General features: G+C 39.1%; 44 protein-coding genes and 2 tRNA genes (1 of these 46 only partly in view). 20 read left to right on the top strand and 26 right to left on the bottom strand.

Translation table 11 applies throughout. The annotated features are described in order from the left end of the window. Positions 1–103 precede the first annotated feature (103 nt). From pknB to AC1EKT_RS02950, 7 genes are read right to left on the bottom strand one after another with little or no spacing between them, the layout of a single operon-like run. Positions 104–2,107, bottom strand: a complete 2,004-nt coding sequence (gene pknB, locus AC1EKT_RS02920; RefSeq protein ID WP_480033049.1) for a Stk1 family PASTA domain-containing Ser/Thr kinase — start codon at positions 2,105–2,107, stop codon at positions 104–106. After that, on the bottom strand, positions 2,104–3,066 hold the full coding sequence (locus AC1EKT_RS02925; protein WP_391496109.1) for a serine/threonine-protein kinase: 963 nt from the start codon (positions 3,064–3,066) through the stop codon (positions 2,104–2,106). Before AC1EKT_RS02925 ends, pknB begins: the two co-directional genes overlap by 4 nt. Next, a complete protein-coding gene (locus AC1EKT_RS02930) occupies positions 3,063–4,529 on the bottom strand; it encodes a peptidoglycan D,D-transpeptidase FtsI family protein (protein WP_415683151.1) in 1,467 nt (488 codons plus the stop codon). The genes AC1EKT_RS02925 and AC1EKT_RS02930 overlap by 4 nt, the downstream gene beginning before the upstream one ends. Continuing rightward, a complete protein-coding gene (locus tag AC1EKT_RS02935) occupies positions 4,522–6,003 on the bottom strand; it encodes an FtsW/RodA/SpoVE family cell cycle protein (RefSeq protein ID WP_391496111.1) in 1,482 nt (493 codons plus the stop codon). The genes AC1EKT_RS02930 and AC1EKT_RS02935 overlap by 8 nt, the downstream gene beginning before the upstream one ends. Then, positions 6,000–7,664, bottom strand: coding sequence for a PP2C family protein-serine/threonine phosphatase (locus tag AC1EKT_RS02940; protein WP_415683152.1), 1,665 nt, complete (start codon positions 7,662–7,664; stop codon positions 6,000–6,002). Before AC1EKT_RS02940 ends, AC1EKT_RS02935 begins: the two co-directional genes overlap by 4 nt. Positions 7,665–7,667: 3 nt before the next feature. Then, complete coding sequence (locus AC1EKT_RS02945) at positions 7,668–8,204, bottom strand: FHA domain-containing protein FhaB/FipA (RefSeq protein ID WP_116442549.1); 537 nt, start codon at positions 8,202–8,204, stop codon at positions 7,668–7,670. A 33-nt stretch (positions 8,205–8,237) separates the two neighbouring features. Then, positions 8,238–8,939: an FhaA domain-containing protein gene (locus AC1EKT_RS02950; protein ID WP_004119721.1), complete on the bottom strand. Its 702-nt coding sequence runs from the start codon at positions 8,937–8,939 to the stop codon at positions 8,238–8,240. Positions 8,940–9,094: 155 nt separating this feature from the next. On the opposite strand from AC1EKT_RS02950, the gene AC1EKT_RS02955 reads away from it, so the two are divergent. Next, the gene (locus AC1EKT_RS02955; RefSeq protein ID WP_391496113.1) at positions 9,095–9,790 is read left to right on the top strand and encodes a phosphatase PAP2 family protein; all 696 of its coding nucleotides are present in this window, start codon (positions 9,095–9,097) and stop codon (positions 9,788–9,790) included. Between the two features lie 63 nt (positions 9,791–9,853). Then, the gene (gene mscL, locus AC1EKT_RS02960; RefSeq protein ID WP_004106097.1) at positions 9,854–10,264 is read left to right on the top strand and encodes a large conductance mechanosensitive channel protein MscL; all 411 of its coding nucleotides are present in this window, start codon (positions 9,854–9,856) and stop codon (positions 10,262–10,264) included. Between the two features lie 85 nt (positions 10,265–10,349). On the opposite strand, the gene AC1EKT_RS02965 is transcribed toward mscL, so the two are convergent. The 7 genes from AC1EKT_RS02965 to dnaA all read right to left on the bottom strand — a co-directional run bounded on the left by AC1EKT_RS02965 (position 10,350) and on the right by dnaA (position 21,116). Further along, positions 10,350–10,919: a DUF3566 domain-containing protein gene (locus AC1EKT_RS02965; RefSeq protein ID WP_391496432.1), complete on the bottom strand. Its 570-nt coding sequence runs from the start codon at positions 10,917–10,919 to the stop codon at positions 10,350–10,352. 245 nt (positions 10,920–11,164) lie between these two features. Next, positions 11,165–13,795: a DNA gyrase subunit A gene (gene gyrA, locus AC1EKT_RS02970; RefSeq protein WP_391496114.1), complete on the bottom strand. Its 2,631-nt coding sequence runs from the start codon at positions 13,793–13,795 to the stop codon at positions 11,165–11,167. A 69-nt stretch (positions 13,796–13,864) separates the two neighbouring features. Next, the gene (gyrB, locus tag AC1EKT_RS02975) at positions 13,865–15,940 is read right to left on the bottom strand and encodes a DNA topoisomerase (ATP-hydrolyzing) subunit B (RefSeq protein ID WP_391496115.1); all 2,076 of its coding nucleotides are present in this window, start codon (positions 15,938–15,940) and stop codon (positions 13,865–13,867) included. A gap of 181 nt (positions 15,941–16,121) precedes the next feature. Continuing rightward, positions 16,122–16,589: a DciA family protein gene (locus tag AC1EKT_RS02980; protein ID WP_421790422.1), complete on the bottom strand. Its 468-nt coding sequence runs from the start codon at positions 16,587–16,589 to the stop codon at positions 16,122–16,124. Continuing rightward, positions 16,589–17,890, bottom strand: coding sequence for a DNA replication/repair protein RecF (gene recF, locus AC1EKT_RS02985; protein ID WP_415683155.1), 1,302 nt, complete (start codon positions 17,888–17,890; stop codon positions 16,589–16,591). Before recF ends, AC1EKT_RS02980 begins: the two co-directional genes overlap by 1 nt. A gap of 98 nt (positions 17,891–17,988) precedes the next feature. Further along, positions 17,989–19,113, bottom strand: coding sequence for a DNA polymerase III subunit beta (dnaN, locus tag AC1EKT_RS02990; protein ID WP_004106071.1), 1,125 nt, complete (start codon positions 19,111–19,113; stop codon positions 17,989–17,991). A 428-nt stretch (positions 19,114–19,541) separates the two neighbouring features. Further along, a complete protein-coding gene (gene dnaA, locus AC1EKT_RS02995; protein WP_415687381.1) occupies positions 19,542–21,116 on the bottom strand; it encodes a chromosomal replication initiator protein DnaA in 1,575 nt (524 codons plus the stop codon). A 428-nt stretch (positions 21,117–21,544) separates the two neighbouring features. Between dnaA and rpmH the strand changes: the two genes are divergently transcribed. From rpmH to AC1EKT_RS03035, 8 genes are all read left to right on the top strand, one after another. After that, positions 21,545–21,679 (top strand): 50S ribosomal protein L34, encoded by a 135-nt coding sequence (gene rpmH, locus AC1EKT_RS03000; protein WP_004106067.1) that lies wholly within the window; start codon positions 21,545–21,547, stop codon positions 21,677–21,679. A 21-nt stretch (positions 21,680–21,700) separates the two neighbouring features. Further along, positions 21,701–22,198, top strand: a complete 498-nt coding sequence (rnpA, locus tag AC1EKT_RS03005; RefSeq protein ID WP_033888537.1) for a ribonuclease P protein component — start codon at positions 21,701–21,703, stop codon at positions 22,196–22,198. Positions 22,199–22,236: 38 nt separating this feature from the next. After that, the gene (gene yidD, locus AC1EKT_RS03010) at positions 22,237–22,557 is read left to right on the top strand and encodes a membrane protein insertion efficiency factor YidD (protein WP_004119706.1); all 321 of its coding nucleotides are present in this window, start codon (positions 22,237–22,239) and stop codon (positions 22,555–22,557) included. Beyond that, positions 22,557–23,570 carry a membrane protein insertase YidC gene (gene yidC, locus AC1EKT_RS03015; protein ID WP_481616131.1) on the top strand — a complete coding sequence of 338 codons (1,014 nt, stop codon included), beginning with the start codon at positions 22,557–22,559 and terminating at the stop codon, positions 23,568–23,570. The genes yidD and yidC overlap by 1 nt, the downstream gene beginning before the upstream one ends. A 136-nt stretch (positions 23,571–23,706) precedes the next feature. Continuing rightward, positions 23,707–24,261, top strand: a complete 555-nt coding sequence (locus AC1EKT_RS03020; protein WP_415687574.1) for a Jag family protein — start codon at positions 23,707–23,709, stop codon at positions 24,259–24,261. A gap of 139 nt (positions 24,262–24,400) precedes the next feature. Beyond that, positions 24,401–25,111 (top strand): 16S rRNA (guanine(527)-N(7))-methyltransferase RsmG, encoded by a 711-nt coding sequence (rsmG, locus tag AC1EKT_RS03025; protein ID WP_481616130.1) that lies wholly within the window; start codon positions 24,401–24,403, stop codon positions 25,109–25,111. 869 nt (positions 25,112–25,980) lie between these two features. After that, positions 25,981–26,952 (top strand): ParA family protein, encoded by a 972-nt coding sequence (locus AC1EKT_RS03030; RefSeq protein WP_415687062.1) that lies wholly within the window; start codon positions 25,981–25,983, stop codon positions 26,950–26,952. Continuing rightward, positions 26,952–28,304, top strand: a complete 1,353-nt coding sequence (locus tag AC1EKT_RS03035; RefSeq protein ID WP_415683160.1) for a ParB/RepB/Spo0J family partition protein — start codon at positions 26,952–26,954, stop codon at positions 28,302–28,304. Before AC1EKT_RS03030 ends, AC1EKT_RS03035 begins: the two co-directional genes overlap by 1 nt. 122 nt (positions 28,305–28,426) lie before the next feature. Here the strand turns inward: AC1EKT_RS03035 and trxB are convergent, their stop codons facing one another. The 5 genes from trxB to AC1EKT_RS03060 all read right to left on the bottom strand — a co-directional run bounded on the left by trxB (position 28,427) and on the right by AC1EKT_RS03060 (position 36,733). Further along, a complete protein-coding gene (trxB, locus tag AC1EKT_RS03040; protein WP_415683161.1) occupies positions 28,427–29,368 on the bottom strand; it encodes a thioredoxin-disulfide reductase in 942 nt (313 codons plus the stop codon). Between the two features lie 35 nt (positions 29,369–29,403). After that, positions 29,404–31,623: a protein kinase family protein gene (locus AC1EKT_RS03045; protein WP_421790417.1), complete on the bottom strand. Its 2,220-nt coding sequence runs from the start codon at positions 31,621–31,623 to the stop codon at positions 29,404–29,406. Positions 31,624–31,789: 166 nt separating this feature from the next. Next, a complete protein-coding gene (gene murJ / locus AC1EKT_RS03050; RefSeq protein ID WP_415688961.1) occupies positions 31,790–33,586 on the bottom strand; it encodes a murein biosynthesis integral membrane protein MurJ in 1,797 nt (598 codons plus the stop codon). Beyond that, complete coding sequence (locus tag AC1EKT_RS03055; RefSeq protein ID WP_481616913.1) at positions 33,583–35,976, bottom strand: DUF6049 family protein; 2,394 nt, start codon at positions 35,974–35,976, stop codon at positions 33,583–33,585. The genes murJ and AC1EKT_RS03055 overlap by 4 nt, the downstream gene beginning before the upstream one ends. Beyond that, positions 35,957–36,733: an NUDIX hydrolase gene (locus tag AC1EKT_RS03060; protein ID WP_415683535.1), complete on the bottom strand. Its 777-nt coding sequence runs from the start codon at positions 36,731–36,733 to the stop codon at positions 35,957–35,959. Before AC1EKT_RS03060 ends, AC1EKT_RS03055 begins: the two co-directional genes overlap by 20 nt. 42 nt (positions 36,734–36,775) lie before the next feature. On the opposite strand from AC1EKT_RS03060, the gene AC1EKT_RS03065 reads away from it, so the two are divergent. Then, complete coding sequence (locus tag AC1EKT_RS03065; protein ID WP_415683164.1) at positions 36,776–38,248, top strand: CCA tRNA nucleotidyltransferase; 1,473 nt, start codon at positions 36,776–36,778, stop codon at positions 38,246–38,248. Positions 38,249–38,307: 59 nt separating this feature from the next. Here AC1EKT_RS03065 and AC1EKT_RS03070 read toward each other — a convergent pair whose 3' ends face one another. The 4 genes from AC1EKT_RS03070 to AC1EKT_RS03085 all read right to left on the bottom strand — a co-directional run bounded on the left by AC1EKT_RS03070 (position 38,308) and on the right by AC1EKT_RS03085 (position 42,024). Beyond that, entirely contained in the window at positions 38,308–38,934 is a 627-nt protein-coding gene (locus tag AC1EKT_RS03070) for a LytR C-terminal domain-containing protein (RefSeq protein WP_415687065.1), read from the bottom strand. A 129-nt stretch (positions 38,935–39,063) separates the two neighbouring features. Beyond that, a complete protein-coding gene (rsmA, locus tag AC1EKT_RS03075) occupies positions 39,064–39,960 on the bottom strand; it encodes a 16S rRNA (adenine(1518)-N(6)/adenine(1519)-N(6))-dimethyltransferase RsmA (protein ID WP_481616153.1) in 897 nt (298 codons plus the stop codon). A 54-nt stretch (positions 39,961–40,014) separates the two neighbouring features. Continuing rightward, positions 40,015–41,502 carry an aggregation-promoting factor C-terminal-like domain-containing protein gene (locus tag AC1EKT_RS03080; protein ID WP_481616129.1) on the bottom strand — a complete coding sequence of 496 codons (1,488 nt, stop codon included), beginning with the start codon at positions 41,500–41,502 and terminating at the stop codon, positions 40,015–40,017. Positions 41,503–41,947: 445 nt separating this feature from the next. Further along, positions 41,948–42,024: transfer RNA gene (locus AC1EKT_RS03085), tRNA-Thr, on the bottom strand. Positions 42,025–42,188: 164 nt separating this feature from the next. On the opposite strand from AC1EKT_RS03085, the gene AC1EKT_RS03090 reads away from it, so the two are divergent. Beyond that, a complete protein-coding gene (locus AC1EKT_RS03090) occupies positions 42,189–44,048 on the top strand; it encodes a serine/threonine-protein kinase (RefSeq protein WP_481616128.1) in 1,860 nt (619 codons plus the stop codon). 139 nt (positions 44,049–44,187) lie between these two features. After that, complete coding sequence (locus tag AC1EKT_RS03095) at positions 44,188–45,168, top strand: DsbA family protein (RefSeq protein WP_481616127.1); 981 nt, start codon at positions 44,188–44,190, stop codon at positions 45,166–45,168. 94 nt (positions 45,169–45,262) lie between these two features. On the opposite strand, the gene AC1EKT_RS03100 is transcribed toward AC1EKT_RS03095, so the two are convergent. Beyond that, on the bottom strand, positions 45,263–46,222 hold the full coding sequence (locus AC1EKT_RS03100; RefSeq protein WP_415683169.1) for a DsbA family protein: 960 nt from the start codon (positions 46,220–46,222) through the stop codon (positions 45,263–45,265). Between the two features lie 240 nt (positions 46,223–46,462). Here AC1EKT_RS03100 and AC1EKT_RS03105 point away from each other — a divergent pair, with 240 nt between their 5' ends. The 3 genes from AC1EKT_RS03105 to AC1EKT_RS03115 all read left to right on the top strand — a co-directional run bounded on the left by AC1EKT_RS03105 (position 46,463) and on the right by AC1EKT_RS03115 (position 50,614). Continuing rightward, a complete protein-coding gene (locus AC1EKT_RS03105; RefSeq protein ID WP_004105828.1) occupies positions 46,463–47,590 on the top strand; it encodes an ABC transporter ATP-binding protein in 1,128 nt (375 codons plus the stop codon). A gap of 248 nt (positions 47,591–47,838) precedes the next feature. Further along, positions 47,839–49,254, top strand: coding sequence for a DUF4032 domain-containing protein (locus AC1EKT_RS03110; RefSeq protein ID WP_415683170.1), 1,416 nt, complete (start codon positions 47,839–47,841; stop codon positions 49,252–49,254). Between the two features lie 61 nt (positions 49,255–49,315). Beyond that, complete coding sequence (locus AC1EKT_RS03115) at positions 49,316–50,614, top strand: extracellular solute-binding protein (RefSeq protein ID WP_415683171.1); 1,299 nt, start codon at positions 49,316–49,318, stop codon at positions 50,612–50,614. A gap of 429 nt (positions 50,615–51,043) precedes the next feature. On the opposite strand, the gene AC1EKT_RS03120 is transcribed toward AC1EKT_RS03115, so the two are convergent. After that, positions 51,044–51,116: transfer RNA gene (locus tag AC1EKT_RS03120), tRNA-Lys, on the bottom strand. 71 nt (positions 51,117–51,187) lie between these two features. Next, positions 51,188–51,448 (bottom strand): glutaredoxin domain-containing protein, encoded by a 261-nt coding sequence (locus tag AC1EKT_RS03125; protein WP_415683172.1) that lies wholly within the window; start codon positions 51,446–51,448, stop codon positions 51,188–51,190. 187 nt (positions 51,449–51,635) lie between these two features. On the opposite strand from AC1EKT_RS03125, the gene ftsY reads away from it, so the two are divergent. From ftsY to dnaB, 4 genes are all read left to right on the top strand, one after another. Then, complete coding sequence (gene ftsY / locus AC1EKT_RS03130; RefSeq protein WP_415683537.1) at positions 51,636–52,817, top strand: signal recognition particle-docking protein FtsY; 1,182 nt, start codon at positions 51,636–51,638, stop codon at positions 52,815–52,817. A 160-nt stretch (positions 52,818–52,977) separates the two neighbouring features. Continuing rightward, positions 52,978–54,759 carry an ammonium transporter gene (locus tag AC1EKT_RS03135; RefSeq protein ID WP_415683173.1) on the top strand — a complete coding sequence of 594 codons (1,782 nt, stop codon included), beginning with the start codon at positions 52,978–52,980 and terminating at the stop codon, positions 54,757–54,759. Positions 54,760–55,175: 416 nt separating this feature from the next. Next, positions 55,176–56,537 (top strand): MATE family efflux transporter, encoded by a 1,362-nt coding sequence (locus AC1EKT_RS03140; protein ID WP_415683174.1) that lies wholly within the window; start codon positions 55,176–55,178, stop codon positions 56,535–56,537. 65 nt (positions 56,538–56,602) lie between these two features. Next, a protein-coding gene (gene dnaB / locus AC1EKT_RS03145) for a replicative DNA helicase (RefSeq protein WP_032835455.1) crosses the window boundary here: on the top strand, positions 56,603–57,671 show its 5' portion. Its footprint extends 392 nt past the window's final position; 1,069 of the gene's 1,461 nt are visible here — the first part of the coding sequence; it begins with the start codon at positions 56,603–56,605; its stop codon lies beyond the right edge, outside the window.

Consider the following 57,671-nt stretch of genomic DNA (forward strand, 5'->3'; position numbering starts at 1 on the left):
ATACAAAAATGCTGCTTGTTCTACTTTTCTTGTAGCACAAGCAGCATATATATATTATTTATTTTTACAGATTCAATCTAAAACAAATCTGAATCAGTCTTAATCAGTCTGAATCAGACGGGGAGCTAAGGCTTGGGCGTGTAATTAATGTAATTGCTTTGCCTTTCTCAACCTTGTTTCCTGCTTCCTCAGACATACTAATGACTATATCGTCATCTTTTGCCATTGAATCAGATACAACTCTCAAGCCTTTTGCTTCAAGTATTTTCTTTGCCTGTTTGAATGTAACAGCGCCAAGATCTATACTAGGAACTTCAATTTTTGGAGCACCTTGAGAAACATACACAGTAACAGAGCTGTGTGGTTTAACAGAGGAACCAGATGTTGGATTTAGTCGAGTTACAGAACCTTCAGGAACATTATCTGAATCTTCCTTAACTACATCCGTAGTAAAACCAGAATTCTCTAATTGACTGATAACAATGTCTTTGCTTTGTCCAACAAGACCGTCAGGAATTTTAGTTAATCCGGATGCAATATACAAAGTAATTAACGTACCCTTATCAGCAAACGAATCTGCGTCAGGATCCGTGCGAGTTACATGATCTTTCTTGATGTCTGCACTATCTTCTACTCGAACATTAGCAATTTTAAATCCAGCATGTTCAAGCATTTTACGAGCAGCTTCTTGCGTTTTACCACTCACATCTGGCACGCGAGTTGATTGTGGTCCAACCGAGAACCATACAGTCACCTTGGATCCAGAAGCAACATGCTCACCTCCACGCGGCGATTGCTTAGTGAAAGTTCCTTCAGGTTGAGAAGAGTGATCATCTTCACGAATATCTGGAACCAAACCAAGTGCACGCAACTTTTCACGGGCAGCATCTTGAGTTGTTGTTTCCATAAATGTTGGAACTACAACATCTCCAGTAGCACGACTTCGATTGAGCATAAACAGTACACCTAGAAGAACTAATAGTGTTACCAACACTCCAACCATAGATCCGATTACTACGCGTTTACGACGTTGCGCTTGCATTGTCGCTCTTTGCGACGCACGCGTGCTAGGAGAAAATGCAATATTTGCAGATTCAACTTGACCAGTAATAGGATTAAACGATTGAGTTGCAGCACCATCTGTCATTCCCATAGCCATATTTGCAGCATTCTGCTCAGCCTGCTTACGCGCCTTTATATTAGCTAAATCAGTCAACGGATTGAACGCTGCTGCAACAGGAACTCCGCCATTCATAAACGCTAGAATGTCATTCTTAAATTCTGATGCTGTGGCATACCTGTTTTGTCTATCTTTTGCCATTGCTTTAGCGCAAATCTTGTCCCACATAGCAGGCATACCAGGAACAAGTGTGCTAATAGGAGTCGCTACTTCTGAAACATGCTGATATGCGATAGCAACAGCTGAATCTCCAATAAAAGGAGGGCGCCCAGTTAGCATTTCATACAACACACATCCTGCAGAATACAAGTCAGAGCGCATATCTACTTGTTCACCGCGAGCCTGCTCTGGAGACAAGTATTGTGCTGTTCCAACAACACCTTGAGACTGTGTCATAGTTGTTGCAGAATCATCAAGAGCTCTAGCTATTCCAAAATCCATGACTTTTACTAAGCCTTGCTCGGAAATCATAATATTTCCAGGCTTAATATCGCGATGAATAATACCCATTCTGTGTGAATACTCTAAAGCATTGAGCACGCCGAGCATAACTTGTTCAGCGTCTCTTTGACTTAAAGCTCCATTCATTTTTAGAACATCACGTAATGTTTTTCCTTTAATATATTCCATTACGAGATACGGCAAACGCTCTTCTAAGCCATTTTCTGCTATAACAGATTCTTCTCCAGAATCGTAAATATTTACAATATTAGGATTGTTCATCTGCGCAATGGCGTGCGCTTCCCTGCGGAATCGCGAAAGGAAAATCTCATCGTTCGCTAAATCAGAACGCATGATTTTCACAGCAACTGTACGACCTAAGCGCTTATCAACAGCAACACGCACTTCTGCCATGCCACCGCGACCAATAAGCTCCCCTAATTCGTATCGACCATTCGCTAATGAGGTAGGCATTGTGGTATTCATTGCTGCTCCTTGCGATCATTGGTATTAAAAATGTTAATAATATTTACTTGGTTTTGAGGCATACTCTTAATACATCTTCGCTGACGCAAATTTGTAGAAAGTACTCCTGTTGTATTGTTGAAGGCTGTTTCTTGATCTAGCAATCTGCGCTCAATGCGAGATAACACTTTCGACACGACTAATGCATCTTTTGGACGATCTTTTGGATTCTTTGCAAGCATAGACATAATAAACTGTTGCAATTGCAAATCAACATTTTCTGGCAAAGGTGGCACAGGATCATTAACATGTGCAGCAGCAATATCTACCGGCGTTGCTCCTGTAAATGGACGATGTCCGCACAAACCTTCATATGCGACAACACCTAACGAATAAATATCAGATTGTGCAGTAGCTTGCTCACCTTGCGCTTGTTCTGGAGAAATATATTGAGCTGTTCCAACTACCATTCCATCTTGAGTGATTTGTTCCTGGTCGCTAGAATATGACACACCAAAATCTGTGATTTTCACATTGCCAGTATCAGAAACCATAATATTTGCAGGTTTTACATCGCGATGAATTACGCCATGAGAATGAGCTACAAAAAGTCCTCGAGCTGTTTGAATAAGAATAGGAAGTAACTTGGTAGGCTCAATAATTTTTTCTTTATGATACAAATCTGCCAATGATTTACTTGGCACATATTCCATAATTAGGAATCCAATACCATCGTGCTCATAATAGTCAAATAATGCTGCAATATTAGGGTGCGCTAAATTGGCAGAATTATGCGCTTCAGCACGAAGACGGCGTAACTTTGCTTCAACGTTTACTGTATCTGTACGTAACGCTTTAATAGCAACAATTCGCCCAAGTTGAATATCAAAGCCTTTCCAAACTTCTCCCATACCGCCTTGAGCAAGGCGGCGATCAAGTCTATAACGATGATGAACTAACTGTCCTTCAACGAGTTTCATTGTTTAAGCGCCTCCTTCATCACTTGTTGCATAATAGGTCCTGCCGCATAGCTACCAAATGTGCTTGTGTTATGTACTATGACTGCTATAGCTATTCTAGGATTTTCAGCAGGAGCAAATCCAATAACCCAACCATTAGCAGCTTGATTATACATTCCAATCTGTGCAGTACCTGTTTTAGCTGCAACATGAATATTAGGTAAAGCAAGATTAGGATTTTCTTTTGTAACAACAGCCTGCATCATAGAAGTTAATTTAGATGCACTGTCACTACTCATTACTTGGTTCATAATAGTTGGTCTAGTTTGTGACAATACTGACAAATCACTAGATCTTACACAATCAACAAGAGTAGGCTTCATCAATGTTCCATTATTTGCAATAGCTGCCGCAATCATAGCGTTTTGCAAAGGTGTAACTTTAGCATCACCTTGACCTATTGATTCCAGAGCTAATCTATCTGGAGTTGGCTTAATAGAAAAAGTAGATTTCACGGATCGCATTGGGAATCCAGTAGAATCAGAACCATCAATGGTCAGCGAATCGAAGAATCCAAACTTTCTTGCCTGCTTTACAATTGCGTCAGAGCCTAAAGCATTACCCAATTGAGCAAAAGCAGTATTAGACGAATATGCTAAAGCATCCTCAAAAGATATTTTTCCATCAACACCATTTGCTTGGTAAGTGACATTTGTGAGAGACGTTTTGGTTCCAGGCAAAACATAGCTCTCACCGGCAGGTATTTTCGTATCAGGTTTGTATTTTCCAGATTCTAATGCTGCTGCAGCAACAACAGTTTTGAACGTAGAGCCAGGAGCATAAAGCTCAGAAACAGCACGATTCAGCATAGGATTTGACACATCTGATGTTATGTTCTCATACGATTTATTTACTTCATTAATATTGTGAAGAGCAAGATCATTTGGATCATAACTTGGAGTGCTTACCATAGCACGAATTCTTCCGGTTTTTGGCTCAATTGCAACTAAAGCTGCATCTTTGCCTTTAAGAAGATTATAAGCAAGATTTTGCAAACGTGAATCAATTGACGTCTCTATAGAAGCTCCGCGATTAGTTGCTCCAGTAAATAATGAACGGAATTTTTGCCAAAACAGAGCATCTGATTCTCCACTTAATAAGCTATTGCGAGAAGCCTCAATTCCTCTATCTGCACGCTGGCTAATAGAAAAATATCCAGTAACTGGAGCATATACTAATCCGTTAGAATACTGACGTTGATACACAAAAGCATCCTTAGATGGTTCAGATTTCGCTATAACTGTGCCATCTGATGTAAGTATTGCTCCACGCGGAGCACCAAACTCATGGTATAAAGCTCTGCGATTTCGAGGATCAGAATTCAAAGCATTCGCTTTAATAGAAGTAATAAGTGTACTAGAAATACCAAGTATTACAAAAAGTACCAATACTGCAGTAAAAAGTTCTCTAAGACTTTTATTCATTGTTATCACCTCTTTCTGAAGAGGAAATAACAGCAGAAGAATCTATATTATTTTCATAATTTGTATTGTTATATTCGTTATTATTTGTATTTGTCTTAGCTCGCTCTTGCAATTCACGCTCGCGCAATGCTGCTAAGGCAGCGTATTGGAAAGTATCTGAAACAGGAGCAGATTCAGGCTTATTTGCAGCGTGAGAAATAACAATAAGCAAAGATGCAAGCAAATAATTTGCCACTAAAGAAGAGCCTCCAGCTGCCATATAAGGCAAAGTTAAACCGGTTAATGGAATAACCAAAGTAATTCCACCAACAACAGTAAACACTTGGAAAGCCATAGTAAAAACAAGCCCTGAAGCTAATAATTTTCCAAAGCCATCTTTAATTTTCATTGCAGTAATCATTCCGGATGCAATAATAATTAAATATAAAACTAATACTGCGAGAAGCCCAGTAAGACCAAGCTCTTCACCAACAGAAGCATAAATAAAATCAGAATTAGCTAGCGGTGTTATAGAAGGATGACCTTGTCCTAAACCTGTTCCGGTTGTTCCTCCAGCAGCCAAACCAAACAATCCAGATACAATTTGCGCTGAGCCACCAGGGAAACGATTATAAACAGCATTGTCGAATGGGTGAAGCCACGAATCCACACGATATTGCACATGTGCGAATAACTTTACTGCCATCAAGCATCCAGCTACAAAAGCAATACCTCCAACAGCAATCCACCCTCTGCGACCTGTTGCAACATACAACATTGACACAAACATTGCAAAGAACATCAACGACGTTCCAAGATCATGCTGAATAACAAGCACACCCATTGATGCGGCCCATACTAAAGCAATAGGCCCCATGTCTTGTAAGCGAGGAAGGTGAATTCCCAAAACTTTATTTCCACCTACAGCAAGTCGATCACGATGATTAAACAGATACGCTGCAAAGAAGAACGACAAGAAAAGCTTAGCAAACTCTCCTGGCTGCACTGTGTGATCGCCAAAACCTATCCAAATTCTCGCTCCACCAATTTCTTTACCTAACCCAGGAACCATAGGTGAAAGCAAAAGAATTAAGCCTATAACCATATTCACATAAGAAAAACGCCTTAAAATGCGATAATCTTTCAAAAGAATAACGAAAATAATTGATAATACTAGTGCCGCACAAATCCACACCATTTGTTTTATTGCAACATTTGTATTATTTTGTCTGTCGATTCTAGCTATAAGAACTGTTCCAATTGCAGTTAAAAGCATAATACAAGGTAAAATAGCTTGACTTGCATATGGCTGTTTAACAAGAAGAACACCCCAAAATACAAAAAACAGCACCATAACAAGAATCAACATTGCTGCATAATTAGCAGAAATATAACCGTCAACACGGAAAAACATCTGTAAAAACGCCATTCCAGAAAGCAAAGTTGCAAAAAGCAACAATGCTATCTGTCTTATACGCGTAGCAATCATATTCATGAGGTTTTACCCTCCTGCTTCGCGTTATCTTTATTTTTATTTATTTTATTTTCTAATTTCTTTTGATTCTGTTCATTAAGTTTTTCTTGTTCTCGCGCACGCATTTCTCGACGAATTAACGAAGCATGACCACGAGCCTCAGCTAAGCTGCCAAAACTAATTCCTTCTTTTAATTGATCCTGCCAAGATTTATCTAGTTTATTAACAGGAATGTTGGTAGATTCCACTTCGTGAGATAATGCAATACCGAAAATATTTGTTGGCACTCCTTGATAAATAACAACTTTGTTACTGTCTTTTCCAATATAATATTGCGTTTGAGTCCACGCATATACTCCGTAGCCTATTGCAGAAATAACAAATAATACTAGCAATATTACCAAAGATATTCCTATGCGAGTCCACCTGCGCCTCAATGAATGAGCACGATGCGCCTCATCCTGCTCATGTTTAACAGCACGAGCAACATCTGGATCATGAGGATCCGTGGAAACTTTACCATTCTTCTTTTTGACTATAGGAATCTCATTAGTGTCAGGTGTATGTAATTCTCCATCTTCTTCGCGAATATGTGAAGGTTGCACAATTCTTGTAATAGATATTGTTCCTTCATTTGTATTTTCAGAATTATCGTCATCTTGAGCTAGCGCGGCTGCTCTTTGAGCTGGTGAATTCTTATCTTCGCGCAATGCTGGTGATGAAGCTACTGCTTTATTTACGATATCTGCAATTGATTCGAGATCATTACTTGCAGCTCCTCCAATAAGCGGAGTTTGATGTGGAAGATCAAATGCATCAGCATCAAGTGCAAGCGTTGCGTCTGCAATAACGGCTGTAACATTATCTGTACTACCAGCACGAAGTGCCATAGATACTAATTTTTGAGCGCATTCTTCTTGATTAGAAATACTACTCATCACATCTTGAATAGTTGAATCTTCAAGAACTCCACACAATCCATCAGAGCAAAGAAGCCAACGATCAGAAGGATGCGCTGAACGCAAAGCAATATCAGGACGAGGGTCTATATCAAAATCACCTAGCACTCGCATAACAACATTTCGTTGAGGATGATTTCGCGCCTCTTCAGGCGTAATATGACCCGTATCAATCAAATGCTGAACATAACTATGATCAGTAGTCATGCGCATAAGATGATTATCTCTTAGTAAATACGCTCTAGAATCGCCTAAATGAGCCAGAACCCAGTATCCTTTTACAAGAGTTACTGCAGTAACTGTCGTTCCCATTCCAGCAAGACGACGCTCACGTTTAGCTTTACCAACAATCGCATCATGAGCAGCCATAATCGATGTTTCCATCATCGAAGAAACAGTTTTAACATCATGAGGTCTTGAATCTTGTTCAATATGTGCAAGAGAACGAATCGCTATAGTAGAAGCTGTATCTCCTCCAGCATGACCACCCATTCCGTCGCAAATTGCAGCTAAATGTTCACCAGCAAATGCAGAATCTTGATTATTACTACGAACAGTTCCAACATCACTGACAGCCGTAGCATACATAAAAAGTATTTTTTCTACAGAATTCGCGCAATTTTCTTTAATATCATTTTTATCTGTTATAGATGATATTTTTTCTATTTGCCCAGTAACTGCAGTTTGAATTTCTTTTTCGTCGTTTGAATTGATTTGTTTCATTTATTACCTCAATTCAAACATTGTTGCTCCAATTCGCACAGAAGTACGTGGAGCTAATATAACAGGTTCGGTAACACGATTATGACCAATCATGGTTCCATTTGTGCTGCCTAAATCTTCAAGAACCCAAGAATTAACTGACTGATTAAAATAAACACGAGCATGATGCGAAGATACAAATTCATCGTTTAATACGACTGTATTAGACGCAGCACGACCAAGAGTTACACCAGCAGCGTTCAATGGGAATGAAGAGCCTGCCAAAGGTCCGTCAATAACAACTAACAAAGTTGGAGAACCGTACGTATTTTCTTGATTTTCTGCTTTTGTAAATACTGGCGTTTCATGTACTTGCACAACTTGTGAAAACTTTGCTTCACGAGAATTACGACGAGAATTTTTCTTCCAAAAACGAGATTTTTTAGGACTAAATACCTCAATATCGCAGCGAAGCGAACGGATAGCGCACCATACAAAAATCCAAAGTAAGACTAGAAAGCCATACTTAAGTATTGCGAACGTTAATTCAGTGAACATCATGCGCGTTATCGTCTCCTAGCTCGGAAATACTCACTACTCCTGGTCTTGAGACGATGCCCAATAAAGAATACGCGTACGACCAATAGTAATAGTGTTACCATCAACTAATGTTGCTGCAGGAACTTGATGACCCTCTACATATGTACCATTAGTAGATCCAAGATCACGAGCAATAACACCGTCAGGAGTTATATCAATACCAAGATGATGACGAGAAATGCCTGGATCATCTATTACAATATCGCAACCAGATCCACGTCCTAAAATAGTACGATCCTTTGTAAGCAAGTACTGGTTACCATTAATTTCAAGCATAGGATGATTCTGTTGCTGATCATCTGTGGTAACAGGAACAGCATTACCTTGAACAGATTCGGATGTCAAATGGAAATTACCTTTAGTTAATTCCAAATCCTCTTCAAAAATAACAACTACAGGTCCTACGAAAGCATAATGCTGACTCTTAGCATATTGAGTAAGATTATCTGCAAGCTCATTAGCTAATGCTTCACTGCCCCATTGTTCAATATGATCAAAATCAGGAGTACTCAGCTTAAAACGGTACTCATTTGGAGCAACTGTGTGATCTCTGCCAATTGGCATAGCTTCAGCGTCAATTTCACGTTCCAAAGCACTCGAAAAATCGACTGGCTGTAAATCTTTGGAGCCGAATTTTGCGAAGACGCCGTTCATTGCACCTTCCACGCTCTTCTCAAATCGGTCAAACACGCTCATGGTAAACCCTTTCTATCTGTTCATCATAGTACTCGTCACCGGGTACGGTGTTCAACTCCCACACGCTTTTCTTCTAATATATTTTCTTTTTTATACATATTATTTCGTACTCTCCAACGTGCATTTACATCATTGTGCGTGTAATCTTAACAAGTATGATGCAGAAAAATAACAGTAATCACAGCGGATTATCGGTTTTCACTAGAAATTCCGCTACCATTTTTACACTATTACTTGCAGTTGTTATTCCGTGCTTAGGAAAAGCATTGCTAGTTACGAGTAAAGAGCGCACTTACGAATCTTCAATAGTCGCTTGGTTCCATAAAAGCGTTCCATCTGTAATTCTCAGTATTTCAAAAATATTAGCTTTGATTTTTTCAACTAAAGGTTGCATAGCAATACTTGTTTTATTAGCAGCTCTTTCATTATTTATAAATAAAAATTGGAAGATTACAATAATTCAACTTTTAATTTCGCTTCTTCCTATGATTTATATTTTTGCAGTTAAATTTGCTGTAAATCGTCCGCGTCCGTACATTGGTTTGAATATTAAATTACCACCTGATCCAAGTTTCCCAAGTGGTCATACTTCAGCAGCTGTAGCAGTTTGCGTTATGGCAATGTTAATTCTTTACATTAATAAACCATCGTCAGTTCAATTTGGATTACTTTTTAGCGCAATTCTTGTTGTTATAGTTGCTGTTTCACGTATTATTGTCGCTGCTCATTTCCCTACGGATGTATTAGCTGCAGCAATTATATATCCGCTACTTTCTGTTGCAATTTTGCGCTCATTCCAGCGTCATAATTTATATATTGACAACAGAAATAATGACAAATCTACTTACTAAGAACAAGTACTAGATTCTAATTCAAAATCTAATATCCAATAATATAAAAGTAAGGAAATACTAATGATAAAAGGATTTAAAAAATTTATTTTAAGAGGCAGCGTAATCGATATGGCTGTCGGTGTTGTTATGGGTAGTGCAGTAACTGCAGTAGTAACAACGATAGTTAATTATATTATTAATCCTCTTATTGCAATGATTTGCGGAAAGCCAGAACTTAATGGCGTTCTGACTATTAGTATGAATGGTGCAACAATTTCTTTCGGCGCAGTAATTGGAGCATTATTGAATTTCCTTATTGTTGCTACAGCAGTTTATTTCTGCATTGTTTTACCTATTAATAAATTACGTGAAATTGGTGCAGATTTGTTGCAAATTGAACATGAAAAAACTGAAGAAGAAAAAAGAAAAGAACGTGAAGAAAAAACTATTCAACTGTTACAAGATATTCGTGACGAACTAGTGAAACGCTAATTTCTTTATTTTTCTTATAAAAATTCCCACTGCTTCTTAGTAAACAGTGGGAATTTTATTAATCAAAACTAAATTATTCACACTATCAGTCGTCACCTAAAGTAATGTGAATTCCTCCAACTAATGAACCAACAACGTTATATAGAAGTGCGATTATTGCAGATAATACGGTTATTATGACTATTTCTACAATTGAAAAAATAGTTACAGCACTTAATACTGTTGGTAGTGAGAACACATCTGCAAGATTAAAACCGTTACTATCCAAGCCTGTAGAAGAAACAATCTGCGTTACTTGATCAAATACACCAATCATATTCAAGAACAACCATATCAAACCTGCAGCAATAACTTGAATAATTCCTCCTGCAACGCTTAGAAGGAATGTTACTTTTGCTACGGACCATGCATCTACTCTTACTAAAGAAAGACTCATACGACGAGCACGCGGAACACGTCCTGATTTTGTTGCGTTTGATTTATTGGAAATGGATGAAGCAACGCCACCAATTGTACGACGATACGTATTGGAACTACCACTAACACGTGCAGATGATGATGAATTTTTAACAATATTTCCTAAAGAAGAATTACCAGATACTTCATCAAAATTATTTTCTTCACTTGAATGATTAGCTTCATTAGAAGGAACCATTTTTTCTGCATATAATTCTGTGTTATTAGACAAAAATCCTGCAGATTCCTCATTCATATTCATCGGATTTTGCGATGGCTCAAAATTTTCGCTCATCTCAGTGTTCCTTCTCTTATTAATTTGCTTATAATCAGTGTCATTATACCAATGAGAGTACCAATAAAAACAGACTAGAACAGTTTTTATTAGTACTCTCAAATTTTTACGAAATAATATTATTAATATTATTCCGTATAAGAAGTTTCTTAAGCTTCCTCATTTTCTGAAGTAGCTTCTTTTTCTTCTAATTGATTTTCTTCGTCATCCGTTTCTTCATTACGAGCAATAGAAATAATTTCATCGCCCTTATCTGGCTTAGCTAAAGTCACACCTTGAGTTGTTCTACCAGTGCGCTTCACTTCATTAACATCAGAACGAATTACCTTACCGGACTTCATAATTGCCATTACTTGATCTGTTTCTTCAACAATCAAGGCACCAACCAAAGAACCGCGACCCTCTGCAAGTTGAACAGCTTTAACACCGTAGCCGTTTCTTCCTTGCAAACGATACTCTTCAATAGCAGTTCGCTTAGCAAAACCTTCATTAGTAACAACAAGAAGATCTTTACTAGTTTCTGCTGCAACAACGTCCATATCGAGTAATTCGTCACCTTCACGGAATCTCATACCCTGAACACCGGCAGTCTGACGACCCATTGGTCGAAGTTGTTCATCATCTGCTCTAAACTTCAAACTCATTCCAAGCTTAGAAACAAGAATAATGTCATCTTCTGAATTGCACAAAGCTGCACCAATGAGCTCATCAACAGGTTCACCTGTTTCTTCATTTGCCATCAAGCGTACAGCAATCAAACCGCCTTGACGTGGAGAATCATACTCTTGTAAAGCAGTTTTCTTAACTTTTCCAGAACGAGTTGCCAATACCAAGTATTTAGCAACATCATAATTTGGAATTGATAATACTGCTTGAATTGTTTCTCCTGGAGTAAATTGCAACAGATTAGCAACATGCTGACCTTTAGAATCGCGAGATCCTTCTGGAAGTTCGTAAGCTTTCAGACGGTAAACTCGACCACGATTAGTAAAGAAGAGCAACCAATTGTGTGTAGAAGTTAAGAAGAAGTGATCAACTACATCATCTTCACGCAATTTAGCGCCTTTAATACCTTTACCACCGCGATGCTGAGCACGATACTCGTCTGCCTTAGTGCGCTTAATATAGCCTGCACGAGTTACGGTTACAACAACGTTTTCTTCAGCAATAAGATCTTCAACATTCATTTCACCAGAGAATGGAAGAATCTTAGTTCTGCGATCATCACCATATTTTGCAACAATTTCATCAAGTTCATCGCCAACAATTTTGCGCTGACGTTCTGGGCTTGCCAAAATATCGTTGTAATCAGCAATTTTGATCATCAAATCTTCATGCTCGTCGAGAATCTTCTGACGTTCCAAAGCTGCAAGTCTGCGAAGTTGCATTGCAAGAATGGCATCTGCTTGAACTTCATCAACATCAAGCAAATTCATTAAACCAGTACGAGCAGTTTCAACATCTTTAGATGAACGAATTAAAGCAACAACTTCATCGATCATATCCAAAGCTTTCAAATAGCCTTGCAAAATATGATCTCGCTCTTCAGCTTCACGCTTTAAGTAACGTGTACGCCTATCAATTACTTCAAGCTGATGATTTACCCAATGACGAATAAAAGCATCCAAACTCAAAGTTCTAGGAACGCCATCAACCAAAGCAAGCATATTTGCGCCGAAAGTTTGCTGCAATTGCGAATGCTTATATAAGTTATTTAAAACAACTTTTGGAACAGCATCGCGCTTAAGAACAAGAACCAAACGCTGACCAGTACGGCCAGACGTTTCGTCGCGCATATCTGCAATACCTTGAATTTTTCCATCTCGTACAGCTTCACGAATAGAAGCAGCTAAGCGATCAGGATTAACTTGGTATGGAAGCTCGGTAACAACCAAGCACATACGTCCCTTAATTTCCTCAGTATTAACTACTGCTCGCATTGTAATTAAGCCGCGACCTGTACGGTACGCTTGCTCAATTCCTTTATGACCTAAGATCGTTGCTCCAGTAGGGAAATCAGGTCCTTTAATTCGCTGAATTAAAGCTTCAAGAAGTTCTTCATTGCTTGCATCAGGATGCTCCAAAGCCCAGTGCACACCATCAGCCACTTCACGCATATTATGAGGTGGAATATTGGTTGCCATACCAACAGCAATACCAGCAGAACCATTAACTAAAAGATTTGGAAAACGAGCTGGCAAAACTGTAGGCTCTTGAGTTTTACCATCATAATTTGGCAAGAAATCAACGGTATCTTTATCGATATCTCGTACCATTTCCATAGCCAATGGCGCCATACGACATTCCGTATAACGCATTGCTGCTGCAGGATCGTCACCAGGAGAACCAAAGTTTCCTTGACCATCAACAAGCATATAGCGCATTGACCAAGACTGAGCCATACGCACTAAAGTGTCATAGATAGCAGAATCACCATGAGGGTGATACTTACCCATAACATCACCAACAACGCGAGAGCACTTGTTATATCCTCGATCAGGTCTGTATCCTCCGTCATACATTGCATAAATAACACGACGGTGAACAGGCTTCAAACCATCACGAACATCTGGTAAAGCACGCTCAACAATAACAGATAATGCGTAAGCTAAATAAGATTCGCGCATTTCCTGCTGCAAATCCATGTTCTTTACGCGAGCACCCTTCATTAAGCCATAATCAGTATTATCTGCTTCCTGAGGGCTCTGTGGTTCCATTGAACCATCTGGAAGCTGATCTCGCTCAGCATCATCACTAGCGGAATTTATTTCGTCTACCACTTCAATTCCTTCTTAATCTTATAAAAATTAAAGTTTTTTCTTTTTATATTTTCGAATAAATTAATACTTTTAAGCGTCAATAAACCTTGCATCATGAGCATTTCTTTGAATGAAGAGTCTACGAGGCTCTACTTCATCACCCATAAGCATGGAGAATGTTTCATCAGCTCGAGCAGCATCTTCAATATGAATTTGCTTCAAAATACGATGTTCAGGATCCATTGTTGTTTCCCACAACTCCTGATAACTCATCTCACCCAAGCCCTTGTATCGCTGAATACCTTCACCTTTAGGAAGTTGACGACCAGCAGCTTTACCTTCTGCTAAAACTCTGTCTCGCTCAGCATCCGTATAAACAAAGTCATGTGCCCCCTTGCTCCACTTCAAACGGTACAAAGGTGGCATAGCAACATAAACGTATCCTGCAGTAATCATAGGACGCATATAGCGGAAGAATAGTGTCAAATTCAAAGTAGCAATATGAGCACCGTCGACATCAGCATCAGCCATAATAATAACTTTGTGATATCTAACCTTGCTTAAATCAAAGTCTTCACCATAACCGCCACCAACAGCAGTAATTAAGGATTCAATAGTTTCAGACTTCATCATTCTGTCAATTGAAGCGCGTTCGGTATTCAAAATCTTACCGCGCAAAGGCAAAATTGCTTGCGTAATAGGATCGCGACCTTGAATTGCTGAGCCACCTGCAGAATCACCCTCGACTATGAATAATTCACATTCTTCAGGATTACTTGACTGGCAATCCTTCAACTTATCTGGCATTCCAGCAGTTTCAAAAATAGACTTACGACGAGTATTTTCGCGAGCTTTTTTAGCAGCAAGTCGAGCACGAGAAGCTTCTATGGCTTTTTGAATAATATTTTTTGCTTCATTTGGATGAGCATCAAACCAATCTCCAAGCTTTTCTGTCATAACTCTTTGCACAAAAGTCTTAGCTTCAGAATTACCAAGCTTTGTTTTAGTCTGACCTTCAAACTGTGGAGTTGTAAGCTTTACTGAAACAACTGCTGTTAAGCCTTCGCGAACATCATCACCAGAAAGATTAGTATCTTTCTCTTTCAGAATATTCTTTTCGCGAGCATAACGATTAACTAAAGTAGTAAGTGCTGCACGGAATCCTTCTTCGTGAGTACCGCCTTCAGTAGTTGAAATAGTATTAGCAAAAGTGTGAACTGCTTCAGAATAAGCAACAGTCCATTGCATAGCAATTTCCGCAGAAATACCAATTTCAAGATCTTCAGCCTCAAAGTCAATAACATCTGGCTCTACAGGAACAGCTTTTCTAGATTTAACCAAGTAATCAACATAGTCTTTAATACCATGCTCATACCTGTAGCTTACGCTTCTATGCTTTTCTTCACTAGAAGATTCAGAATCACCTGCAACTTCATCTCCAGCTTCATCTGGCTTACGTAAATCAGTTAAAGAAATCTTCAAACCTTTATTTAAGAAAGCCATCTGTTGGAAACGAGAACGCAAGGTTTCAAAATCATAAACTGTTGTTTCAAAAATTGTTCCGTCTGGCCAGAAAGTCACGGAAGTTCCAGTTGATTCTCCTTCTGCCATTGGCTCACCTTTTGCCAAAGGAGCAGTTGGATGCTGATCAACATAAGTTTGAGTCCAGTGGAATCCTTGACGACGAACTTCAATTTCTACACGAGTAGAAAGTGCATTAACAACAGAAATACCTACACCGTGTAAACCACCAGAAACAGCATAACCGCCGCCGCCAAACTTACCGCCAGCATGAAGTTTAGTCATAACTGTTTCAACACCAGAAACACCTTCGCCTGGCACTTCATCTACTGGAATACCTCGACCATCGTCGACAACACGAATAGCATTATCAGGCAAAATTGTTACTTCAATATGCGAAGCATATCCTGCCAAAGCTTCATCAACAGAATTATCAACAATCTCATAAACCAAATGATGCAATCCACGAGGACCAGTAGAACCAATATACATACCTGGTCTAATACGAACTGCCTCTAATCCTTCTAGAACACGAAGGTCACTCGCATCATAATGTTCAGGAGCAAGTGAATCATCGAGTTGAGCATCATCGAGTTTATGCTCTTCAACGGCATCATCCATCGAATTATCTTCCGTGTTTGCCACTTTAGGTCCCTTCACAAATTGCCTCATATTAAAAGGCATTTATAGAGCCAACACATGCTAGAAAGCACATAAAAGGGGATTCTAGCGTTTTAGCCATAATACATGACATTCTACACACATAGTATGACCTCTCTTCAGAAAGAGGCATTTTTACTATTTTTAAAAAAATATAATAATTTTATTAAAATTTACTTCTTAAAAATCCTAATCCACTCGTTGTTGGACCAATAACTTTAATTTCTTTTATTTCAATATTTTCAAGGTTATTATTAATTTTTTCTTTTAATTGTGGAATTAAGTAAGAAAGTTGAGTTGCCCAAACTGTTGATTGAGCACGAACAATAAGCACACCATTTACAACTTGACTTATTTCACAATGTTTTGCAATGCTTTCCCCTACTACTTTATGCCAAGAAGAACGTAATTTTGCTATAGAAAGTTGACTATTCCAATTACTTTCAGAAGCAAAATTTTTTAAAATACCGCAGAATAATTTAGGATCTCTACCAGGTTTTCCAAAATTTTCCCAAGCTTGTTCTGCATTTTTTTCACGATTATTTTCGCGTTCAGCTTTCTTATTAATAGGATCAAAAATAATTGCAGGTAATTTTCGAGTATCAATTTTTAAAAGAATATTAACAGGAATCATTACTTTTCCTCCTGCTTATTTTTTCTTTGTTCTATTAAATCAAGCAAAATATTATTATGCTCTTCACTAAAATTATTAATTTCATTATTTTTTTCTAATAATTTTCCAATATTTATAAGATTTGTTTTTTTAATATATTCTTCATTAGGAATGTCACTAAGAGAAGAAGTAGTAATAAAAACTTGACCTTGATTAAGTGCAAAATTTAATATTCTTATGCGCCTATTTTCATCAAGTTGTGCAAATACATCATCGAGAATAACAATAGGTTTATTATTATTTTTTTCTTCTAACGCCTTGCATAATGCCATTTTTGAAGCTATTGCAATTGTCCAAGATTCACCATTCGAAGCAAAATCTTTAGCAGAAATATTATTAATAATAAAGTCAATATCATCACGATGAGGGCCAATAAGGTTGCATCCTCTAGCTAGCTCTCCCTCATAAATACGTTGAAAATGCTCACTTATTTTAGAAAAAAGCTCGTTATTATTTTCAATATTTTCATCACTATTTTTTTCAAATAATACTTCTTCAAAAGAAGGAACATATATTATTTCCGTATTTTCTTCATTAGTAAAAGATTTAATTATATTTTTGAAATATTTATTAATAATTTGCACAGTTTCTTGGCGTGCTTTTGTTAAGTTAATGCCACTTTCAATAAATTTACCAGTCCAAATTTCTAATCCGGATAATGAAACTGTCTGATTTTTGTATGAATAATCTCTAATATTTTTTAGCAGTGCAGCACGCTGTTTAGAAATATGCTTAAATTCTTGCAATATTTGCACATAATTTGGTACTAACAAAGATCCAGCTTGATCGATAAAAGTACGCCTAACATTAGGATCACCAATTATAAGAAATTGGTCTCTTGGAGTAAAAGAAACTATTGGCAACAATCCAATAATGTCTTTAACATATAATGCTTTACCAGAATTTATATGTGCTCTATTAGAACCTTTTAAGTAAAGATCTATTTCATAAGTTGTTTGATCTAAATTACTTTCTAAAGATGAAATATCATTTAAATCAGTATTTGTTTCATCTTTTTTATAATTTATTTCGTTATTAATTGTATTTATTCTTATTATTGATTTTTCACAGCCTTTTTTAATAAGAGGCAATGTCGAAGATGTTCTGTGACTTATTCCAGTACCAGTAACTTCTAATGCTTCTACAATATTGGTTTTTCCTAAACCATTATTGCCATATATAACATTTATTCCAGGTTTAAAATCACAAATTATATGATTCCAAGAACGAAATGTATCAAGGGCAATTCGCGAAATATACATTGCCTAATTACCCTTTCTTAATAGTTTTAAAAGAAAAATGCGATATTACATTGTACATCAAAAAATAATCTAAAATACAATGCAATATCGCAACAATATTAATTATTAAAACGCATAGGAACAAGCAAATAGCGATAATCTGTTGATTCATCACCATCTGATTCCTGTTGACCATTAAATTCAACAGGTTTTACAGCTGTTGCCATTTTCATATGAACGAATGGCTCTGGAATAGCTCCTAAACCTTCAAGTAAGTAGTTTGGATTAAAGGCAACAGTTATGTCTTCTCCATCCATATCGATATCAAGTACTTCTTTTGCTTGCGATTCGTCAGCAGTACCAGCACTCAAAGTCAACTCTTGATTTGAAAAAATCATTCGAATAGGAGCATTTCTTTCGGCGACTAAAGATACTCGCTTAATTGCATTTATCAATAATTGTTTATTAATAATTGCATGAATAGGATATTCATCTACAAATAATCGATCTACAGAAGGGAATTCTCCATCAATTATTTGTGAAGTACTTGTACGACCGGAATTTTCAAAACCTAAAAGTGACTTATCTTCCTCGTTAAAATGAATAATAACATTTTGATGATCGTCAAGAGAATGAGCAATATCTCTTAGCAATGATCCACGAGTGAGAGTGGTTGAATGAATGTCATTATGTTCTGGTGTCCACTTAAAAGTAGATCTAGATAGACGGAATCTATCGGTAGAAGTCATAGTAACAGTGTCATCTTCAAATTGGATCCTAATTCCAGTTAGAACCGGCCTATTTTCTTCTCTAGATGTAGAAACAGATGCTTGATTTACAGCTTGAATAAATGTTGGCGCATCAACCTGACCTAATTTATTAGGCAATTTAGGCAAATCAGGATATTCTCCAAGAGGCATAAGTTGAAGAGTAAATGTTGATTTGCCGGAAGTAATAGTTAAAGTATTATTTTCAGATTTTAGATAAGTTTTTTCTGCAGGAAGAGACTTAGTAATATCTGCCATTAATTTACCTAAAATAAGTATGCTTCCCTCTTCGTCAACACCAGCTTCAATATGATGGCAGCTAGAAATTTGATAGTTGAATGCAGAAAGTTGCAATGTGCCATTTGCTGCTTCAATTTTTAAGCCTGCAAGAATAGGGTTTGCAGGGCGTGCGTCAATTACGCGTGTAGTCCAAGCTACAGCATCAGCAAATGATGCAGAGTTGACTTCTACTTTCATGCTTCCTCTTTTCTGTAAAGTCTGCATTTATTCTACAGTATGATGCTGCCTACAAAAAGATTTTTAAATATCTACAGTTCATTTGTATTTATTATTTTTCTTATTAAATAAGAAATAAATAAAAGTAGTAATAAAGACTGTGTATATGTGGAAAAGTGATTAAAAACCGCTTTTAAAAAGACTTATTAACATTTAAAAGATGTGGATAACGTCAGAATAACAATGTGTACAAGTAGCCGACTTATCCACAGCTTTTTCTATTTTTTAAAGTTTCCACATTTTTAAATGCCTTATAAACAAGTTACTAACATTTTTAGACGGCGTTTTCCACGAGTTATGCTCAGCTTTTACCCACATTTGTTATTAAGTATGTGGATAACTTTTTTTAAACTTTTAAACAATTCTTCATAAATATGTGGAAAAGAAGATTATTTTCTACGATCAGCAGGATTTTGCTTTAAGCGAACAGTTAATTCCATAACGTAGTTATAAATTTCTTGTTTTTCTTGCATCTCGCCACTTACACGAGTGTAAGCATGCATAACTGTAGTATGATCTCTACCGCCAAAAACTTCGCCAATATCAACCAAACTCATGCTTGTCATCTCTCTTGCAAGATACATTGCAATTTGACGAGCAAGAGCAACATTCTTTGTGCGCTGTCGTCCAACAAGTTCATCGAAAGTCATGTGGAAATATTGAGCTACCTGACTAATGATGTCAGTTGGACGAACTTCAATATCTGTAGCAAAGAAATCTTGTAATGCTTGTTCAGCTAAAGCTTTACTAACAGGCTGATTGCTTAAAGATGCTACAGCAGTAACGCGCGTCAATGCACCTTCAAGTTCACGAATATTTTCTGTAAAACGTTCAGCAATTAAATCAAGTACGTCACTTGGGACATTACAGTGATTCATTGATGCCATCATTCTAAGAATTGCAATACGCGTTTCCAAATCTGGCGGTTTAATATCAACCGTAAGACCTGATTCAAATCTGGAAATTAAGCGCGCTTCAAAGCCCTTAAGATTTTTTGGAGCAACATCTGAAGCTATAACTATTCGCTTATTTGCTTGGTATAAAGAATTAAAAGTATGGAAGAATTGTTCAAGTGTTGCTTCTTTTCCACCAAGGAATTGAATATCGTCAATAAGAAGAACATCTACTTCGCGATATCGCCTATTAAAATCAGCAATTTGACCTTGACTTTGATTTGGCGTTTGAAGAGCTTCAATAAATTCATTAGTAAATTCCTCACTTGTTACATAACGAACTTTAAGTGAAGAATCTTTTACCAAAGCATAATTGCCAATTGCGTTAAGCAAATGAGTTTTACCAAGGCCGGAACCGCCGTAAATACATAAAGGATTAAAATCTCTTCCTGAACCCTCTGCAACTGCTAAAGCTACAGTTCTTGCAAAACGATTTGAATCTCCAGGCACAAAAGTATCAAAAGTTGCGCACGTGTTTAAATGTGTAATTGCATCGCGCTGAACAGAAACAGGCATTTTTTGCTGTGCAACTTGTTCATTAGAAATATCAGTTTGCTTAAGAGTAGATATTCCAGTTGCATGATCAAAATCTGGTTGTACAGGAGATACATCATTCGCTGTAACCGATGGCAAATCAGTAGATGCTGAAACTGAAATATTATCAACAGGCAAAACTGTATTATCAGTTACTACTTTATTTAAATTCGTATTGTTCTGCGCTTGATTAGATAAAGAATTTGAAGAACTTTGTGCAGCTTTTTCCTGATATTCAGATTGAGGAACAATCCTAAAAGCAGGAAACATATCTTTACCAGTGCAAATCTTTAATGCTGTAAGTAGAGGAGAATTTAATTCATTTTGCAAAGCTTGTTGCGTTTCAGCATTAGATACACACAAAACAATGGTTGTACCAAAGATTGCTTCTGGTTTAACGCCTTCAAACCAACCTTTATCGCGCGCAGTTAAAAGGGCATTATGCTGTAAAACAGTAAGCGTATTAGACCATACCAAAGCAGCTTGCGATGTAGGATCGCCTAATGTATCAGCCATTTCACCCCCCAAACTTGCATTTAGCGCATGTAATAATGCTGACTCTGTTTACGCGCGCACGTGTGTAATAAGTATCAGTAAGATATGTTTACTCTGACCCTACGAAGTTATCCACAGTCTAGCGTGTTGAAATTGTTTAATTGTGAATAACATGTGTGTAATTTGTGGATAAGTTTAAAGCTGAGATTTGGCTATTTTTCAACGATTCTGCGTGTACAATAAATTGTAATAGAAATGTGAATAAATCATTTTTATTTATATCTGACTATGTTGATTCTTCAAAAATAAAATGTGGAGTTTTGAGCATTGGTGAGGGGTAATAGTATTTTGGTATAGCTTGACTCATACGGGGCCATGCTTTTGCATGGCTGAATACAGGAGCATTAGTTATGAAGAGGACATTTCAGCCGAATAATCGTCGTCGTCACATGAAGCACGGCTTCCGCGTTCGCATGCGTACGCGTGCAGGTCGCGCAGTAATCAATCGTCGTCGTGCCAAGGGCCGCAAGTCACTGTCTGCCTGAGTTAAGGTAGCGTCGTAAGGCATGGAAAGGCTGAAAAGCCACCGTGATTTTGTTGCGGTGCTAAAAAAACGGCGCAAGGTGAGTTCCCGGGATATCGTCGCGCATTACATTATGCGTGACGATATAGCCGTGCAGAGCACACTTAACGAAGATAGAAGTGCAAGTTTAGATTATATTGCCACGGGTTTTGAAAGTGATACTCCCGCGGCATTTTCTGATACCTTCTTACATGATCAAAAATTTGAACATGTAAAGAGGCTAGGTCTTGCTGTATCTAAATCAGTGGGGAAAGCTGTAGTTCGCAATAAGGTAAAAAGACGTCTACGAGTAATCGCAAAAAATTATGAATCTTTATTACCTGCAGGTTGTGACGTAGTGTTAAGAGCAAAACCTTCTGCAGCTCAATCTTCATTTGATTCGTTACAATGCCAGATACAAAAGCTTTTTGGCAAAATTAGTGCAGATTTATGTTCTACACAAAATTGCAAAATGCATGAGAATAATCAGAATCAAGGATAATTGAAATATATTATTTTGAGTAGATGGTGGTTATTGTTATGCGTAGTAAAAAAAGTTTAAGCTCTAAGTTTGTAATTAGTGCAATTAGATGGTATCAGCGCACGATTTCTGCAAATAGACCAGCTTGCTGTAGATACTATCCTACGTGTTCGCGTTATGCTATTGAAGCAATTGCTAGATATGGCACGTTTAGAGGTGGTATTCTTGCATTATTACGCCTTCTACGCTGTAGACCTTGGACAAGCTGCAGTATTGATGATGTACCCCGCAAATATTCGATTTTTTACAGATGTGCTTGGTCTAAGGCACATGAAGAGCCACGGCTAACTCCCTTGGCTGAAGAAGACAAGGAAAACTAATGTTTAATCAAGATAACTTCATACTTGATAATGGATTCTTTGGATGGTTTTATAAAATCTTGACGCCAGTTGAGTGGCTTATGACTCAAATTATGTCATTATTCCACAAGTTATTAACTCTTCTTGGAATGAATGAAGTTGGCTTCTCTTGGGTTTTTTCCATCGTATTCTTGGTATTAGTTGTGCATGCGTGCATTTTTCCTGCATTTATTAAAAGCATTAAAGGCATGCGCAAAATGCAAGCTATTGCGCCTAAGGTTAAGAAAATACAGCAAAAATATAAAGGTAAAAATGACCCTGCAAGTAAAGAAGCTATGCAGCGTGAAATGATGAAGCTTTATCAAGATAACAAAGCTAATCCTGCTGGTTCGTGCTTGCCTATGATGATTCAGGGTCCTGCATTTATGAGTATTTGGTATACGCTTTCCGTTATTCCTTTTATTGCTCGTGGCAAGCATGCGGCTCTTGGTGCCTTTGACATTGCAACAGCACAGCAATTCGTTAAAACTCGCGTATTTGGGGTTGGTGTTGCAGATACTTTTATGACAACTGCTGGCGCAGGTAAAATTGTCATAGTTGTATTTGTTGTACTTATGTGTTCCGCAATGTGGTACATGCAATTCAATAATATTCGTAAAAATCTTCCGCCTGAGTCTAAGCAGGGTAGCCAATATACTGTGCAAAAGCTTATGATGTGGGGATTCCCGTTGATTTACGTTTTCTCTGCATTTGCTATGCCTTTTGCAATGTTGGTTTACTGGTTAGTAAACAACATCATAAATATGTTGCGTTCAATTTGGCAGGTTTACGCATTCCCAACTCCTGGATCTCCTGCAGCCGAAGAAAAAGAAAAGCGTGACTATCAAAAAGAAACTGCTCGTCGTGAGCGCGAAGGTTTGCCTTCTATTGAAGAAGAGAATCTTCAAAAAGCTCGTGAGGAAGCTGAGCGTAGAGAGATTGAGGGATTCCAACGCAAGCAGCCACAACGTAAGCGTAAGGTGGCAAAGCGCTAATATTTAGATACATTTTGCGGATATATAAAGTCATTTTTATGACTTGAAAATAAGTTAGTAACTTGGCTTTATTATCCGCTAAACTAGACTTCAGAAATTTTTAAAACGTGAATTTTCTCACGATAAGGAGTAATTAATGGTACAAGATGAGAAGAGGACGGTTGATCAACTCAATGAAGAAGCTGATATTGCCGCAGATTATTTAGAAGGCTTACTCGATATTGCTGATTATGAGGGTGATATTGAGATGGGTGTGCGCAATAATCGCCCAATGATTCAGATTGTTGCAGATGATGACACTGATATTAAGAATTTAATTGGTCGCAATGGTGAGGTTGTCGATGCTTTGCAACAATTAAGCCGTCTTGCTGTTCAGCAAAAAACCGGTGATCGTTCTCATCTTATAGTTGATGTAGATGGATTCTTAAAGCGTAAGCGCCAACATTTGCGCGATATTGCTTTAGATGCTGTTGATGATGTGCGTGAAACTGGTGAACCTGTGAATTTGAAGCCAATGAATTCTTTTGAACGCAAAGTTGTGCATGATACTGTGCGTGACGAAGGTTTGCGTTCCCGTTCACATGGTGAAGAACCGCACCGCTATGTAACTGTTTACATGCCTTCAGTTGCTTCTGAAGATGAAAATATTGACGAAATTGACGATGTAGACGGCGAATATTCTGAAGAATAATTAATTTTTATTTAATTGGTTCTTTTCGAAGGAAAAGAGGAATAAAATGAAAAAGTAACACAATGAAACAAAAAATGTTTTGTTGTGTTACTTTTTATTTATTGTTTATTATATTTCTTTTATTTGTTTTGGGGAAAATATGGAAGCTAGTTTAGATAAAAAATATGAGGAAGATACACAAAAAGTAGCGGACGAATTAGAAGGATCCCCATTGCTAAGTGAAGTTTTAGGTGAAGCATTAGAAAAGTGCAAGCTGTTTCACGTGAAACTTCAGCAAGAGGGATTAGTAAGAGGTCTTATCGGGCCTAGAGATATGAATATTCTTTGGGAAAGGCATATATTAAATTCTGCAGCAGTTGTTCCTTTTATTAAAGAAGCAATAGTTGGTAGAAAAAATAAAAGAGTTGCAGATGTAGGCAGCGGCGGCGGTTTTCCTGGTCTAGTTTTAGCTGCGTGCTTACCTGATTATGACGTTACTTTGATTGAACCTATGGAGCGTCGTGTTGACTGGTTGCGTGAGTGCGTTGCTCTTATGAAATTAAAAAATGTTACTATATTTCATGGCAGATCAGATGAAGTTATTGACAAAATTAAGTCACATGAAATTCCAGCGTTTGATGTAGTAACATGCAGAGCTGTAGCTCCTATGACGAAATTAGCTGGATGGACTATTCCTCTACTGAATAAGCATGGGAAATTAATAGCATTAAAAGGTAAATCTGCTCAAGCAGAAGTAGAAAAAGCTGTAAAAATGATTCGAAAAGCTGGGGGAACAAATCCTCGCATTCTTGAAGCGCCAGTTGCATCTGGTTTGCAGCCGACTACAGTAGTATTAATAGATAAAGCTTAATTTTTTAATTAAAATTTGTGTTTAAGCAAGTTTTCGTTTAATGTGGCGCGAGTTTATGTTTAATGTGGCGCGAGTTTTGGGGGATTTCTTTCCTCGCACGTCCCGTCCTTCAGTCGCTCTGGCTGCTAAAAGAGTTTAGTGTGTTCGTCTTTCTTTAAGAATGTTGCTCCATCAGTCCTCTTTTAGTGCTCGTAAAGAAATCCCCCAAACTCTGCGTGTTTAATCGTTAATAACCGTGCCCATCGCAGAGATTTTTCGATTTTTCTTCTTCGCTTGGCGAATCAGCAGCCTGCGGCTCTGACGTTCGCCTCGCTCAGTGCGAAAAATCTCAAATCTCACCACACGAATATTCGTGCAACTAAAGTTGCGCAATTAAGCTGCGGGTGGGTGCGTGGTTTGCGTGCTTTGTGTGGTGTGTGCAGCAGCACTAATGATAGTGTTCGCTAATCAACAGGAATCAGCGTCTGCAGAGCATTAATGCTAAAGTTCGCTAATCAATAAATAATCGCCGTTAGCAAAGCATTACTGCAAAGCTACATAATCGACGTTAGCAAAGCACTGGTGCAAAGCTACAAAACCACTTTTCGCAGAAGCAATACTGCAAAGCTTCATACGCTACGTTTGCAAAGCATTGGTGCAAAGCTTCATGTGCAACGTTAGCAGAGGATTGGTGCAAAGCTACAGAAACGTGCAAGCATCCAATCAATGCGAAAAATCGAAAAATATGTAGTTAGTTATGGAATAAGGTGTTGATGTTTCACATGAAACATCAAAAAATTTGTGCTTTTTATGTCCATAGAAACGACGAAACTTAAAACACGATATTTTTATTTTAAGAGTTTCGTATATTTAATTGGGGGTGATACATCGTGGAATCAGCTGCTGAAACGATTCAACGAATTTTTGGAGATTCAAAATCCTCCCTAGGTATTGAATTGGCAGATTTGACATCTCGTTTTCATTCCATTGAACAGGCGAAATATCCTAAGCCTAAGCAAACGCGTTTTATTGCTGTTGCTAATCAAAAAGGTGGAGTAGGAAAAACAAGTTCTGCTGTAAATCTTGCTGCAGCTATGGCTGTGAGTGGATCAAAAGTACTTCTTATTGATATGGATCCACAGGGGAATGCGTCAACTGCATTAAATGCTCCTCATGCTTCTGGTGATTTGTCAGTTTACGATGTTCTTGAAGGGCGAAAAAGTATCGCTGAAGTAAAACATGCTTGCCCAGATATTGAGGGACTTGATGTTGTTCCAGCATCTATTGATTTAAGTGGTGCTGAATTAGAGCTTGCAGACATGGATAATCGTAATAATCTGTTAAAGAATGCCTTGCAAGAATATCTTGATAATAGCAACGAACACTATGATTATGTTTTTATCGATTGTCCCCCGTCGCTTGGCTTATTAGTTATTAATGCAATGTGTGCTGCACGTGAAATGCTTATACCAATTCAAGCTGAATATTATGCTCTTGAAGGCTTAGGACAGCTTATAAGAACTATTGGTTTAGTCCAGCAACATTACAATCCAATTTTAGTTGTTTCTACAATGCTTGTTACTATGTTTGACAAGCGAACTTTATTAGGTAGAGAAGTTTTCCAAGAAGTTAAAAAACATTATCCAAATATCGTGCTTGAGACTACGATTCCTCGTACTGTGAAAATACCTGAAGCGCCAAGCTTTAATCAAAGTGTTATTACTTATGATCCACATGGATCAGGAGCGATTTCTTATCGCGAAGCTGCGTTAGAAATTGCGAAGAGATCTAAGACGGTATTATCTGTTATTGCAGCAAAGCAAGATGCTAATCGACAAGAACAACAACAGGAGAATAAATAATGAGTGGAAATAAGTCTCGCCTGGGTAAAGGTTTAGGCGCTTTGTTCCCAGCTTTGCCTGGCGAGGATGCGCTTGCCGATGCATCTAATAATTTGCAATTTAATGTTTCACATGAAACACAAAAATCCGAATCTGTGGATGGTCAGCTAGAAAAACAAGCAAAAGTTTCACGTGAAACGTTAAATAAAGATAATAATCAATCAAAAAATGTTTCACATGAAACAAAGGTCCCTAGTATGAGCAATTCAATTGCTCCTCACGCGGATAAGAATAATAACAAAATAAAGAATGTTTCACGTGAAACCGTGCCGTCAATTAATACTAACAAGCATTCTCATAAACGCTCAACTATGCCATCTCTTGGAGATGTCACTAGACCTATGGATTTCTTTTTTGGAGATTCAGCATCAACGACATTTATGTCGTCTAAGACAAAGAATAATGAAGAAACCGTTATTGGTGAAAAAAATAACGCTGCTGAAAAATCAAATAAAACCGCAGAAAATGAGCCTTTGAAGCCAGTAAAAGGTGGGTATTTAGCTTATCTTAAGCCGCTAGATATTGTTCCAAATGCACACCAACCTCGAACAATTTTTGATGAGGATGAGCTGCGAGAACTTGCGTCATCTATTAAAGAAGTTGGCGTTTTACAGCCTATAGTTGTGCGACCTATTGTTGATGCAGATAAAAATGATGAACAAATTGCACATTATGAACTTATTATGGGTGAGAGAAGATGGCGTGCTTCTCAGCTAGCTGAACTTGATACAGTTCCAGCGATTGTGCGCACAACTGCTGATGAAAATATGTTAAGAGATGCATTGCTTGAAAATCTTCATCGCGTTGCTCTTAATCCTCTTGAAGAAGCTGCAGCATATTCTCAGATGATAGATGATTTTGGTTTAACACAGATTCAGCTTTCTCAGTCTGTATCAAAATCACGCCCACAAATTGCCAATACTTTGAGGCTTCTTAATCTTCCTGCTAGCGTGCAAAAACATGTCGCCTCAGGCGTGCTTTCTGCAGGTCACGCACGAGCACTACTTGGCTTGGAAAATCCAGAAGATATGGAAAGTCTAGCTAAGCGCATTATTGCAGAAGGATTGTCGGTTCGTAGTACCGAAGAGATTGTTTCGTTAAAGAATGAAGATACATCTAATGGAGTAGTGCGTACGCGCGTGCGTCGCAATAATCAATGGTCTTCTTCGCCTGTGCGCAAGCAGCTTGAGGAGCATTTTGCTACCAAAGTTTCTATTAAAGGCACAGAAAATCATGGAAGAATCGAGATTGTCTTTTCTTCTCCTGAAGAAATGCAACGAATTATTGGTTTACTTGTTTCTAAAAAAGAATAGTAGTTTTAATAAAAACGTGTGACATTTGTCTACAATATAATAGCTTAGACTGTAATGTCACACGTGAATTTAATTGTATTTATGCTTTTACTTTTAGTAAGCCTTTGTGTAATAAGTAAGATTTAAGCGTATTTTTCGTTAAGATAAGTTTGAGCATCAAGAGCTGCTCTGCATCCCATTCCTGCTGCAGAAATTGCTTGACGATACATGTTGTCGACAACATCTCCAGCAGCAAAAACGCCTTCAACAGAAGTGCGAGTAGTTGCGCCATCAACAACAATCGTTCCATCTTCATTAAGATTTAATTGGCCGTTTAAGAACTTTGTTGCAGGAGTGTGACCAATTGCCACAAACAATCCGGCTGACTCAACTTCTTGAGTTTCTCCCGTAATAACATTGCGAACAGTAAGTGAAGTAGCCTCTACATCATTGCCGTGCACTTCATCTACAACACTATTTGTAATAAATTTGATTTTTTCGTTCTCTTTTGCTCTGTCAACCATAATCTTTGAAGCGCGGAACTCATTTCTGCGGTGGATTAAAGTAACAGAAGAACCAAATCGCGTGAGGAATAATGCTTCTTCAAAAGCAGAATCTCCTCCACCAACTACAGTAATAGGTTTTCCGCGGAAGAAGAAGCCGTCACAAGTTGCACAATAAGATACACCTCTGCCGGAGTACTCTAGTTCTCCTGGAACGCCCAATTTGCGCACTTGCGAGCCCGTAGAGACGATAACTGCGTCAGACTCATAAGTTATACCGTCGTCGGTAGTAACGAGCTTTACGGTGCCTTTAAAGTCTACAGAAGTAACATCGTTCAGCAATACTTCTGCGCCAAATTTTTCAGCTTGCTTTTGCATAGATTCCATTAAGTCAGGACCTAAAATACCTTCTGGGAATCCTGGATAATTTTCTACTTCTGTTGTATTCATCAATTGACCGCCTGGAGTAAGAGCTCCAGCAATAACAAGTGGCTTATACCCAGCGCGACCCAAATATATTGCAGCAGTGTATCCTGCAGGTCCAGATCCAATTATGATAACTTTTCGAAGCTTATTTTCCATTACTTATTTCCTTAAAAGCATTTGTTATAAGAGATTCAGTACAGTTTTACAGAATTGATGTACAAACTGTTCTTAGGCATACTATCTTTTGGAACCCAGAGCATGAAATCTTGAGATTTTACAACCTTCTTAAGCTTTACGTCTGTTGTTCCACTTTCGTCGAACGTAAATTCTGCTACTTGAGTTCCCTTAGTTGGATCATTCTTAGTATTTGCCAACAAATATGCGTGACCGCCAGAGGAACGTATAGAAACGACGAAGCGATACACAGTTTGTGGTTCAGTTAAGTGAATATAGTACCCGTATCCAGCCTGATTAGCTGGGAAGCTTAAGAATTGATAACGATCAGCTTCGTAAGCAATGTTATTAGTAGGAATTTTAGGCTTAGGCACAGGTTTTACTTGCTTACGACCCATATTTTTCTTAGCAGGTTGCTTTTCTTGAGGAAGAATACCTTGGCTGCCAAACGGAACATTTTCTTGACTAGTGCTATCCCATGAGCCGTTGTTTCCGAAGTTATCTGCACTTTCATGATTTCCAAATAAACCATGTAAAGCTAAGGCTAATCCAGCTACAAGAAGCAATGAAACAGTTCCAATAGCAATAACTTTGGTTGAAAGACCCCACCAAATCTTAGCATCTGCAATAGTGTTGTTATTTTGCGTACTCTGCTTTTGTTTGTGCAAAGTAGCAGATTGTTCCAGAGGCTGGAAACTTGGCGGCAAAGAAGGTGATCCATTTTCTTGACTATCGTCGTCTTGATCACTGTTTATTTCGTCTCTAAGCGCTCTTGCTGATTCCTCTCCAGGAGCTACAAATCTTCCGTGAGAATCAACAACAGGAACACGACCAGTAGATTCGCCTTCTGAAGTTAAGTTTTGCGGTCTTGACATTAATTCTGTGTGCTGATTATTTTCAGTAAGAAGATGACTAAAATCAAAACTGCTAACTACGCCTGTTTCACTAATAGTATTTTTGGCAATTTGATTTCTTGTATTTTCAGCGTGATCAAAAATATTTTTAGATGTAGCAGTATCAGGAAAATGCTTATATGATGCAGACAATGTTGGGAAAATAGCATCGTCTGTATCGAGTTCTGTAGGAGCTAGAATGCTAGCCATTTCTGCTGCTGCAATATCATGAAAATCTATATCTGTATTGGTGTTACTTTCGTCGCTAAAATTATCGTTGTCACCGTTTTCAGAATTTGAGTTAGTATTGCTTCTTTTAAGAAGAGATCCTAATGTTCTTCCAGCATTTTTGAAACTATTACTTAATTTAGCGGATCCATTTGTATTGTTTGAAATAGTGTTGGCTGAATTAGTTGAAGAAAAATCGTTAGAATCCTGATTATTTCGTTGCATTAATTGTGCATCGAATTCTTCTTCACTTTGTGAAAGACCTTCAGGCAAAGGTAGTATAAAATCATCTTTTGCTTCGCGAAGTCGAACATTGCTAATAGAAGCAGCACTTGTTTTACTATCAAGCACAATATCTTTTGTTGTGAGCTTAGATAAAGGCGTGTATGAACCTAATAATGCTACTAATTCTGCAATAGATGCCATAGGTATTACGTTGTTATTTTTATTTGGGGCTAGACTTCTTGTGCAAATCATCCTAAATTCTGAAGGAGTATTATCTGGCAAAAGAGACGCATCAAAACGAGCTTGTATTCGAGAAGAAGTTCTAGTAATCAAAGTGTATAACAATGATGCAAGTTGCCTAGTTGCAATATGTTCAACATTTTGCCTTGGAATTTGATCATCATCTTTTTGAGTTACATCTTCCAAAAGAGGGCTTACTGGAGTATCTGCTAACTCAATTCCTGAAGAACTTATGCGAACAGTGTCACTAGAAATAGCGTGATGAGTAATATTGCTAGCAAGTAATCTGCTTAAAGCTTGTGCAGTTTCTGCAACAATAGTTCTTATTGCTTCGTAGCTTAAAGGTGCTTTTTTAAGAGCCAAATAATCATTGATAGTAACACCGCGATCTAAAGCTGTAACAATAATTGCAACAGAATCATGATGCTGTAACTGAAGCACTTGCGTAAACTTGCGGCTATGCGATAAAGCCAAGGTTGATGCAATTGTATTTACTTGCGGCAAAAAACGTGAATCTCGTACAATAAAAAGCTGGCAATCCTGCGTAAGTATGCGGTCATTGGCTTGCCATACTTGCAAGCCTGCTTCGTTGCGCAAAAGCGATACTAATACGTATCGATTTAGTACAATATCTCCTAACCGAGGTTCCATTTGTTCCTCATCTTCCTACGCATGTGCAATAAGTAACTTGACATTTTTTACTAACACATAATTGTACTGGTGAGCCGTCATGTTATGTACAGCATTTTGCTGTTATTGAAATAATTTCCCAAATAATCACATATTTTAAGGAAAAGCTCAATATGAAACTAAGCTCTTAGAAGTTTTTGCCGTTAGAAGAATCATCATATTTTGCATCGGATTGTATCCTACGCGGAACTCTAAGATTTTTCTGTTCGTTATGTGATTGATTTCTTGCAGTTTCTTCAAAAATTTTAGCAAGAGGAACAAGAGCAGGAATCTTTTGGGCAAGTTTACTAATTATTGGAGCAGACAAATCTACAAGTTCTCTGGTCTTCAAAAGTAAGAGTGCTGACAGATAAATAACAGCAATAATAATTGTTATTATTGCGCAAATAAGTATTGCGTATATCCACCTTAACGCTCCATGCATGTGTGGAGAAGTAAAGTTTAAAACGTGCAATAATGGTTTACTTATTAAGAGGCCAACAATAATAGATACTATTGAAGCAATGATAATTTTTATATGCGCAATTATAAGATTTCGATCATCTAAATTATTGTTGAAACGATTCCGAAGCATGTGAACAAGCGCAGGGAAAGTCAAGAAGTAACTTATTGAAACTGACGAGCCTAAAGCCGTAACCCAATAAGTAGGTGGCAGTACATTAATGCAACAGACAAATGCAAAAAGCTCAGTAAGAAGTTGCGCTGCTGCGAAAATAAAAGGACTTTTACCGTCTTCAAAAGCAAAGAATGTGCGTTGGATAATCAAATAGCTACTAGTTAAAGGCAAGCCAAAAGCTAGCATCATTAAAGGTGCAGACATAAGGTTTGCTTCTTGAACGCTTATTGATGGTATTAAAGCTAACGAAATAGGTGTTGGAATAACAATAAAAACGACTGTAAAGAAGCACATAATTATGCTTACATGCCTGAGTGCTTCACTTAAGTCATTGCGCGCGCCATTTAGATCGTGAGATGCAATAGAGCGTGAAATTTTAGGAAAAATTGCTGTTGCAACAGATACTGCAACTAAAGAGTATGGCAATAGGAACATTGTGTAAGCGTTTTGATAAGTAGCATTACCTGCTACTTCAAACTGGTCTAAGCCTAAACGTTTTTCGGCAACAAATGGGACGCTTGTTGTTATATGCGTAGTAATCATTACAACTATTTGTGTAACAATAACAATGCCCATGCTCCATGCAGCAACAGGACCCATCGATCTTAAGCCGATATCTCGTATGCCAAAACTTGGTTTGTAGTGTATTCCGCATTTCATAAGAGGTAGGAATAACACTAAAGCTTGTGCTGCTACGCCAATAGTCCAGAATCCTGCAGTGAGCAAAAGAGTATTGCCATTCCAAAAACTTAATGGCATCCTATTTGCTTTACCAAAGATGATGATAAAAACGCCAAAACCTAAGCAGCTAATAATATTTGCTGCAACTGAACTCCACGCGTACATAGCAAAATGTTCTTTTGCTGCCAAAACTTGCCCAAGTACCGTATAAATGCCGTAAAAGAAAATTTGAGGCATGCACCACAAAGTAAATGAACAAGTTAATGTTTGCATTTCTGCGCTTCCGCCGGCGTATAGCATAGTGAGCACAGGCGTTGCTATAGACATAAGAACTGTTAGCGCGAGAAGCAGAAGAATTGCAAATGTAATAAGTTTATTTAAGCGTTCCTCGGCATTTTTCTTTTCGAGAGTGCGAACAATTTGCGGTACTAATACGGCGTTGAAAATTCCACCTGAAACAAGCGTATATATTAGCTGTGGAATCATAGAGCCAGCTTGATATGCGTTTGCTGCCAAACCTGTTGTTCCAAGGGCTGCTGCTAATAAGATAGTACGTATTTGACCTGTAATGCGCGATGCGGCTGTTCCGCTAGCCATAATTACAGAATTTCGACCTACTGAACTCATTCGTCTGGATCCTTTTTACGGTGGAATTGCCTCCAAAGGCCAAGAAGACCAAGAATGAAAGCAAATACTATAATAATCGTACCGCTTTTATCACTAATTTGCAGTGTACTAGTAATAAGCGTGCTCTGTTCTTTTGAAAATGCTCGATGCTGATTGTCTTCAAGCACAAAAGTAGCTTTTGTGTGAATTGATGTAGTGATTCTCAACGGTAAAGTTACTTGAGTTTCGCTATTAGCTGGAATTCTTACTAAAGTTTTACGACGCGTAACAATTTCCATAGCATGAGTATTTGCAGATAAATATACTTGCACAGGGTAAGAGTATGTGTTGCTTATCGTAATAGGCATGCTTGCTGTTTCGCTTACGGCAGTAATATCATGCGGTGGGATTATGCGGATTCCATTCATCAGCGTATTTGCAAAATTCTTAGCATTATTTTTACCTATACAAGATTTGTTATTTTGCTTGCTGTGTGCAGTAGTTTTGCTTGAATCTTGCTGTTCGATTGTATTATTTGTAAATTCATGCAAAGAAATATCGTCGTATAAGCGTAATAAATACTTTTCTAAGTCTTTTATGTTAATAAGTTTTTTTGTTTTGGCTGTTTGCTTTGCAAGTGCTTGAGCGTCACCTTCAGTATTATGAGGATGCTTAGCGGCACTATAGTCGAGAATATTCTTAGTAAAACGTAAAACGTTTTTCCTTGAATGTGACAAATTGTTTAGGCAAGAGCGTCTTGTTTTAGTAATATTCGCGCTTATAGAGCTGTTGCGAGATATTTCACGCATTATGGAATTTTTCTTCCAGTCAGGCAAGGCGTCTTGCTTCACATTTGCCATTGTTTGCAAGTCGCTTAGCGACAACCAAGGAGATTGTTCTAATGCGCTCATAACAGCATCAATATTTGAATTAGATGCATTATTTGAAAAAGTAATAAGAATATGCCTATCAACGTACGGCTGTTCCATTTGGTAGAACGCGCTTTGTGCCACTAAACGATTAATGCGCCCAGCCTGAGTTTGTTCGCTTGTTGCGCTATCGCTTGTAGGTTTTCCATTTGCTAAAAGAGTGAGCACTGACTGAGGTGACAAAACTCGCACATTCCCTGCGGGCGTATCTATATCGTATATTCCATTTCTAACAGCAAATTTTGAAGCATTATTGTCAAATTCATCTGTTGCAATAACAGTTTCATATCCATTACGTTTTGCTTGCTCTAGCGCATGAATAGTCCACTTGCCATATGTTTGCCATGCATAAGCTTTATTTAAATTATGATTAGCTGAGTCTGTTTGTTTTGAATTATTTGCTTTAGTAGTATTTTTTTGCAATTGCGAATTTTTTGCAGACCATTTTTCTCTAGTAATTCCTGCCGATTTGTATAAATCGTCATTATTGTCGTCTGCATAAGCGCTGATATCAAAACCAGATTGTTGCATATAAGCGCTTGGTTTGAGTGCTAAATGAGACGCTTGTATTGTGCTTAAATCTGCAATTGTTTGTAATTTTGAGTGTTTATTTGCTAAATCAGCCTTCTCAATAATGTTGTGAATACTATCTTTGTCGGCTCTAAGTAGCGTTTCTAAATGATCGCTAGGCTGAATGTTATTAGCTTTAAAATTGCGTAAATCGTTTTGTGTACGAATTAATACTGGCATAAGAGCAGTAAGTTTCATCGCTGGTAAATTAGCTGAGTGCATGCCAACATTTGCTCTTGTCAAAAAAGAATGTATCGATTTGTATTTTGAATAATTTTGTGAGAAATACGTAATTTTTAATGGTTTTGGACCCCAATTCAGGATGGAACGTAATTCTTGTTTATCTGCGGGTATGTTAAAGCTAAGAGTGCACGTGTGTCCGGAAGCTAAACTTGGAGTTTTTATGGAATCTAAAATTTGGGGAGTCGGTATAAGAGATTCCTCTTGCGCCCAATTTTGCACGTCCGTGCGCGAAACAAAAGTGTAATTGGAATTTATAGAAAGTTGTAAAGTGCCTTCTGGAAGTGCAGTTTTTACGGCTTTTAGTGTTGCAGTAAGGTGGTATCCGCTTTCATCTGTCACTACAGGCGTTGCTTGAGTTATATCTATTTCAATGCCCTTGCTATTCGGATTCTCATACGTAGATTGTTTTTTATTTTGCCTTGCAGAAGTTTTGTCAGATAAATCTGCTTTTTTCGTGTCTGCATATGCGTAATTTACTAATCCTGCATATTTTGCTGTTGGAAAAGCAAAAATCGTTGCAAATACTACGAATAATATAAAAATAAAACGCGCAGAAATTAAGCAAGTACGTAACGTAATTCGTAATAAAGAAAATACGTACGAAAGTGACTTCTGCTTTAGAGCAGTAGACGCATTTGTGGCCTGATGTTTACGCGTGAGTTTCTTCACTGTTAGACCGCCTATGTGCTTTTTTGGCATAAAGCCATGCAATTTTACGTTCATTTGGATAGCTTAATATTGCATTAAGTTCTTTAAAATTCACCCATATTGCATCTTCTGCTTCGTGATCAGGATCTCCTAATACAGATAAGTCGCCACTTACGTAACGTAACGCAAAATGGTGCACTAGCTTGTGTACTCTATGCGTTGTGCCTGTAAACCAATAGTCAATTGTGGCAATCGAATCTACTACTTCGCCGACTATACCCGTTTCCTCATGAATTTCGCGAACTGCTGTTTCTTGAGGTGTTTCACCTTTTTCTATATGTCCTTTTGGTAGACACCATTCAAGGTGTCCACTTCTTGAATGACGAGCAATAATTGCGACACGCCCGAGAGAGTCAAATACTAAACCGCCTGCGGAATATTCTCGAATAATTGGCAAGTCTTGCGCGTCTAAAGAAGCAAAAGTTGTAGGAGTATCTGCCTGTCTGCGTGGTGGCATAAGTGCTGGAGATACGCCTGAGAAAGAAGATGTTTTTTGAAGATTATCTTCCGGCGATTCTGAGTCTTGCGCAGTGCTGTCAGCCTTAGAAAACAGCGGAATATCAACAACATTTTGTTCTTCGCAACTGTCTTGCTGGCAAGACTTTTTTCTATGCATTTTAGCTAAATCAAGTGGCGTAATAACAGGAGCAGCTTGATTTTGGGCATGATTATCCGCAAGCTTGGCGAGCGTACGTCGTAAGTCTGCAGGAGTAATCATATAGTCAACATTACTCAATCCGCTGTGCATTGGGGTAACGGTATGCTGGAATATAGATTGATTTTTGCTGAAAGGGTGTCGGTAAGGGTGACTGAGAACTTCGAAGTTTGGCCTGAAGCTATAGAGTTGGGGCGACTTTTTGCTGAGCGTCATTATGAACTTGCATTAGTTGGTGGTCCTGTAAGAGATATGCTACTGCATCGCGTGTCGCATGATCTTGATTTTTGTACATCAGCTCGGCCTGAAGAGTTTGAACCTATTTTGCGTCGCTGGGGACATGATGGTTTTTGGGATATGGGTCGTAAATTTGGCACGTTGGGAGCTATGCGTCGGCGTGCGGATGGTACTGAAGTAAAAGTTGAAATTACTACATACCGTTCTGATGTGTACGATCCAGATTCTCGTAAACCGGAAGTGCAATACGGTGATACTTTAGAAGGTGATCTTTCTAGGCGTGATTTTACTGTCAACGCAATGGCGTTGCGCGTGCCAGATTTAGAGTTTGTAGATCCTTTTGGCGGTGCTAGTGATTTAGCTAAAGGCGTGTTGCGAACGCCGGTTGATCCTCGTCAATCTTTTGATGACGATCCTTTGCGTATGATGCGTGCAGTTCGTTTTGTTGCGCAACTTGGGTTTAGTATCGAAGCAAATACTGCTGAAGCGATTGTAGATATGGCAGATAGGTTAGATATTGTTTCTGCTGAAAGAATTCGCGACGAAATTACTAAAATGTTACTTTCGGACAGACCTCGTAAAGGGTTAGAAGCTCTTGTTGAATCTGGTATAGCTCAGCGAGTTCTTCCGGAGATTCCAGCTTTACAGCTTGAAATTGACGAGCATCATCGTCATAAGGACGTTTTTGAACATACAATGATGGTTCTTGAGCGCGCTATTGCTTTGGAAACAGATCAAGAAGGTCCAGTGCCATCTCCGGATTTAACATTGCGTCTAGCTGCTTTATTGCATGACATTGGTAAGCCAAAAACTCGAAAATTTGAAGATGGAGGGAAAGTTAGTTTCCACCATCATGATGTTGTTGGCGCAAAAATGACTCGTAAACGTTTGAAAGCATTGCATTTTGATCATCATCTTATCGACGATGTTACTGAATTGGTGAATTTGCATTTGCGTTTTCATGGCTATGTTGATGAACCGTGGACTGATTCTGCAGTTCGTCGTTACGTAAAAGATTCAGGGCATCTGTATGAGCGGTTGAATCGACTTACTAGAGCAGACGCAACCACTCAGAATCGTCGCAAATCGTTAATGTTTGAACATGCGATGGACGAAATGGAAGAGCGCGTAAAAGAGCTTAAAAAGCAAGAAGATTTTAACGCTATTAGACCTGATGTAGACGGTAACGAAATAATGCAATTATTGCATTTGCAACCAGGTCCAATAGTTGGTGAGGCTTATAAGCATATGCTTGATTATCGTCTCGATAATGGTCCGGTAGATCATGATATTGCTGTAGAAGAATTACAGCGATGGTATGAAGAAACGTGCAAAAAGTAAAAGTCTACTCGTTTAAATAAAAAGTAGCAGTATAAAATATTTTACTGCTACTATTTTTTTTATCTAACTTCCTTATGCTGAATTGCCTTAGGAATGTTTTTCATAAGGTCAGCTCTTATGCATCCTTGCACTTCATGTATTGCTGCGCCTGCTGCTGGAACATCTACTTTAGGGCGAAGATTATTAAAAGTAGAGCCAAGCACAATATCGACGAGTTTATCTTGCCTATCGTCCATTCGCATAATTGCATCGGCAAAATTAGCGCTTACTGTATAAGCTTCGTTAATAGCGTTTTTTCCAAAGTAAATAACTGTTCGTTTGATATTGCTTGATTTGTTATTGTTAACTTCTGTTAAGTTAAATCCGCGAGCATTTAAAGCTTCGCCAACAGCGCGAGCAAAACCGCGGAACTTTGTGCCGTTTAGAACTCTGATTGTCACAGCTCTATTATCTACGTAAGGGGCCTTGGCTCCTTCTTTTCCTATTATTGCACATGGAGCTGGAACGCCGTAATTTGGGTTATCTTTTGGAGCGCGCACAGAATTTATGCCAAAAGCGTGGAATTGCACGAGTAAAGCAAATATAAAAATTACGCCTAAACCTACGCTCACTGTAGTGAGTACAGATCTTTTTCTTTGATACATGAAAGCTTTACGAGCAATACGTTCGTCGTATTCTTGCGTCATGTTCACTTCCGATCTGTGGTTTATAACTTTGTTAGCAGCAAGTTTACACAAGCTGCAGAATATACGTAATATTTCATTGCGTAATATTTTATTTTGCATATTTATTCAACAAATAAATATGCGTTTCATTTATAATTTACAATCTTTGCATGCGCGATATAAAGCAATAAATTCATCGCAAGTAAGCGTCTCGCCGCGTCTAGTTGGGTCAATTCCAGAATTTTTATATGCTTCTTCTGGAACTTGATTTTTAAGAGCTGCGTGCAATGTCTTACGCCGTTGCTGGAAGGCTGCATCAATTAAAGCGAATACTCCCTCACGCTCATTGTTGTCACCTTTGCTTGTGCAATCGCGAGTAAAAGAAACTAATGCTGAATCAACGTTTGGCGCTGGCCAAAACACATTACGACCGATAAGCCCTGCGCGTTGTGCTTTTCCATACCATGCCAACTTAACACTTGGTGTGCCATATACTTTATTCCCAGGTTGTGCGCATAACCGATCTGCTACCTCTTTTTGAACCATAACTAGAAAATTCTGTAAGTTGCTAAATTTTTCTAGCAAAGTAAGAATAATAGGCGTCGCAACGTTGTATGGCAGGTTTGCAACAAGAGTAAATTTTTTAGCCTGTGCAATCTGTGGAACATCATCGGCATTTACTGTCAAAGCATCTTTTAGAATGACGTTAAATTTTTGCATTGCTTTAGGCATAAATTCTTCTACAGTATGCGGCAATCGTCGAGCTAGCTGAGGGTCTATTTCTACTGCAGTAAGCTGTGCTCCTGTTTGCAATATTGCAAGAGTAAGAGAACCAAGACCAGGTCCTACTTCCATAACGGTATCGTCAAGTTTAACTTCAGCTGCTGCTACTATTTTTCGCACTGTACCAGGATCAATAACGAAATTTTGACCGAACTTTTTGGTAGGAGTAATGCCTTCTTCTGCAGCGATACGTCTAATATCTGCTGCGCCTAAAAGCTGACCTTCATTTTCAATGCTGATTTCTGTCAAAGTTTTACCATCCAAATTTCGTAACAATTAACCCGTTGCGCCAAAGTGCGTAAAACACGCTGTTGTCTTTTAATACCAACCAATTTCGCGCGAATGTTTTACTGCTCCGCTAGGTGTTTTATATCTGCCTTTAATGTAACTTATACCCCAGCTAATTTGTATTGCGGCATCTTCATGCCAATTAGCTCCTGCGCTGCTCATCTTATCTCCAGGAAGAGCTTGAGGAATGCCATAAGCGTGTGAGCTAGGATTTTCTGCGTTCCATCTCCATCCAGATTCCCTATTCCATAGCCATAAAAGATCTTCCCATTCTTTGCCGGTCCAACCCATTTGCGCAGCTGCGCCTTGAGCAAATAATTTAGCTTGTTCTGGAGTAGCATGTACGAGGCTATCGGGATTAGAGCTTGGTGCTGGTGCAGGTGGATTAGCAGCAGGTGCAGGAGCAGCAGATGTGGTTTGTTGTTGAGTTTGTGATGCTTGTGCACCATTGTTGCTAGCAGTATTTTTCACATTGCTACTGTTCTGGTCTTTATTTTGAGCCTGATTCTGCGTTTTATTCTGGTTTTGTTGAGTTTGCTGTTGGTTGTTTTTCTTTTCTTGTTTTGTAGATTGCTCAGCATCCTGCTTTTTTGGTTGAGATTTTGTTTGCTGCTTGGATTGTTTTGGCTTTTGCGTATTCGTATTATTTTTGTGAACTGGTGCAGGAGCAGCCTTACCTACAGCAATAACTTGATTAACTGCAGGCTTTACCAAATTTTGCGAAACTAGGGTTGCACTTTCTGCTTTTCCATCTACATACGTAACGTTATAAACATCTTCGCGCTCGCCATTCACGCCGGCTTGTTGTACGACGCGAGAATTTGCTGGAAGTTTAGGATCTACTACAGTTTGCGTGGCAAAAGGTAGCGAAACTGTACGAGTTTCTTTGCCATGAGTAACTCGAGAAATACGTAAAATAGTATTTCCATCATCTTCTTCTACGCTTACGCGATCTTCCTTGCCAAGCACTATACCTTGAGAATCAAGAATTGCACTCGCAGGTAAGTCTCCATTTTGCACAACGCGTGTCTTACCGTCAGCAACAACGCTAATTGGGCCTTTTTTATTAATTGATAAGCCGCAAGTTAGTTTATCGTAAATATTTTGCAAATTTACTGTAATTCGTGAAGCGTTTTTAGCATTAGCTTTAAAAAAGCCGATTAATTGATCGACGCTAGTTGCAACAGTCCAAAACGGTATAGTTACTCCATCTACGGTGATAGAAGTTTGATAAGCACTGCGAACTGTTACAGTAGAATGGTTTGTGAGAATATCTCCAGAAGAAGAAATAACTTGATCGTGAGTTTTTACTGGAACGTGTTGTTCTTCTAATAAGCGTATTGGATTTGTTGAATAAGTGCTTACAATGCGCGTTTTTCCATTTACGACCATTGCAACAGATTTTTTAGCTGTAAATATAAATAAGCTTGTTGCTGTGAGTGATATAGATAAAACGCAGGCAATTATTCTCGCACGACGCATTACTATTAATCGTCTAGGCGTCCATCGACGTGCCATACAATCACTCCTTCGCAATAACGCTAACTTTTCTATTATACCTTCAATATTGCATTCAAAATTGAGTGCAAAACAAAATAAAAGTGGGGGCGGGAGAGAAGGGGATATTCCCGCCCCCTATGAGGTGGAGCTGGTTGGGGGACGCTCCACTCTCACCTCGGAAACCCTGAGTTGGGGGAAGGTTTCCGAGTTCTTACTCGCGAAAAGTTTTGTTATAAAGATGATTATGTGTGCAGATATAGATTTGTTATTTTCATAATACGCCATAATTTGGCACTGTATATGAAAAGTAGAAATTTTTTCTATTTTGAATAGTTAATTAGCTGCTATCCCCTCTGCTTTAATCATTTCACGTCATTATATGTGATACGAAAGATAACAAAACTGTAGTTTTGAAATTGAGAATAGAAAATAACAAATACTCACGAAATGAGCGGAATAAAAATGGAGCCTCCTGCCGGGATCGAACCGGCGACCTGCCGCTTACAAGGCGGCCGCTCTGGCCATCTGAGCTAAGGAGGCGATGTTTTCTATCAGCATAACAAATCATGCTAAGTAGAACAATTGATTAGTGTACCATATGCCACGTCATTACAAAATTACGGCGATGTTGAATATAGAAACGGCGTGTTTTTTGTTTCGTATATTTGCGTATTTGGCAATATAAGGCATTAACATAATGCAGTATGGAAGATACAAGCATGTTCGATTTGCAACCAGGGAATAATGTAGGCGGATACACGCTTATTTCTAGGCTTGGCGGCGGCGCAATGGGGTCAGTTTGGCGTGTTAATGACGACGGCGGCAATCAATATGCTATGAAAATATTACGTGCTTCTGTTAATGCAAAACAGAGTGAAGAAGAGGATTCTGAGCAGGAACGTGCTCGAATGCGTTTAAAACGTGAAGCTTTGGCTTTGCAGAGGATTCATCATCCAGGTGTTTGCGCGATAGTGGATATGGAATTAGATGCTTCAATCGCTTTTATTGTGACAGAGTTGATTGAAGGACATAATTTGCGCGAAGACGTGGATGAGAATGGGCCTTATATTGCAGATGATTTAGAGCGCCTTGCGCATAAGCTTATTGAAGCTGTTAAGGCTGTTCATGAAGCAGGTATTGTTCATCGCGATATTAAACCAACTAATGTAATGATTTCTGCTACTGGACCAGTATTAGTAGATTTTGGTATTGCGATGGGTGAAGGTGAAAGCCATGTTACTCGCACGGGATTAGTGATGGGCACTCCTGGTTTTATTGCTCCAGAAATTATTGAAGGCGGAGATTCAGATGAACTTACAGATTGGTGGTCTGTTGCCGCTGTGCTTGCGTTTGCAGCTACAGGTAAGCCTGTTTTTGGCATAAAGCCTATGATGGCTGTTTTGGAGCGTGCTGCTTCAGGAAATGCAGATTTAACGGGGTTGCCTCCTAGAACAATGGCTGCTTTCCGTAAAGCTTTGAACCCGATTCGAGAGCAGCGTTGCATGCCATCTGATTTAGAAAATGCAATTAGTCAAGATGCTATGGATCCTTTAGCATGGCCGGAGATGAACCGCCCTTTTGATCGTAACGCCACTAATGTAACTATGCGTGAAATGTGGCGTGCAACAAGCCGTGAAACAAGCCGTGAAACAAAAGAAAAAACTGCTATACTAACAAATTCTCCTGCCTGCGATGCAGCTGGTACAGTTGGTGCAGATAGCATATCAAATCTTAATTCTGATAAAGAAGCGCCTACCGTAACTGTTCGTTCTACTACTGTTATGCCTCATTCATTAGATAGTGAAGACGATAAAACGTCTTATGTGGATGAAAAAACACGAATTAATGCGTTAAAAGACGTAGATTTTCAGAATATACAGAACGACAATTCAAACAATTCGCGCATTGCACAATCTTCAAAACTTATTCATTCTTCTGATAACACTTTTGATAATGGCAATATTGAAAATGAAGCAGGCGATTCTCTACACGTTAAAAGTGACGAAGTACCTTCTGCCAATCGTGTTCTTAATCAACATGATTATGCGCGTAGAGGAACATGGATATTACTGATTTGTGTAATTTTTCATTTAGCTATTGCTTGCTTAAGTATTCTCGATTCCATTGGTTTTGCAATGGTTTTTATGTGGATTAGTGCAACATCCGGTTACAGTATTTCATCAAGCTTTAGAAGAATGCAACTTAACGATGGGATAATTCCTCGACACGATTCTGTAGTGCGTGTTGCAACTTTGCCATGGCATATTATTCGAGGATTCGTTTACATGCTTCCACGAGTTATAGCTATTGTGATTTCCGGAGGTATTGGAGCTGTTATATATCCATTTTTCTGTGGTGATAATCCTGAATTACTTTCTATAGATGTTGGATCCTTGCGTATTCTTTTGCCAGCTTACTCACCTAATATTTTTTCAAATACTGCATTTGGATATGCTCTAGGATTTATGGTTGCATGGGTTGTTTTTGCTGTAGTTAAGTGGACTACAAAATTCCGTTTAGGATTAGGTGCGTTATTTTATTCTGGAAAATCATTTGAAAAATAAAAAATAAAAATAGTACGATGCGTAATCTTTATTTTCCGTTGATGCCATCTACTAAACTGTGGTGAAGTTATTATTTTATTAACAAGAATGCTGCTAGGAGCTAGTCTTAGCGTGTGAAATAAAGGGTTGAAGGATAGCAATGCCTAAAATTCAGATGCGTGATGATAAGCAGAAGAATCCATCTTCTGCTCGCCAACAAAGAATTATAGAAAAACGCGAGCGTGAAGAGCGTGAAGAGCGCGAGCGTCGTCAGCAAGCAATTATCGGAGTTATCGTAACGATTATTGTTATGGCTATGCTGGTTACAGTTGGTGTTGCAGCTTATCAAGCTTTGTCTCAGCCAAACGAGACCGAACAAATGCAAATTGAGCGTTCTAAGCAAGCTAAAAAGCGACTAAAGAAAGATGGCGCTAAATATAAGCCGGAAGTTGTCAATTCTAATGGCGGAATTCTTATAAGCAAGCTTGGTTACAACAAGCCTGTTGCTAAAGCCCCAACGGTTGCAAGCTATTTTGATCCTTTGTGCCCTGGTTGCGGAAACTTTAACCGTACGTCAGACAAGACACTGATTTCAATGGTTAAAGCAGGTCAAATTAACCTAGAACTTCACCCAATGTCATCCTTGGATAAGTTTACTGTTGACCATTACTCGACTCGCGTAACCGGCGCTGTTATATATATTGCTTCACATGACAACAATCCAAAGCATCTGCTTCAGTTTGTTAATAACATTTTTAGTAAAGAATTCCAGCCGGAAGAAGGAAGAGATTATAAGCCTGTAAGCAATGAAGAATTGATTAATCTGGCTAAAAAATCTGGCGTTTCAGAAGAAGTTGCAAGTAAAGCTTTTGACAGACAATATTTGAAGTGGCAGGATTTGATTAACGAATGCACTCCTGATTTCAAAGAACTGTTAAATGTTTCTGGGGATAACAAGGGTTCAATGACAACACCAACTGTCACCATTAATGGGAAATTACTAGATATTAATGCTGCAAGTGAAAAAAATATGAAAATTATTGACGCTTTGTTGCATTGCATTGGCTTGGATAAAAAGCAAGTTGGAGTTGCGGGTCAGATGCCTAAAGTGTCTAGCACTGACTCTCCTATTGGATTGTAAATAAGCTAAATTATAGAAATATAAATTATTAAATAAAACGGACGCTAGGCTTGTTCTTAACGTCCGTTTTTGTATAGAAATTATTTAATTTTATTTATAAATCAAGCGGCTTACTCTTATATGTAACTTGCGGCATATAACCAGATTTGCCAACATGTTTTTTATCGATTCCCAAAGACTTTAATATAGCTTCCAAAGGATCCATCTGCTTTTCAGAAGCTGCATGTAGATCTACTAGCTTACCGTTAATTGTTACTGTTGGAGTTGTCATAGCGCCTTTATTAGAGCCAGAAACATTCCATAAAGCTTTTTCTTCTGGAGTATTCTCATTAATAACTTCTTGCCACTTAACATAGTGTAGGTTAAAGGCTTCATTCGCAATCTTATTTGCAACTCCAGCATCTTCAGCTAAATCAATAAGAGCTTTATTTGGTGTTGCTTGGTATCCATCGCCTTCTTCCGGCTGGAATCTTTCGCTAAAAATACTATTGATGAACTTGAGCAAGTGCTTTGGATCGTTATCATATGAGGCGATATAAGCAATACCGCTTGATACGCGATAAGAATATTGATCTGAGCTAAAACGATTTAAGAATGACATAGGGTGAAGCTCTAGGTTAATTTGACCTGCTTCAACCATTTTAATTAAAGTTTCATCAACAGTACGATTAAAGGATCCGCAACCAGGGCACAAAGGATCAAAATAAGTAGCAACTGTAGGAGCACCAGCAGCTTGCTTGCCGTACCCATCCTTGCTAAGAAGAATTCCGCCTTGTAAATTAGATGCCGGTGGGATGTCAGAAGAAGGCAGTTTTTTAATCTCTTTGGCTATTTTGGAGTCTGCTGTATCCTCAGTTTGTGTATCTGGCTTATTAGTTGTTGGATTTTCAATTTTTACTTGTGGTTTATTGATTGAATTGTAATAAGCCATAAACCCAGCTCCCGCAACGAATGCAAGAATAATTAGTGCTATTACGATGCCAATTAAGCTTTTACTATAAGGGGTATTTGATCTTTGCATTTCATTATTTGTTGTTTCTTGTTGTTGATCCATAGTTATTCTCCTTTTGTGCGCCTTATTCGACACGCCGAGTATTGAGAAAATACTGATTTTTTGCTGTTTTTCTAAGATAAACATGATATATTAAGGCATGGCTCAACGAAGAGAACCTTCAATGGACCAGGTAAGTAAACTGTGGACGATTGATACCCGCCGATGTAGGAATTGGGGTCATGAGTGCACACCCTTCACTACGGATCGTTCGGCACGTACCTGCCGATGAAAGGACATATCATGGCAGAAGTTGTATTTGATCATGTGACTCGTATATACCCAGGCAACGATAAGCCTTCGGTTGATGACTTGAACATGACTATTAAAGATGGTGAGTTCCTCGTACTCGTTGGTCCATCTGGTTGCGGTAAGTCAACTACTTTGCGTATGTTGGCAGGTCTTGAAGAGGTTAACAAAGGACGTATCCTCATCGGCGGTCAAGATGTTACTACAATGCAGCCAAAGGATCGCGATATTGCAATGGTCTTCCAGAATTATGCACTGTATCCACACATGACAGTTGCTGATAACATGGGCTTTGCTTTGAAGATTGCTGGTGTTCCTAAGGAAGAAATCCGCAAGCGTGTTGAAAAAGCTGCAGAAGTGTTGGATTTGACAGAGTATTTGGATCGTAAGCCAAAGGCTTTGTCTGGTGGTCAGCGCCAGCGTGTTGCTATGGGCCGCGCAATTGTTCGTGAACCAAAAGTCTTCCTCATGGATGAGCCTCTTTCCAACCTCGACGCTAAGCTCCGCGTTCAGACTCGTACTCAGATTGCTGCTTTGCAGCGTCAGCTTGGTGTTACCACTCTGTACGTTACCCACGATCAGACTGAAGCTTTGACCATGGGTGATCGCATTGCAGTGATTAAGCTTGGTGTATTGCAGCAGGTTGGAGCTCCTACTGAGCTGTATGACCGTCCTGCAAACGTATTCGTCGCAGGCTTCATTGGCTCTCCATCCATGAACATCAATCAGCATCCAGTTGTAAATGGTCGAGCTCAGATCGGTGAGGATTCTATAGTTCTTCCAGCTGAGGCTGTTGACAAGCTCACTGCAGAGGATAACGGACAGATTATTGTTGGTTTCCGTCCAGAAGACGCAAGCTTGGCAACATCCGATGATCCAAATGCGTTCTCCTTGAAGGTAATGAACGTGGAAGATCTCGGTTCTGATGGCTATATCTACGGCAATATCATCACCGATGGTTCTCCTGAAGAAGCATCTACGATGATGTCTGATCAAAACAAGCTCACAACTATTCGCGTGAACCCACGTGCTCTTCCAAAGGTTGGAGACACCGTGAAGATCAAGATTGATCCATCTAAGATGCATCTGTTCGCACCTTCTACGGAGTTGCGTTTGAACTAAAAGCGTTGGTTTGCCTGCTTATATGAGCTAATAAGCAAACTTTCGGTATAAGGTATAGCGGGGTTCGCAATATGACGCGAACCCCGTTTTTGGCACAAAAAAGCAGCATAATAAGTGTGCAATAATACATCATTACAACGCATCGCTTATTATATATAGTTGTTATCAATAATTCGCCGGTGGTTAAGCTGTGTTTATATTGAATGCAGTGATATCGTTGGCATGAGCTTGATTGGTAAATAAACTTTATGGAATGGAATGACGCTCCTCAATTAGACCCGCGTGCTGTGCAAGCAACTTCGGTATCTGCACAGGACGAGAATGCGTCGTCTCAAGAACCGCAGGCACTTAAGATTACTGCGGCTAGTTCAAATCCAAAAATGTTTACACTGCCTTGGGAATTACCACTTTCTCAATGGCCTGCTGATTTATTCGTGAATTTGCCGCGCGGTATTTCTCGCCACGTTGTGCGATTTGTTCACGTTGGCGATGAAGTGTATGCAATGAAGGAAATTACTCGTCAAGTTGCAGAACGTGAGTATGAGCTTTTGCGTAGGCTTCGTAAACTTGAGTTGCCTACAGTTACTCCTATAGCTGTTGTTGCAGGACGCCATGATGCTAATGGTGAAAAGCTTGAAGCAATGTTAGTTACGAAACATTTGAAGTTCTCACTGCCATATCGTGCGTTATTTGCTCGTACTTTGCGACCGGATACCGCAGAGCGTCTTATTGATGCGCTCGCTGTTCTTATGGTGCGCTTGCATCTTTCTGGCTTCTATTGGGGCGATGTATCGCTTTCTAACGTGCTGTTTTTGCGAGATGCAGATGCTTTTTCTGCTTTTCTAGTTGACGCAGAAACTGGTGATTTGCACGGAAGCTTAACAGAAGGTCAACGAGAATACGATATTGATTTAGCTCGAACCAACATTATTGGTGAGCTTATGGATTTGAGCTCCGGTCAGCTTTTGCCGACGGAAGTAGATGAAATCAGCATAGGCAATCGTCTAGTAGACCGTTATCATTCGCTTTGGAGTACGCTTACTGACGTTGATAAGTTCAGTCCTGATGAGATGTGGCGAATTGAACGTCGTGTTAATCGTCTAAATGAGCTTGGTTTCGATGTTGACGAGTTGGAGATGAAGACTTCAGAAGATGGTCGAAGGGTTTTGGTTCGACCTCGCGTTGTGGATGCTGGCTATGCTTCCCGCAAGCTTCTTCGTCTTACTGGATTGGATGTTCAAGAGAATCAGGCTCGAAGGCTGCTGAACGATTTGGATGCGTATCGCACTTCTACATGGCGTCAGGGTGAAGAGTTGGAAATCGTCGCAACTGATTGGATGCGTGAAATTTTCGAGCCAACAGTTCGTATGATTCCTCCTGAGTTCCGTTCGCAAATTGAACCAGCTCAGTTCTTCCATGAAGTGTTGGATCATCGTTGGTTTATGGCAGAAAAAGTTGGCCACGACGTTGCTATGCAAGATGCTGTAACTAGCTATATTAAGAACGTATTGCCACAGTACAAAATGGATAAGCATGTTCTTGCTGCTATTAATGCAGATGCTGATTCTGGCGTCGTGGATGATGAATACACGTATTCTTCTCCAGCACTTGTAGGTCACGATATAGATGAAGATGATCAAGACGCTAGTGTTTGGGCAAGTTGAGTTTAAATTTTTCTGCTTGAGTCGGGTGAATTGTATCTAGAGAGATAATAGGGAGAGTGAAATGAGTCAATTTAAGAAACTATTTTGTAGCATTTTTGCAATAGTAATACTCATGAGCCTTTCTTCCTGTGGTAACGATAGTGTCAATCAGTCTTACAGTGACGAAATATCTTTTAGTGGTAGTAAGAAAATAGTAAAGCACAAGAAGAAAAAACCTACTAAACCTAAGAAAGTTACGGACGTTAATCTAACCGTATGGTCAAGTAGCAAAGACAATAGTTGGGTTGCGCAGATGGAAGAAAAATTTCAGAAAATCCATCCGGAATACAAAATAACTTTCAAAAATAGCGTGGTTGAGTCTCAGGATTCTGCATTAAAAATGAATAATAATAGCGAAAGTCCTGATGTTTTCTGTTACTGCAATGATATGATGATAGAGTTATTAAAACTTGGCAAATTGGGCGAACTTCCGCCGTACGCTGTTAAACAAGTAAAAAAGCAGAATGATGATGTAGTGGTTCGTGGAGTTACCTACACGGATGGAAAGCTATACGGCGTTCCGTATACAACTAACTCATGGCTAATGTATTACAACAAATCAAAATTCACACCTGACGATGTTAAGTCTTTAGATAAGATGATTGCAAAAGGCAAAGTAGCTTTTGATATTAGTAATGCGTGGTATCTTGCTGGATTCTATTCTGATGGGGCTGTATCATTCTTTGGCAAAAATGGGAATGATGCAAGTAAAGGTATAAAGTTCAATAAGAAAGCTGTTGCTATAACGCAATATATTATTGATCTAACAAGAAACAGTAATTTTGTTTTAGGTGGTAATGGAAGGGAGCTTAAAAGCCTTAGGAAAGGTTCTGTGGACGCGATTTTTTCCGGAACATGGAGTGCAAGTGAAGTGAAAAAGATTCTTGGATCTAACTATGCTGCAACTAGCCTTCCAAAGTTTAAAACTAAGATTGGAGAATTCCAGATGAAAGCTTTTTCTGGATCGCGTGATTTTGGTTTCAATCCTAACTCTTCTTATAAAAAAGCTGCTGCTAAATTTGCAGCATTTCTTGGGTCAAAAAACTCTCAAAAAGTATCTTTTGAAAAAACAGGCACGGTGCCATCAGATAAAAGGCTTAGTAAGTTTGTTGGTAAAGCTGACGCTGCAGCCGAAGCAGAAATGAAAGTTATTGCGCGCACTTCTATTCTTCAGCCGACAATACCTGAAATGTATGCTTTTTGGGATCCTATGCAAAAGTTCGGCAAGACAATAGCAAAAGGTGAAGCAAGTTACGATGATGCTGACAAACTTATAGATGATTTAAATCAAGGACTTCAATTATACCATTCCGACCGTTAATTAAATTAACTAAGATTCGGGTTATAGGCTCCAAAAGTGTGTAAAGCTCAGCTGATGGATACTCTGCGTTAGTAACAGAGTTTGTGACGATTTATTGTTAAATATTCAGCTAATGAATGCTTCGAATGCCACAGAACATAAAAATAATCCGCATTCGATATACTACGAGCCCTACTGCCGTAGTTGTTATGAGTTTATTTTTACACATTTTTGTCTTGGTGGCGAATGTGCAGAAAGCAGATTTAATTATCGCAAAATGCTTGTATTGCAAGACCTAAAACATGATTTCTTACACACTTTACACGCTTTTGACCTATAATCCTAAGATTCTGTACTAGCCGATTATTTGGATTAACTAATCTACAAGCCATTAGTGTTGTAATAAACATACTTATACGCTCTCGGCTGTGTGCTTAAGGTATAAAAAAGTGCCCCCTGTGGGACTCGAACCCACAACCCAAGACTTAAAAGGACTCTGCTCTGCCAATTGAGCTAAAGGGGCAACAAATGCCAAGTGTACTACATTCAATCGACGAAGTGAATATCGTGTTAACTTATGCGTGTTACATACATTTATTGCAGTATTCCGAGTGACTCAAGTTTTGCTTTTATTTGTGTTGCTGATGGCTCAACCATAAAAGTATTATCTGCAAAAGTAACAACTGGAATATGCTTTTGATTGCTAATTTCAATCGCTTTTTCTTCAGCGCCCTCTTCTGTTTCAATATCATGCCAAATAAATGCTACTCCGTACTGAGTTAGTGCAGCTTTCGCACGTTTGCAATCTCCGCACCAATCTGCACCGTATACATTTACGGTAGGCTGATCTGACATAAAATCCTCCTCAATTATTTAGTGAATTCAAATTTTGCGTAATAATAACTAGCGCTATTTATTACGACTTTTATTAGTGTAATAGATGCAGGTGTACCTAGACATATTGATGTTGAAGTGTGACAAAGATGAGAAAAAATAGTGAAATGTATTGCTAGTGTCCCTTGACTTTCATAGTCTTGATGTCATGAACATGGTTATGGATATGAACATGCTAATTTGGTTTGCGGTTGCAGCTGTTGTTATTGCAATCTTATTGGTAACAGTTGCAGTGATTTTGCGCATTCACAGCAATAGTCATGGGCCAGTAATTCCTAAAAGCGTTAATAGCTCAATCGATACGAGCAAATCTAAAGCGCGCGGCACAAAACAATCTGAAAAGCAGATAGAAAGTGACGTTGCTGTTGCACACAATGAAGAAGCGAAGTCTGAATCATTGCCAGAAAGCACCTCTTCGCGTATTAAGCGTCTTCGTGAACGTTTGTCTCATAGTGCAAATCCATTTGGTCGTGCATTGTTTAATATCATAAGCAAGGATCATCTTTCGGAAGAAGATTGGGAAGATGTAGAAGATACTCTTCTTATGGCCGATGTTGGTTCTCGAGCTAGTGAAGAATTAGTAGAAGATCTACGCAAAGATGCACGCATTGCTGGCACCTCTAGTGCAGAAGATGTGCATTCGGCATTGCGTACGAAACTTTTGAAAATAGTAGATGAAGATGCTGATCGACGCTTAAACGCAGATAAATCAGATGCGCATCATCCTAGCGTTATTATGATGGTCGGCGTTAATGGCACCGGTAAAACCACTACTGCTGGAAAGTTAGCGCGATTGTTTATTGCTAAAAAACGTTCAGTAATGTTTGCTGCAGCAGATACTTTTCGCGCGGCTGCAGCTGATCAACTTGAAACTTGGGCATCTGCAGTAAGCGTGCCAGTTGTTCGTGCAGATAAAGACGGTGCTGATCCTGCTTCTGTTGCTTTTATTGCTGCAAATAAGGCGAAGGAAGAGCAAGCTGATTTATTGATTGTGGATACTGCTGGTCGTTTGCAAAATAAAGCAAATTTGATGGAAGAGCTTGGCAAAATTCGTAGGGTTATAGAAAAAACTATGCCTGTTGATGAAGTATTGCTGGTATTGGATGCTACTACTGGTCAAAATGGCATGTCGCAAGCAAAAGTGTTTGCTGAAGCTATTGGCATTACGGGCGTAGTTCTTACTAAGCTCGATGGTTCTGCTAAAGGTGGAATTGTTATAGCTGTTCAACGCGAACTTGGCGTGCCGGTTAAGCTAGTAGGTCTTGGCGAAGGGCCAGATGATTTGATGCCGTTTGATGCTCAAAGCTTCGTAGACGGTTTGCTCGCTTAATGCTGAACATTTGTAGCTGCACGAATGGTAGTTTTTAATGTTCCATTAAAGTTCTTCTATGAGTTTTGGCTATAAGGGTTTCTCGGTACAATAGTTATATAAGTAATACTTAAGTTGCAACGATGTATTGTTGCGCTGTTTCAAATAATTGAGGTGAAAAATGACCACAATGGATCCGCAATGGGCATTGTTGGCTGGCGCATTGGTGTTTATTATTACGCCGGGTATTGCCCTGTTCTATGGAGGTCGCGAACGCGCTACTTCCATGGTGAATATGATGATGCTTTCAGCTGGCGCTATTGCTGTAACCACACTGGTTTGGACGCTGTGGGGATGGTCGTTAGCTTTTGCTGGCAAAGATATGGCTGGCGGTGTTATAGGTGATCCATTGAGTGGTTTGCTATTCCGTGATTCGATGGTGGCAGATCACGGTGTGTTTACGTCTATGGACGCAAATTCTGGGCTATCTGGCGGCATTCCTGCAGCTTTTCGTTTAGCATGTGCGGTAGTTGCAGTAGCTCTTATCACCGGAGCTCTAGCCGGTCGAGTGCGTTACGCTATTTGGCTTATTTTCGTAGCTGTATGGATTACTTTAGTATTCGCTCCATTAGCACATATGGTGTGCGGTGGTGGCTTACTTTCGCCTAATGGTGCTATTTCACAGGCGTTAGGTATTTCAGTGCATGATTTCGCAGGTGGCTCTATATTGCATATTGCTGCGGCTGTTTCGGCTTTTGCGATTGTTATGATTATTGGCGGACACGCTCACTTCCCTCTTAAGCGCTTTGTTTTGCATATTAAGAAGGTTGCGCATACGAGTGGCAATGCTAATTCTGGAGCTACTAATTCGCGTAATTCTAAAAGTCGTTTATCGCGCGCATTGTGGGCTGATGTTGAGCATGCTAAAAATGCCGCTAGTGAGACTGTTGTCTCTCCAGTTGCTACAGTAACTGAAGTTGCTGCTGAATCCACTGCAACGCAGTCAGCAGTTGAAAATGGTGTTGCTGCTCGCCAGCCACATAATGTTCCTTTTGTTATGCTTGGCGTTTTCTTGATTTGGTTCGGTTGGCTTGGGTTAATGATTGGTTCTTCTGCAGGTGTTCCTGGAGTTGCAGGTTATGCTTGGGTGAGTTCCACAATAACTGCTTCTGCTTCAATGCTTGCCTGGGGCGTGACTGAACGTTTACACTCTGGATGCTTTACTGCTTTGGGAGCCGCGTCTGGCGTTATGGCTGGATTAGCTGCAAGCGCTGCAGCCGCGGATGTTATTGCTCCATTGTGGGCTTTAGTTTTGGGTGTTCTTTCGGGTGTTATTACTTCTTTAGTAACTCACTCTCGTACTTTTGTGCGCTACGATGGCGCTTTGCATGTAGTTAGCGTTAATGGTGTTGCTGCGCTTATTGGTGTGCTTGCAGTAGGCTTATTTGCTGATGGTTCCGGATTACTTGCTGTTGGTGACTGGCATCAGTTAGTTGCGCAACTGTGCTTGATTGGAATTACGGTTCTTTATGCAGGTGCCGTAACTGCAGTGCTAGCTTTTGTTCTTGAAAAGCTTTTTGGATGGCGCATCTCGGAAGCTAAGGAACGTAAGGGCGTTGATTTAGCTGATCAAGGAGAACGTGCTTACGATTTTTCTTCTATTGCACAAAGTCACGATGGCGCTGTAGTTGCTGTTGCAGATGATGATGCAGATAAGACTCAAATGGCTGTTCTTACTTCCGTTGATATTGATATGAGCGAAAACGAGGTTGAACAATCTGATTTTATGGCTGATCAATCTGAGGCGAATTCTGAACAAGGTGATTCTAAGGCTGATGATACTAAATCTGAAGTTGAGCAAAAAGAGTCTTCTTCTGAAGAAGAGTCTGAAACTGTAGAAAAAGATAAACCAGCGCAAAATAATAAAAAAACAGAGAAACGAAATAATAGTGCTAAAGAATAGACGCATGTGCGTAGGCGCTATTGTTTAGAAGCAAGTTCGAGTTTCTGATATAAACCGCATGTCTTATCTAAGATATGCGGTTTTGTTATTTTTGCTAATTTAAAATCAAGTTTTTAATTAATAAGTTATTTTTAGTGAATAAGTTATTAATATGACACGCACGAATTGCTTGATGTGGATAAAAAAGATAAGTTATCCACATTTTAGGCGTGTCTACGTGGATATCACACAAATTTATCCACATAGTGGGGATAACATTGTGGATATCCTGCGGATAACTTTTTAAAATAATATTTTTATTTGCGCTTTACACATATTTGTGTTACTTCACTCGCAATTACTTTTGCATAAAATTTGTTAGCAATTGCAATCTTCTTTTATGCAAGCGTGACAAAGTAGCAGTAGAATGAAGCATTATGACAAATCAAAAGTTGGACAACCAGGACAAAAAAGACGTATTACGCAATATTTGGCTACTAGCCGTACCAACTTTTGGACAGCTCATATCTGAGCCGGCATTTGTACTTATTGACACTGCTATTATTGGTCACATTGGCAAAAGCGCTCTAGCAGGTCTTTCTATTGGATCAACGGTACTTCTTACTACTACAGGTCTTTGCTTATTTTTGGCTTACAATACAACTTCACAGGTTGCGCGTCTTTTAGGCGCAGGTAAGCGTCGAGAAGGTTTTAGCATTGGCATGGATGGATTGTGGCTTGCATTATTGCTTGGCATAATTCTTACGGTCATACTTATTTTCGCCGCTGAACCGTTATGTTACGCAATAGGCGCGCGTGGCTCTACGTTGCAAAATGCTATTGTGTACACACAAATGGTTATGCCCGGATTGCCTGCGATGCTGCTCGTGTATGCAGCAAATGGCATATTTCGCGGTCTTTGCAACGTGCGCATAACATTATTTGCTGCTGTAAGTGGAGCTGTTCTAAATACCATTCTCGATGTAATCGCAGTATTTGGTCTCAACATGGGAATCGCTGGTTCTGGTATTGCAACAATGATTGCACAATGGTATATGGGACTTGTTCTCACTATTCCTGCAGTTATTTGGGCTACTCAAAGTGGTGCGCGTCTCAAACCGCATTTCCAGCATATTCTACATTCTGCTGGAACTGGTATGCCTTTGTTTGTTCGTACACTTGCATTGCGTGTGTGCATGGTAGCTACGGTTGTTACTGCGACTCATCTCGGTACTAATACTCTCGCCGCGTATCAGGTTGCTAATTCCTGTTGGAATTTTGTTATGAATATTTTGGATGCAATTGGTATTGCTGCGCAGACTATTGTTGCTGCAGCGCTAGGTGCAGGCTGTCGTAAGCGCGCAGGAATGATTACGCGTATTTGTGCTCAAGTGGGAGCTGTAAGCAGCGTAGGAGTCGGTTTATTCATGATTTTCGTGGGTTGGAGTTGCGCGCCACTATTTAGTCAGCATACAGATATTCAGTTTTTAATTTCTGTAGGCATGACAATATTAGGATTGTTCTTGCCTCTTGCCGGATGGATGTGGGCACTAGATGGCGTATTAATTGGCGCAGGTGATCACCGTTACTTAGCAAAAGCTTGCTCAGTAATGGCTGCCGTCTATTTAACATTTTTGGCGCTCACAAGCGTTTTTGATGTCGTCGTCGATGCTAATGACGTGGTAAGAACTATTACTTTATGGGTTGTTTTAAATGCTGTTTATATTGGGGGGCGTGCAATAGGCAATAGTTTGCGCATAAGAAATGATACGTGGATGGATTCTGCGCTAAAAATGTAAATAAAGTTTTGTGTTAATACATTTACGTTTTTTCATAATACGTGCGCGCGTTTATACTCGTTTTTATGGCAGATAATGATATGTGGCAATCTACTAAAGGCAATGTTATCCGCGCAGGTAGCAATCGTGGTGGCAATGGTGACGCCTCTGCATATGGTTCTGGCGTTGCAAATCGTGGTGCCGAAGTAGGTGCTACGTTGTTTGATCGTGTGCCTCCTCACGATGTCGATGCAGAAATGGCTGTGCTTGGCGGAATGCTTATGAGCAAAGATGCTATTGGCGAAGTGTCTCAATTGCTTGAAACATCAGATTTTTATTTACCGCAGCACCAAACAATTTATGATGCTATTCTTACGCTTTTCGCTGGCTCACAGCCTGTTGACGTTGTGCTTGTAGCTAACGAATTAATGAAAGATGGAAATCTCGATAAAGTTGGCGGAGCTGACTATTTGCACAGCCTAGTAGCTTCTGTGCCAACAGCCGCAAACGCAATGTACTACGCAGATATTGTGCATCAAAATGCTGTTCTTCGTAACGTTATTACTGCTGGCACAAAAATTGCACAAATGGGCTATTCTGCTTCCGGAGCGCAAGCAGAAGATATTGTAAATCTTGCGCAATCAGAAGTGTATGAGATGAGTGCCGGCAAAGTGCGTCAAGATTACGTTGCTATTGGCCCAGTTTTGCAAAATACACTTGATCAGCTCGATAAAATGCAAAATCACGAACTTGAACAAGGTGTACCGACTGGATTTAGAGATATTGACGAAGTTACTCAAGGTTTGCAACCTGGCCAAATGATTGTTGTTGCTGGTCGTCCAGCTATGGGTAAGTCAACACTTGGTATTGATTTTGCGCGCTCGGCGGCACTACACCACAATATGACGTCTATTGTATTCTCTCTAGAAATGAGCAAAGTGGAATTGGCTCAGCGCATTATTGCTGCAGAAACTAATATTCCGCTTGCTGCTATGCGAAGAGCGGAAGATATTACTCCAGATCGTTGGAATACTCTTAATACTTTTTGGACAAAAATGCAAAACGCTCCGCTTTTTATTGATGACAGTCCAAATATGAGCTTGATGGAAATTCGCGCAAAATGCCGTCGTTTGAAGCAAACTAATGATCTGAAAC

This window comes from Bifidobacterium sp. C0047B3 (genome assembly GCF_056590535.1).

Excerpts from the sequence above, each read along its gene's own strand:
- pknB (WP_480033049.1), bottom strand. The coding sequence starts at position 2,107 with ATGAATACCACAATGCCTACCTCATTAGCGAATGGTCGATACGAATTA.
- AC1EKT_RS02925 (WP_391496109.1), bottom strand. The coding sequence starts at position 3,066 with ATGAAACTCGTTGAAGGACAGTTAGTTCATCATCGTTATAGACTTGAT.
- AC1EKT_RS02930 (WP_415683151.1), bottom strand. The coding sequence starts at position 4,529 with ATGAATAAAAGTCTTAGAGAACTTTTTACTGCAGTATTGGTACTTTTT.
- AC1EKT_RS02935 (WP_391496111.1), bottom strand. The coding sequence starts at position 6,003 with ATGAATATGATTGCTACGCGTATAAGACAGATAGCATTGTTGCTTTTT.
- AC1EKT_RS02940 (WP_415683152.1), bottom strand. The coding sequence starts at position 7,664 with ATGAAACAAATCAATTCAAACGACGAAAAAGAAATTCAAACTGCAGTT.
- AC1EKT_RS02945 (WP_116442549.1), bottom strand. The coding sequence starts at position 8,204 with ATGATGTTCACTGAATTAACGTTCGCAATACTTAAGTATGGCTTTCTA.
- AC1EKT_RS02950 (WP_004119721.1), bottom strand. The coding sequence starts at position 8,939 with ATGAGCGTGTTTGACCGATTTGAGAAGAGCGTGGAAGGTGCAATGAAC.
- AC1EKT_RS02955 (WP_391496113.1), top strand. The coding sequence starts at position 9,095 with ATGATGCAGAAAAATAACAGTAATCACAGCGGATTATCGGTTTTCACT.
- mscL (WP_004106097.1), top strand. The coding sequence starts at position 9,854 with ATGATAAAAGGATTTAAAAAATTTATTTTAAGAGGCAGCGTAATCGAT.
- AC1EKT_RS02965 (WP_391496432.1), bottom strand. The coding sequence starts at position 10,919 with ATGGTTCCTTCTAATGAAGCTAATCATTCAAGTGAAGAAAATAATTTT.
- AC1EKT_RS02980 (WP_421790422.1), bottom strand. The coding sequence starts at position 16,589 with ATGATTCCTGTTAATATTCTTTTAAAAATTGATACTCGAAAATTACCT.
- recF (WP_415683155.1), bottom strand. The coding sequence starts at position 17,890 with ATGTATATTTCGCGAATTGCCCTTGATACATTTCGTTCTTGGAATCAT.
- dnaN (WP_004106071.1), bottom strand. The coding sequence starts at position 19,113 with ATGAAAGTAGAAGTCAACTCTGCATCATTTGCTGATGCTGTAGCTTGG.
- rpmH (WP_004106067.1), top strand. The coding sequence starts at position 21,545 with ATGAAGAGGACATTTCAGCCGAATAATCGTCGTCGTCACATGAAGCAC.
- rnpA (WP_033888537.1), top strand. The coding sequence starts at position 21,701 with ATGGAAAGGCTGAAAAGCCACCGTGATTTTGTTGCGGTGCTAAAAAAA.
- yidD (WP_004119706.1), top strand. The coding sequence starts at position 22,237 with ATGCGTAGTAAAAAAAGTTTAAGCTCTAAGTTTGTAATTAGTGCAATT.
- yidC (WP_481616131.1), top strand. The coding sequence starts at position 22,557 with ATGTTTAATCAAGATAACTTCATACTTGATAATGGATTCTTTGGATGG.
- AC1EKT_RS03020 (WP_415687574.1), top strand. The coding sequence starts at position 23,707 with ATGGTACAAGATGAGAAGAGGACGGTTGATCAACTCAATGAAGAAGCT.
- rsmG (WP_481616130.1), top strand. The coding sequence starts at position 24,401 with ATGGAAGCTAGTTTAGATAAAAAATATGAGGAAGATACACAAAAAGTA.
- AC1EKT_RS03035 (WP_415683160.1), top strand. The coding sequence starts at position 26,952 with ATGAGTGGAAATAAGTCTCGCCTGGGTAAAGGTTTAGGCGCTTTGTTC.
- trxB (WP_415683161.1), bottom strand. The coding sequence starts at position 29,368 with ATGGAAAATAAGCTTCGAAAAGTTATCATAATTGGATCTGGACCTGCA.
- AC1EKT_RS03045 (WP_421790417.1), bottom strand. The coding sequence starts at position 31,623 with ATGGAACCTCGGTTAGGAGATATTGTACTAAATCGATACGTATTAGTA.
- murJ (WP_415688961.1), bottom strand. The coding sequence starts at position 33,586 with ATGAGTTCAGTAGGTCGAAATTCTGTAATTATGGCTAGCGGAACAGCC.
- AC1EKT_RS03060 (WP_415683535.1), bottom strand. The coding sequence starts at position 36,733 with ATGATTACTCCTGCAGACTTACGACGTACGCTCGCCAAGCTTGCGGAT.
- AC1EKT_RS03065 (WP_415683164.1), top strand. The coding sequence starts at position 36,776 with ATGCTGGAATATAGATTGATTTTTGCTGAAAGGGTGTCGGTAAGGGTG.
- AC1EKT_RS03070 (WP_415687065.1), bottom strand. The coding sequence starts at position 38,934 with ATGACGCAAGAATACGACGAACGTATTGCTCGTAAAGCTTTCATGTAT.
- AC1EKT_RS03080 (WP_481616129.1), bottom strand. The coding sequence starts at position 41,502 with ATGGCACGTCGATGGACGCCTAGACGATTAATAGTAATGCGTCGTGCG.
- AC1EKT_RS03090 (WP_481616128.1), top strand. The coding sequence starts at position 42,189 with ATGGAAGATACAAGCATGTTCGATTTGCAACCAGGGAATAATGTAGGC.
- AC1EKT_RS03095 (WP_481616127.1), top strand. The coding sequence starts at position 44,188 with ATGCCTAAAATTCAGATGCGTGATGATAAGCAGAAGAATCCATCTTCT.
- AC1EKT_RS03100 (WP_415683169.1), bottom strand. The coding sequence starts at position 46,222 with ATGGATCAACAACAAGAAACAACAAATAATGAAATGCAAAGATCAAAT.
- AC1EKT_RS03105 (WP_004105828.1), top strand. The coding sequence starts at position 46,463 with ATGGCAGAAGTTGTATTTGATCATGTGACTCGTATATACCCAGGCAAC.
- AC1EKT_RS03110 (WP_415683170.1), top strand. The coding sequence starts at position 47,839 with ATGGAATGGAATGACGCTCCTCAATTAGACCCGCGTGCTGTGCAAGCA.
- AC1EKT_RS03115 (WP_415683171.1), top strand. The coding sequence starts at position 49,316 with ATGAGTCAATTTAAGAAACTATTTTGTAGCATTTTTGCAATAGTAATA.
- AC1EKT_RS03125 (WP_415683172.1), bottom strand. The coding sequence starts at position 51,448 with ATGTCAGATCAGCCTACCGTAAATGTATACGGTGCAGATTGGTGCGGA.
- ftsY (WP_415683537.1), top strand. The coding sequence starts at position 51,636 with ATGAACATGGTTATGGATATGAACATGCTAATTTGGTTTGCGGTTGCA.
- AC1EKT_RS03135 (WP_415683173.1), top strand. The coding sequence starts at position 52,978 with ATGACCACAATGGATCCGCAATGGGCATTGTTGGCTGGCGCATTGGTG.
- AC1EKT_RS03140 (WP_415683174.1), top strand. The coding sequence starts at position 55,176 with ATGACAAATCAAAAGTTGGACAACCAGGACAAAAAAGACGTATTACGC.